At 58.4% G+C, this 57,671-nt stretch carries 50 protein-coding genes (1 of these 50 running past the window's edge); 21 read left to right on the top strand and 29 right to left on the bottom strand.

All coding sequences use genetic code 11. The annotated features are described in order from the left end of the window. From ACUVSA_RS05985 to ACUVSA_RS05970, 4 genes are all read left to right on the top strand, one after another. Positions 1 to 402, top strand: the end of a protein-coding gene (locus tag ACUVSA_RS05985; RefSeq protein ID WP_445894139.1) for a hypothetical protein. It extends 2,358 nt beyond the left edge of the window; 402 of the gene's 2,760 nt are visible here — the last part of the coding sequence; its start codon lies beyond the left edge, outside the window; it ends in the stop codon at positions 400 to 402. 681 nt (positions 403 to 1,083) lie between these two features. Then, a complete protein-coding gene (locus ACUVSA_RS05980; protein ID WP_445894177.1) occupies positions 1,084 to 2,199 on the top strand; it encodes a glutamate synthase in 1,116 nt (371 codons plus the stop codon). Beyond that, positions 2,178 to 3,812, top strand: coding sequence for a glutamate synthase-related protein (locus ACUVSA_RS05975; RefSeq protein ID WP_445894138.1), 1,635 nt, complete (start codon positions 2,178 to 2,180; stop codon positions 3,810 to 3,812). The genes ACUVSA_RS05980 and ACUVSA_RS05975 overlap by 22 nt, the downstream gene beginning before the upstream one ends. A gap of 40 nt (positions 3,813 to 3,852) precedes the next feature. After that, the gene (locus ACUVSA_RS05970; RefSeq protein WP_445894137.1) at positions 3,853 to 6,183 is read left to right on the top strand and encodes an FAD-dependent oxidoreductase; all 2,331 of its coding nucleotides are present in this window, start codon (positions 3,853 to 3,855) and stop codon (positions 6,181 to 6,183) included. On the opposite strand, the gene murI is transcribed toward ACUVSA_RS05970, so the two are convergent. From murI to ACUVSA_RS05935, 7 genes are all read right to left on the bottom strand, one after another. Then, positions 6,173 to 7,066 carry a glutamate racemase gene (murI, locus tag ACUVSA_RS05965; protein WP_445894176.1) on the bottom strand — a complete coding sequence of 298 codons (894 nt, stop codon included), beginning with the start codon at positions 7,064 to 7,066 and terminating at the stop codon, positions 6,173 to 6,175. The two genes, ACUVSA_RS05970 and murI, sit on opposite strands and share 11 nt — an antisense overlap. 154 nt (positions 7,067 to 7,220) lie before the next feature. Continuing rightward, positions 7,221 to 8,426, bottom strand: a complete 1,206-nt coding sequence (locus ACUVSA_RS05960) for an iron-containing alcohol dehydrogenase (protein WP_445894136.1) — start codon at positions 8,424 to 8,426, stop codon at positions 7,221 to 7,223. Between the two features lie 133 nt (positions 8,427 to 8,559). Further along, a complete protein-coding gene (locus tag ACUVSA_RS05955) occupies positions 8,560 to 9,390 on the bottom strand; it encodes a DUF169 domain-containing protein (protein WP_445894135.1) in 831 nt (276 codons plus the stop codon). A gap of 235 nt (positions 9,391 to 9,625) precedes the next feature. Next, positions 9,626 to 10,435 carry a hypothetical protein gene (locus ACUVSA_RS05950; RefSeq protein ID WP_445892549.1) on the bottom strand — a complete coding sequence of 270 codons (810 nt, stop codon included), beginning with the start codon at positions 10,433 to 10,435 and terminating at the stop codon, positions 9,626 to 9,628. Between the two features lie 136 nt (positions 10,436 to 10,571). Further along, on the bottom strand, positions 10,572 to 11,078 hold the full coding sequence (locus ACUVSA_RS05945) for a YbaK/EbsC family protein (RefSeq protein WP_445894134.1): 507 nt from the start codon (positions 11,076 to 11,078) through the stop codon (positions 10,572 to 10,574). Between the two features lie 24 nt (positions 11,079 to 11,102). Further along, positions 11,103 to 11,813, bottom strand: a complete 711-nt coding sequence (pyrF, locus tag ACUVSA_RS05940) for an orotidine-5'-phosphate decarboxylase (RefSeq protein ID WP_445894133.1) — start codon at positions 11,811 to 11,813, stop codon at positions 11,103 to 11,105. Further along, complete coding sequence (locus tag ACUVSA_RS05935) at positions 11,814 to 13,076, bottom strand: glycosyltransferase family 4 protein (RefSeq protein WP_445894132.1); 1,263 nt, start codon at positions 13,074 to 13,076, stop codon at positions 11,814 to 11,816. It lies immediately after the preceding gene. Between the two features lie 79 nt (positions 13,077 to 13,155). Here ACUVSA_RS05935 and ACUVSA_RS05930 point away from each other — a divergent pair, with 79 nt between their 5' ends. The 3 genes from ACUVSA_RS05930 to ACUVSA_RS05920 are packed head-to-tail and all read left to right on the top strand — an operon-like array spanning position 13,156 to position 17,066. Beyond that, positions 13,156 to 14,829 (top strand): hypothetical protein, encoded by a 1,674-nt coding sequence (locus tag ACUVSA_RS05930; RefSeq protein ID WP_445894131.1) that lies wholly within the window; start codon positions 13,156 to 13,158, stop codon positions 14,827 to 14,829. Next, positions 14,829 to 15,677, top strand: coding sequence for an HAD family hydrolase (locus tag ACUVSA_RS05925; protein ID WP_445892554.1), 849 nt, complete (start codon positions 14,829 to 14,831; stop codon positions 15,675 to 15,677). Before ACUVSA_RS05930 ends, ACUVSA_RS05925 begins: the two co-directional genes overlap by 1 nt. Positions 15,678 to 15,698: 21 nt before the next feature. Next, positions 15,699 to 17,066 carry a hypothetical protein gene (locus ACUVSA_RS05920; protein WP_445892555.1) on the top strand — a complete coding sequence of 456 codons (1,368 nt, stop codon included), beginning with the start codon at positions 15,699 to 15,701 and terminating at the stop codon, positions 17,064 to 17,066. On the opposite strand, the gene ACUVSA_RS05915 is transcribed toward ACUVSA_RS05920, so the two are convergent. Both ACUVSA_RS05915 and recD2 read right to left on the bottom strand, forming a co-directional pair. Further along, a complete protein-coding gene (locus tag ACUVSA_RS05915; protein WP_445894130.1) occupies positions 17,026 to 18,534 on the bottom strand; it encodes a hypothetical protein in 1,509 nt (502 codons plus the stop codon). The genes ACUVSA_RS05920 and ACUVSA_RS05915 overlap by 41 nt on opposite strands. 314 nt (positions 18,535 to 18,848) lie before the next feature. Then, on the bottom strand, positions 18,849 to 21,047 hold the full coding sequence (gene recD2 / locus ACUVSA_RS05910) for an SF1B family DNA helicase RecD2 (RefSeq protein ID WP_445892557.1): 2,199 nt from the start codon (positions 21,045 to 21,047) through the stop codon (positions 18,849 to 18,851). Positions 21,048 to 21,140: 93 nt separating this feature from the next. Here recD2 and ACUVSA_RS05905 point away from each other — a divergent pair, with 93 nt between their 5' ends. The 9 genes from ACUVSA_RS05905 (at position 21,141) to trpA (ending at position 30,131) form a co-directional block, all read left to right on the top strand. Beyond that, entirely contained in the window at positions 21,141 to 21,377 is a 237-nt protein-coding gene (locus ACUVSA_RS05905) for a hypothetical protein (RefSeq protein ID WP_445892558.1), read from the top strand. 581 nt (positions 21,378 to 21,958) lie between these two features. Continuing rightward, positions 21,959 to 23,017: a 3-deoxy-7-phosphoheptulonate synthase gene (gene aroF, locus ACUVSA_RS05900; RefSeq protein ID WP_445894175.1), complete on the top strand. Its 1,059-nt coding sequence runs from the start codon at positions 21,959 to 21,961 to the stop codon at positions 23,015 to 23,017. 22 nt (positions 23,018 to 23,039) lie between these two features. Further along, positions 23,040 to 24,599, top strand: coding sequence for an anthranilate synthase component I family protein (locus ACUVSA_RS05895; RefSeq protein WP_445894129.1), 1,560 nt, complete (start codon positions 23,040 to 23,042; stop codon positions 24,597 to 24,599). A gap of 21 nt (positions 24,600 to 24,620) precedes the next feature. Beyond that, positions 24,621 to 25,208 (top strand): anthranilate synthase component II, encoded by a 588-nt coding sequence (locus tag ACUVSA_RS05890; protein WP_445892560.1) that lies wholly within the window; start codon positions 24,621 to 24,623, stop codon positions 25,206 to 25,208. Further along, positions 25,198 to 26,220, top strand: a complete 1,023-nt coding sequence (gene trpD / locus ACUVSA_RS05885; protein ID WP_445892561.1) for an anthranilate phosphoribosyltransferase — start codon at positions 25,198 to 25,200, stop codon at positions 26,218 to 26,220. The genes ACUVSA_RS05890 and trpD overlap by 11 nt, the downstream gene beginning before the upstream one ends. 345 nt (positions 26,221 to 26,565) lie before the next feature. Further along, entirely contained in the window at positions 26,566 to 27,417 is an 852-nt protein-coding gene (trpC, locus tag ACUVSA_RS05880; protein WP_445894128.1) for an indole-3-glycerol phosphate synthase TrpC, read from the top strand. Continuing rightward, a complete protein-coding gene (locus tag ACUVSA_RS05875; protein ID WP_445894127.1) occupies positions 27,395 to 28,090 on the top strand; it encodes a phosphoribosylanthranilate isomerase in 696 nt (231 codons plus the stop codon). The genes trpC and ACUVSA_RS05875 overlap by 23 nt, the downstream gene beginning before the upstream one ends. A gap of 14 nt (positions 28,091 to 28,104) precedes the next feature. Further along, a complete protein-coding gene (gene trpB, locus ACUVSA_RS05870) occupies positions 28,105 to 29,319 on the top strand; it encodes a tryptophan synthase subunit beta (protein ID WP_445892568.1) in 1,215 nt (404 codons plus the stop codon). Positions 29,320 to 29,333: 14 nt separating this feature from the next. After that, on the top strand, positions 29,334 to 30,131 hold the full coding sequence (gene trpA / locus ACUVSA_RS05865) for a tryptophan synthase subunit alpha (RefSeq protein ID WP_445892564.1): 798 nt from the start codon (positions 29,334 to 29,336) through the stop codon (positions 30,129 to 30,131). Positions 30,132 to 30,453: 322 nt separating this feature from the next. On the opposite strand, the gene glnA is transcribed toward trpA, so the two are convergent. The 5 genes from glnA to ACUVSA_RS05840 all read right to left on the bottom strand — a co-directional run bounded on the left by glnA (position 30,454) and on the right by ACUVSA_RS05840 (position 38,767). After that, positions 30,454 to 31,866 carry a type I glutamate--ammonia ligase gene (gene glnA / locus ACUVSA_RS05860; protein WP_445894126.1) on the bottom strand — a complete coding sequence of 471 codons (1,413 nt, stop codon included), beginning with the start codon at positions 31,864 to 31,866 and terminating at the stop codon, positions 30,454 to 30,456. Between the two features lie 309 nt (positions 31,867 to 32,175). After that, complete coding sequence (gene glnD / locus ACUVSA_RS05855) at positions 32,176 to 34,791, bottom strand: [protein-PII] uridylyltransferase (protein WP_445894125.1); 2,616 nt, start codon at positions 34,789 to 34,791, stop codon at positions 32,176 to 32,178. 105 nt (positions 34,792 to 34,896) lie between these two features. Next, positions 34,897 to 35,235 (bottom strand): P-II family nitrogen regulator, encoded by a 339-nt coding sequence (locus ACUVSA_RS05850; RefSeq protein ID WP_445892941.1) that lies wholly within the window; start codon positions 35,233 to 35,235, stop codon positions 34,897 to 34,899. Between the two features lie 352 nt (positions 35,236 to 35,587). Continuing rightward, positions 35,588 to 37,135 (bottom strand): sigma-54 interaction domain-containing protein, encoded by a 1,548-nt coding sequence (locus tag ACUVSA_RS05845; protein ID WP_445894124.1) that lies wholly within the window; start codon positions 37,133 to 37,135, stop codon positions 35,588 to 35,590. Between the two features lie 51 nt (positions 37,136 to 37,186). Then, a complete protein-coding gene (locus ACUVSA_RS05840; protein ID WP_445894123.1) occupies positions 37,187 to 38,767 on the bottom strand; it encodes a DUF4301 family protein in 1,581 nt (526 codons plus the stop codon). A gap of 176 nt (positions 38,768 to 38,943) precedes the next feature. Here ACUVSA_RS05840 and ACUVSA_RS05835 point away from each other — a divergent pair, with 176 nt between their 5' ends. From ACUVSA_RS05835 to ACUVSA_RS05825, 3 genes are all read left to right on the top strand, one after another. Next, the gene (locus tag ACUVSA_RS05835) at positions 38,944 to 39,741 is read left to right on the top strand and encodes an MlaA family lipoprotein (protein WP_445894122.1); all 798 of its coding nucleotides are present in this window, start codon (positions 38,944 to 38,946) and stop codon (positions 39,739 to 39,741) included. 19 nt (positions 39,742 to 39,760) lie between these two features. After that, positions 39,761 to 40,735 (top strand): calcium/sodium antiporter, encoded by a 975-nt coding sequence (locus tag ACUVSA_RS05830; RefSeq protein WP_445894121.1) that lies wholly within the window; start codon positions 39,761 to 39,763, stop codon positions 40,733 to 40,735. A 251-nt stretch (positions 40,736 to 40,986) separates the two neighbouring features. Further along, a complete protein-coding gene (locus ACUVSA_RS05825) occupies positions 40,987 to 41,211 on the top strand; it encodes a hypothetical protein (RefSeq protein WP_445894120.1) in 225 nt (74 codons plus the stop codon). A 295-nt stretch (positions 41,212 to 41,506) separates the two neighbouring features. Here ACUVSA_RS05825 and cobA read toward each other — a convergent pair whose 3' ends face one another. The 7 genes from cobA to ACUVSA_RS05790 form a co-directional block, all read right to left on the bottom strand. Further along, positions 41,507 to 43,030, bottom strand: coding sequence for a uroporphyrinogen-III C-methyltransferase (gene cobA, locus ACUVSA_RS05820; protein ID WP_445894119.1), 1,524 nt, complete (start codon positions 43,028 to 43,030; stop codon positions 41,507 to 41,509). A gap of 30 nt (positions 43,031 to 43,060) precedes the next feature. Further along, positions 43,061 to 44,017: a hydroxymethylbilane synthase gene (gene hemC / locus ACUVSA_RS05815; RefSeq protein WP_445894118.1), complete on the bottom strand. Its 957-nt coding sequence runs from the start codon at positions 44,015 to 44,017 to the stop codon at positions 43,061 to 43,063. Positions 44,018 to 44,274: 257 nt separating this feature from the next. Next, positions 44,275 to 44,508, bottom strand: coding sequence for an FmdB family zinc ribbon protein (locus ACUVSA_RS05810; protein ID WP_445892933.1), 234 nt, complete (start codon positions 44,506 to 44,508; stop codon positions 44,275 to 44,277). A gap of 50 nt (positions 44,509 to 44,558) precedes the next feature. Then, positions 44,559 to 44,936, bottom strand: a complete 378-nt coding sequence (locus tag ACUVSA_RS05805; protein ID WP_445892932.1) for a cyclophilin-like fold protein — start codon at positions 44,934 to 44,936, stop codon at positions 44,559 to 44,561. Beyond that, positions 44,914 to 45,903, bottom strand: a complete 990-nt coding sequence (locus ACUVSA_RS05800; RefSeq protein ID WP_445894117.1) for a hypothetical protein — start codon at positions 45,901 to 45,903, stop codon at positions 44,914 to 44,916. The genes ACUVSA_RS05805 and ACUVSA_RS05800 overlap by 23 nt, the downstream gene beginning before the upstream one ends. Continuing rightward, positions 45,894 to 46,526 carry a D-sedoheptulose-7-phosphate isomerase gene (locus ACUVSA_RS05795; protein ID WP_445894116.1) on the bottom strand — a complete coding sequence of 211 codons (633 nt, stop codon included), beginning with the start codon at positions 46,524 to 46,526 and terminating at the stop codon, positions 45,894 to 45,896. The genes ACUVSA_RS05800 and ACUVSA_RS05795 overlap by 10 nt, the downstream gene beginning before the upstream one ends. A 121-nt stretch (positions 46,527 to 46,647) precedes the next feature. After that, the gene (locus tag ACUVSA_RS05790) at positions 46,648 to 47,667 is read right to left on the bottom strand and encodes an aminotransferase class IV (RefSeq protein WP_445894115.1); all 1,020 of its coding nucleotides are present in this window, start codon (positions 47,665 to 47,667) and stop codon (positions 46,648 to 46,650) included. Between the two features lie 242 nt (positions 47,668 to 47,909). On the opposite strand from ACUVSA_RS05790, the gene ACUVSA_RS05785 reads away from it, so the two are divergent. Both ACUVSA_RS05785 and ACUVSA_RS05780 read left to right on the top strand, forming a co-directional pair. After that, the gene (locus ACUVSA_RS05785; RefSeq protein WP_445894114.1) at positions 47,910 to 48,608 is read left to right on the top strand and encodes an HAD family hydrolase; all 699 of its coding nucleotides are present in this window, start codon (positions 47,910 to 47,912) and stop codon (positions 48,606 to 48,608) included. Continuing rightward, positions 48,589 to 49,512: a PAC2 family protein gene (locus tag ACUVSA_RS05780; RefSeq protein ID WP_445892927.1), complete on the top strand. Its 924-nt coding sequence runs from the start codon at positions 48,589 to 48,591 to the stop codon at positions 49,510 to 49,512. The genes ACUVSA_RS05785 and ACUVSA_RS05780 overlap by 20 nt, the downstream gene beginning before the upstream one ends. Positions 49,513 to 50,026: 514 nt before the next feature. Here the strand turns inward: ACUVSA_RS05780 and thiD are convergent. From thiD to ACUVSA_RS05740, 8 genes are all read right to left on the bottom strand, one after another. Continuing rightward, positions 50,027 to 50,842 (bottom strand): bifunctional hydroxymethylpyrimidine kinase/phosphomethylpyrimidine kinase, encoded by an 816-nt coding sequence (thiD, locus tag ACUVSA_RS05775; protein WP_445892926.1) that lies wholly within the window; start codon positions 50,840 to 50,842, stop codon positions 50,027 to 50,029. Further along, the gene (locus ACUVSA_RS05770; RefSeq protein WP_445894113.1) at positions 50,839 to 51,996 is read right to left on the bottom strand and encodes a thiamine-phosphate kinase; all 1,158 of its coding nucleotides are present in this window, start codon (positions 51,994 to 51,996) and stop codon (positions 50,839 to 50,841) included. Before ACUVSA_RS05770 ends, thiD begins: the two co-directional genes overlap by 4 nt. Continuing rightward, a complete protein-coding gene (gene thiE, locus ACUVSA_RS05765; RefSeq protein ID WP_445892924.1) occupies positions 51,993 to 52,643 on the bottom strand; it encodes a thiamine phosphate synthase in 651 nt (216 codons plus the stop codon). The genes ACUVSA_RS05770 and thiE overlap by 4 nt, the downstream gene beginning before the upstream one ends. Positions 52,644 to 52,919: 276 nt before the next feature. Beyond that, entirely contained in the window at positions 52,920 to 54,089 is a 1,170-nt protein-coding gene (locus ACUVSA_RS05760; protein ID WP_445894112.1) for a type IV pilus twitching motility protein PilT, read from the bottom strand. Between the two features lie 44 nt (positions 54,090 to 54,133). Next, complete coding sequence (locus tag ACUVSA_RS05755; RefSeq protein ID WP_445894111.1) at positions 54,134 to 55,216, bottom strand: type IV pilus twitching motility protein PilT; 1,083 nt, start codon at positions 55,214 to 55,216, stop codon at positions 54,134 to 54,136. A 24-nt stretch (positions 55,217 to 55,240) separates the two neighbouring features. Further along, complete coding sequence (locus tag ACUVSA_RS05750; protein ID WP_445894110.1) at positions 55,241 to 55,885, bottom strand: metallophosphoesterase family protein; 645 nt, start codon at positions 55,883 to 55,885, stop codon at positions 55,241 to 55,243. Between the two features lie 11 nt (positions 55,886 to 55,896). Beyond that, positions 55,897 to 56,823, bottom strand: a complete 927-nt coding sequence (locus ACUVSA_RS05745) for a radical SAM protein (protein WP_445893067.1) — start codon at positions 56,821 to 56,823, stop codon at positions 55,897 to 55,899. Between the two features lie 14 nt (positions 56,824 to 56,837). Next, complete coding sequence (locus ACUVSA_RS05740) at positions 56,838 to 57,467, bottom strand: MBL fold metallo-hydrolase (protein WP_445893066.1); 630 nt, start codon at positions 57,465 to 57,467, stop codon at positions 56,838 to 56,840. Positions 57,468 to 57,671: the final 204 nt, after the last annotated feature.

Raw genomic sequence — 57,671 nt, 5'->3', positions numbered from 1 at the left:
AAGCTGGGGGTCGGGGGCCTTGGGGATCTGGAGTTTCTCATTCAGGGTGTGCAACTGATCCACGGCCATGAAAATTTAGCCTTGCGTCAGGGATCTACGGCGGCCCTTTTGACGGAAGCTCTGGCCCACATTCCGGACGGCCCGCGGGCATCGGTGGAAATGCTTGAGGCTTTTCACGGTCTTCGAGTCCTGGAACGTCGGTGGCACCTCATGACTAATCGGCCTGGATCGCTCGTGACTAAGCAGCATTTCCTGCAGATGACGCGCCTCGGCCTGTGGCCTGCGTCGGCCGAAAGCCGCCGCCTAGAAACATGGGAAGACCTTTTGGCCGTGCGTCGTCGTATCCGCCGTCTTTTTCAGAGTCTTTGCGAGGAAGCCCCGTCAAATGTTCCCAAACCGTGAGATCGTCAAAAAGCCCCTTCGGCTTTCGATACGCTGGAGCTGGGAACAAGCCGGCCTGGTGGACATCTCGGTGTGTAAAAGCCGTTCCAAAGAAATCACTCCATGTCCTTCGGGGACTTCCCCATCCCCCGATGCCCCCTAGAAGCCTGTGCGACAATGCCCATTTTGGCCATTTGTGGCTTCGTAACTATCTGAGATTACTAGACCCGAAATGGACGAAAAGGAGTTCTCGGACACGCTGCTAGTTGGGCATCCATCGTGGCTACCGTTGGAAGACCACGGCATGGCGTGAAGCTTTCTCCTCATGACGGCCTTCAGACTGCCGTAAGCTCGAAAGACCGCATGGAATGGGGCCTCGGTGGATGTATCGGTGTCGGTTGATACAGAAACACACTCAATGGAGACGCACCCTAGCCCGGTGGATCGACCCCCGTGACGATCCATTAAGGGGGTGCACGGTGAGGCACACCATGCCATAGCGCGGCTGTGCATTTTTTGTTTGACATGCGGCCCCCAACCTTGTTAGCTTTAGAGACCCTTCAAACAATGATGTTTGGATTCGTCCGCCGAACACCGCTGTTCGAAAAGGTCCTTCAGCATGTAGAAGGACCTTTATTGCCTTGATTTCCGGACAACGTCGTCCTTGGAATGAAGACAAATCAGGAAGGAAAAGTATCGGCCATGTGTCGGCTGTGCGCCATTACCAGCACGGAACCTCTGTCTCCCATGAAGGCTATTGAAGCCTTGGATGTCATGCGTGAAGGGCATGACGGCTCGGGAGTGGGGCTTTTTTTAAGTGACCTAGGCGGGCCGTGGGAAGAATTTAAGGGCGCCCCTATTCTTTCCGGCATCTTCACCAACGAAGGGCTCAAACGACTGGACCGCTTCATGATGGAAATCGGCTTCATGACCAAATACAAGCTGTCCATCAAGACGCCCAAGACAGCGCCGCCCGGCGTTCCCAAACGTGATGTGTACCTCATTCGAGCCTACGAATTTCCCGAGGAATGGGATCATCTGACAGAACATGACATCCGCCATCGACTCATGGAACTGCGGCTGCAGTTGCGTCGAATGGGGGAAGAAAAGGAGGACATGATCGTCTTCAGTTTCTGGCCCGACTGCATCATGATCAAGGAAATCGGCGATCCCATGACGGTCGCGGAGTATCTGCGGCTGGACCGCGAGGAATTGCATGCGCGCATCATTCTGGCCCAGGGGCGTCAGAACACGAATTACGCTATCAATCTTTACGCCTGCCATCCCTTTTTCATTCAGGGCATCGCCACCATGACCAACGGCGAAAATACGGCTTTCGTGCCTATTCGGGAGTTCCTCTCGTCGCGGAGCTTTCCAGGCTATATGGGTTATCAGTCCGATTCCGAGGTCTTCACCCATATCTTGCACTACATGCACTATTTTTTGGGCCTGGAATTGGAATATTACAAGCACATCATCACGCCGCTTCAAGATACGGCCCTGGAACAACACCCCAACGGCACCTTTCTGAAACACCTCAAGAGGTCTTGTCGGCGCTTGATCATCGATGGGCCCAACTGTGTCATCGGCTGCCTTCCCGACAAGCGGGTCTTTATGGTGCAGGACCGAAAGAAACTGCGCCCCGGTGTGGTGGGCGGCAAGCCCGGTATGTACGCCTTTTCTTCGGAATTGTGCGGCTTGGATGCCATAATTCCTGATCGGGACAAGTCCAAAGACATTCAACCCATGCATTTGGATACGGTGATCGTGGGACCGGATCGCCAGGAGGTTCGGGTATGCTCTCAGATGGCTACATAGACCCCAGTTCCTTGAGTCTTCAGGACTTACCATGGCAGGTGCACTGGAGTCTCGACAAATGTACGCTATGCGGCCGATGCACAACGGTGTGCCCTGTGCACGCCATTGAATTGGGTGTGTTTCGAAAGCGTGTCGTGGAAACAACCCTTGGAATGCCACAGGCGCCGTCCAACGTCACCAAGGTCTTTTTCGGGATTCGTCAAAAGACTGACCCGGCCTATGCGTGTATCGGCTGCGGCATGTGTTCCCTGGTCTGCCCCAACGATGCCATCATGGCGTATCGATCTAAGGAATCGGACAAGTTGCGGTTTCACAGCAACCGAGGCGGTCAGCCCAGACGGCGCGGCGGGCGGCGCAACGTTCCGAAAAGTATTCTGGACCGCATCAAGTTCATTCGCATTTCCATGCTCACAGATCCGGCCCTTGATGCCGGCCGCCACGAATTCGAGCTCCGCACCCTTTTAGGGCGTGTGCTGCCACCCGAGGAAAACCTCAGGCTTCTTAGGGAAAACGGCTGGATTCCCCCCGTTCGCGAAATCTATCCCCTGATCATCGGAGGCATGTCCTTTGGTGCGTTGTCGCCCACCATGTGGGAAGGCTTGATGATGGGGGTGGCCTATTTGAACGAGGAGCTGGGTATGCCTGTGCGCATGTGCACGGGAGAAGGCGGCTGCCCGCCGCGCCTGTTGCGATCCCGCTTCATGAAATATGTCATTTTGCAGATCGCCAGCGGCTACTTCGGCTGGGACGAAATCCTTCACGCCATTCCGGAAATGAAGGAAGACCCTTGTGCCGTGGAAATCAAATACGGCCAAGGGGCCAAGCCCGGGGACGGAGGGCTGCTCATGTGGTCCAAGGTCAACAAACTCATCGCTGCCATCCGGGGGGTACCGCCGGGGGTGAGTCTTCCCAGCCCGCCCACGCATCAAACCATGTATTCCATTGAAGAGGCGGTGGCCAAGATGATCCAGTCCATGTCCATGGCCTGGGGCTTTCGAGTGCCAGTGTATCCAAAAATTTCCGGAACATCCACGGCCCTGGCGGTCCTGAACAACCTCACACGCAACCCGTATGCGGCGGGACTGGCCATCGACGGAGAAGACGGCGGCACGGGCGCCGCCTACAATGTTTCCATGGACCACATGGGACATCCCATCGCGTCAAACATTCGAGACTGTTACCTCACCCTGGTGCGCCTGGGCAAACAAAACGAGTTACCCTTGTTTGCCGGAGGGGGCATCGGCAAGAACGGAAACCTTGCCGCAAACGCGGCGGCTCTCATCATGTTGGGCGCCAGCGGGGTGCAAATCGGAAAATACATTCTGCAGGCCACCGCCGGCTGTTTGGGATCGGAGTCGGATCGGTGCAACGTCTGCAACGTTGGTGTGTGTCCCAAGGGTATCACCTCTCAGGATCCGCGCCTGTACCGGCGCCTGGATCCCGAAAAGGTGGCGGAGCGTCTGGTGGATGTCTTTCTCGCCTTTGACACGGAACTGAAGAAGATCGTCGCGCCCTTAGGCCGATCCACGGCCCTTCCCATCGGCATGTCGGACGCCTTGGGAATCGATGACGCCGCGGCGGCGCAGCGGCTGCACATAGCTTATGTGGTTTAGACGGGACCGACCATGAGGTGAAGGAGCGATGCAACAAAGTATGGTGCAAGACGCCCATTGGATTTCCGGGCGCGAACACGGCCGGCGCCTGGAATCGAGAATCCTGGAAGAACGTTTGCAGCAGGCCGTGGCCCAAGGCCATCGTCGGCTGGAAGTGGAAGCCTTCGGCCAGCACGGCATTGGAGGTCGCCTCTGGCGCTCTGGCGGCGAACCCATTCATGTGATCGTCCACGGCACGTCAGGACAACGTCTGGGTTCCATGGGCTTTTTTAACACCACCGTGGAAGCCCTGGAACCAGCCTCAGATGACGTGGGTTGGTTGAATGCGGGAGCGGAAATCGTCGTGCACGGTCATGCTGGTAACGGAGTGGCCAATGCCATGGCTCAAGGCAAAATCTTCATCGCTGGCAGCATCGGCGCCCGCGGCATGACCATGACCAAGCACAACCCTCGGTTTGCGCCCCCGGAGCTGTGGGTGCTGGGTTCCGTTGGGGACTATTTCGCCGAATTTATGGCCGGAGGCATCGCCGTCATTTGCGGCCACGATCCGGCCAACCCCGGCAATGTGCTGGGATATCGGCCCTGTGTGGGCATGGTGGGCGGCAAGATCTTCTTTCGAGGACCCCACGGGGGCTACAGCCAAACCGACGCCAAGTTGGTGCCCTTAAGTGACGACGATTGGCGATGGCTGGTCAAGAATCTGCAAAGCTTTCTGGAAAGGATCCACAAAACGGAGCTTTTTCCCCTCCTTGCCCAACGCAGCCAGTGGCAGCTTTTGGAAGCACGCAGCCCTCATGAAAAGGCGGCCGTGCCGCGCAAGTCCATGAGCGCTTTTCATCGCGATGTGTGGGAGCGGGAACTGGGTCTTGGAGGGCTCATCGGAGATCTGACGAACCTGGACCGGAGCCCTATTCCAGTCATCGCGACAGGAAATCTGCGCCGCTACGTACCCGTGTGGGAAAACAAGAAATATGCGGCGCCCTGCGAGGCGTCCTGTCCCACGGGCATTCCGGTCCATGAACGCTGGCGGCTCATTCGAGAAGGCCGTGTGGACGAAGCCGTAGACATGGCTCTGGCCTATACGCCGTTTCCGGCCACAGTGTGCGGGTACCTGTGCCCGAACCTGTGCATGCAATCCTGCACTCGACAAGGGCTTCGCATGGCGCCCGTGGATGTGACCCAACTGGGCAAGGCGAGCCTCAAGGCCAAGCTGCCTCCGCTACCCTCGCTCAGCGGCAAAAAAGTGGCCGTTATCGGCGCGGGTCCCGCCGGGCTGTCCGTGGCCTGGCACCTGCGCCGGCTGGGCCATGAACCGGTGGTCTACGACCGCGCCGGCGAACTGGGGGGCAAACTCACAGCGGCCATCCCCACAAGCCGGATTCCCCACGAGGTGGTACATGCCGAATTGGAACGCCTGCGCTCCGTCCTGCCCCACGTGTATCTTCAACAGGAACTGACCCAGGACGATGTGGAACAGCTCAAGGCAGACTACGACATGATCGTTATCGCCGTGGGTGCGCAAAAGCCGCGCCTGCTCCCGGTGCCCGGCAAGGAACGGCTCATTCCCGCCTCGGAATTCTTACGAAAAGCACGCCGTGACGCGGTGCGGGTGGCGCGCCGCGTGGTGATCATCGGGGCTGGCAACGTGGGCTGTGATGCGGCGAGCGAAGCCTATCGGCTCGGTGCCGAAATGGTAACCCTGATCGATATTCAAGAACCCGCCTCCTTTGACAGGGAGCGCCAAGCGGCTCTGGCAGCCGGTGCTGTATTTCGCTGGCCGTGCTTCACCAAAGCCATCACCGATCAAGGCGTGGAATTGACGTCGGGGGAGTTCCTTGAGGCCGACATGGTCATTGTGGCCATCGGCGATCAGCCGGATCTGGCATTTTTGCCGAAAAGCGTCCAGACCGAACGGGGCTTCATCAAGGTGGACGCCTTCTATCAAAGCAGCGATCCCCAAATTTTTGCCATCGGCGATGCCGTCCGTCTGGGCCTTTTGACCGACGCCATCGGTGCCGGAAGAAAAGCGGCCCAGGCCATTGATGACATTTTCCACGGACGCCGGCCGAAGCAACCCCTGCGCCCGATGATTGACCCTCGGCGCGTCAAGTTGGAATACTTCGATCCTAGGCACCTGGCCTTTGACGATGTGACTCAGTGCGCCCTAGAATGCGCTTCATGCGGCTCCTGCAGGGATTGCGGCATTTGCGTGGCCATCTGCCCTCAGGCGGCCATCCACCGTGTGAGCGGCCACAACGGCGACTTTGAAATGGTCGTGAACCCGGAACGGTGCATCGGCTGCGGCTTTTGCGCGGGGGCATGCCCCTGCGGCATCTGGAATCTGGTGGAAAACGACCCGCTCACCATTTGACGACGCGCACGTCGGAGATCGTACGCCCCAGAAAGCGTTCCCCGATGGTCTGAAACCGAAACGGCACATCTGTCACATAAAACACATAGGCTGGCGGCTCGTCCTCAGTTGCCGCCAGTCCCGAGGATTGCAGCACGCGCGCCGTCTCTTCCGCCATGGCCTCGGCCGAATCCACCAGCTGGACGTGAGGGCCGGCCACTTCCTGCAGCAAAGGCTTCAACAGGGGATAATGCGTGCAGCCCAAAACCATGGTGTCAATGGGATGGCACAGAACGGGTTTGAGGTATTCTTGGGCCGTCAGGCGCGTGACCGGATGATCTAACCATCCTTCTTCCACCAGAGGGACAAAGAGCGGGCAGGCCTGGGAAAAAACGCGCACGGACGGGTCCTCACGGTGAATGGACCGGGCATAGGCGTTGCTGTTGATGGTGGCCGGTGTGCCGATGACCGCCACGTAACGAACCCGCGTGATGCTGACGGCACATCGAGCTCCGGCATCAATGACATCCAATACGGGCACATGAGACCTTTTTTCCACCACATGCCGAGCCACGGCCGCCATGGTGTTGCAGGCGATAATGAGCAACTTGACACCTTGGTGCAAAAGAAAGTCGGTAATTTCCTGCGCAAACCCGCAAATGGTTTCCTTCGACTTCACCCCGTAGGGCACTCGCGCCGTATCCCCAAAATAGAGAATACTCTTAAAGGGCAGGCGTTCCATGAGGGCTCGAACCACAGGAAGGCCCCCCACGCCCGAGTCGAAAACGCCGATGGGTAAGTGCCGCACCGGCTTCAAAGTCTCCACCTCGTCTTCCTTTCGCTCACCCAGCTGACGCCGCCCTGAAAGCCTTTTGCGCACACCCTCGGCCTGCGCACATTGCATCACATCACGCCCATCCCCTCACTCTCCATGACGGGCATTCGGCGACACGCCGCGGCGGATTGTGCACGGAACCCCTCGACGGAAAACCCTTTGCGGACGCGCCGCGCGCCGCTTTGCGAGGGCAAGAGACACCCCACCCAGCTTAATGCTCGATCTATAGCGCTGTTTTGAGAATGCCCTGAATGTCCTTCGGCGTCGCTCGACGCGGATTTGTCCACATGGTCGGGTCTTCCAAGGCCTGTCGAGCGATGTCGGCGAGATCGCCTTCCTTCACGCCGATCGTGCCCAGGCGGTTCGGCAAATCGAGATGCCGCATAAAAACCCGAAGCGTCTCCACTGTCTTTTGCGCTCCGTCTTGAGCAGACCGGGCTTTCAATCCCCCTGTCAAAGCGTCCCCGATGCGCAGGAGCCGTTCAGCGCATTCGCCGGCATTATAGGCCAGAACCCATGGCAACAGCACGGCGTTGCAGAGGCCGTGAGGGAGGTTGTAGAAACCGCCGAGCTGATGCGCCACGGTATGCACGGCGCCGGCTCCCGCATTGTTGGTGGCGATACCGGCAAGGTACTGGGCGTAGGCCATGGCCGAACGAGCTTCCATGTCCGTCCCCACAGCGTAGGCTTTAGGAAGATACTTTCCGATAAGTTCGACGGCTTTCATGGCGCAGGTGTCCGTAAGGGGAGTGGCCATGCGGGAAAGATAGGCTTCGATGGCATGGGTCAGCGCGTCCATGCCGGTTTGGGCGGTGAGGGCAGGCGGCAAACTCACCATGAGTTCTGGGTCGTTGACGGCGATGCACGGAATCAGTCGTCGATCCACGATAGTCACCTTGGTTTTCTTGGCCACACGGGTCAGCACGGCAAACCGCGTGACTTCACTGCCCGTTCCTGCGGTGGTGTTGACGGCGGCCACGGGTGGCAGGGGATTTTTCAGCTTGTTGAGGCCCACATAATCCCATAGCGCCCCGTCATGGGATACCATGACGGCAATGGCTTTGGCGGCATCGTGCGCACTGCCGCCGCCAAGGGAAAGGATCATGTCGCACCCGTGCTCTTTGTAGAACGCCACCCCTTTTTGAACACACGCTTCCGTAGGATTGGCCACCACTCCGTCAAAGACCACCACGTCCAAAGCACTGACCTCCCGAAGCAGGTGCAGCATTTCGTCGCCCAGCCCAACCGCCATGAGGCCGGCGTCGGTGCACAACATCACACGTCGAGCCGAAAACCCTCGAAGGTGGTCCATCAGTTTCCGCCGCGCCCCCGCCCCAAAAAGGCTGAGCGGCTGCGCAAAAAATTCGGCATACCGAACCATGTTCACTGTCATCTCATTCCCCAGCCCCATATCACCACGGTCCCCCACGGCTCCTGTGCGCAAATGCCCTTGCAGGAGCGTGTTCGAAAATGGCTTTTGGGGGTCGTTTTCGTTTCATTCCGGAGGACTCACATGGCGCTGTGCGCTGAAACTCCCCGCCTCGACGAGCCCTTGCCGCTGTTCATGAGGCCCACTCATCGTCAAAGAGGCCCAGGCGTGCCGCTGTATCTTTGTACGGAACCGGAAATTCCGGCTCGAAATCCTGGTAGAAGGTCACGGGATATCGAGCGCCAATGGCTTTGCCCGCTTCTTTGAGCCCTTGGGCCACTCGAGGGAGCCATCGGCCCGGAAAGGCCACCACCAGTTCGTCGTCTTGGGTCATGGAAAAGATGCGGTCCCCCATGCCCGGAATGGCCAACCGTGGCGCATCCAAGGCGTAAGGGGCATACAGGGTATGCAGGCATTCCACCTTACCGCCGAAGGATCCGGTCACCGAAGCGCACGGAGCCGCGCCTTCAACGTCGGCGTCACCGCAATAGGTCAGGGCTTGAACCACCCGCATGGCCTGGGCGGGATTGCAATAGATCGCCACTGTGTGGGGCTCATGGAGGGCTTTGGCCAAAGGGGTCAGCAAAATGCCGTGGACGGCCCCTTCGGGCACACAGTGCATCTCTGCCAACTGGGCTTCGGCGACCGTGGGGCAGGAAGCAAAACCCACGGATTGCATAAGCTGCTTCATTTCCTCATCCCGGTTCGCTGCGCCGCTCATGCCCCAACCCAAAAGCGCTGGAACACAAATGATGTCTTCCTTTTTCAGGCCCACACTCCATCCGTAAAGGCGCGCCATCGTGATACCCTGGCAGACGGTGACCCTTTTTTTGAGAAACGCCCGAGGCCGGCGCGTCTTTTCAGGAAAATTCTCACCCTCGCCAAGAAAGCGCACCGCCAAAGGAAGGCTTCTGGGCTTTATGGCCTCCTGAATCATGGACTGCATTGCCGCATAATCCACCATGGTGTGTTCTCCTTCTTTGGTTGGGTTCCAAGAAGCTTGTCCGAGAAGATCTTCAGTAGGAGCGGGGCAAGCCGCGATGCCTTACCGCGCCTTGCGGCGCTCCTACGGAATGCAACGAAAACGGCCCCCAAAAAGCCATACTCAAACAAGCTTCCGCGGTGGACAACTTTCATCAACCCATAAAAACCGGTCAATCTCGGTTGAGAATAGCGCGAGTTTGCGAAGGATACCTGCATCAGTGTGACGCTCGTTTGGTAAAAATGTCCGCCGGGGCCAAGGGATATTTCTGTTTGAGCATCTGATAGTACCTTGTGTCATCGGCACAATCGGGATTGTCGGCACAGTCCCCGCAGCATGGACGAAATTCGCGCACAACCCATTTCCCCTGAACCTTTTCCAACAAAGCATCCACAGGTTCGCTCACGCCCAAGCCGTCGGTGCTTCGGGGTTCGGTCTCGATCCAGGCCCAGTTGTTCCCCGTGCGGAAATAAGTGACCAAGAAAATGAAAGAGAAATCCGGCCCCTTTTGGTTGAAGGCAAAAGCCCTCAGCACGGCGCGGCACTCTGAGTCGTCCTGGGGAAAAATATTGAACGGGGCCTGTGGAAATGTGCGTTGCATCGCCACATGAAGCCAGTGTCGAAGATCAAGGCATAGCTCCGGACCCTCGGCACACACCACGGCATCCGGGCGAACCAGAGCCGCTACCTGCCATGCGCCCTTGTCTTTTTGCAGCAGCCCACAGAGCCGCAGCCTGTAGTTTTCACCGTGGACCTCTACCCACGCCCAGGAACCCTTGATCTTCATCCAGTCCACAAAAAACCGGATGGGCTTGTCACTGAAAACCCGCACATCCTCCCGGAGATATTGAAATCCGGGATTGTGCCGCTGAGGAAACGCTTTGAGGGCTTCTCTGACGGCATCCAGCACAGCTCGCCGCTGGGAAGTCCCCGGAGCCGGAGTGTCGGGTTCCTGCGCGGCACCATGTTTGGAAAAAATTCCTAGCACGGCCCAGAGACAGAGCGCCGGTAAGATGATGCGTTTCATGACCCGCCTGCGCACTCTTTTTTTGGATCGGATTCACTCTTGCCGAAGACTTTTGGTGGCCCAAAGAACGCGTCCAAGAACAGCTGGAGTAGGAGCGGCGCAAGCCGCGACTCCTTTGCCGCGCCTTGCGGTGCTGTTACAGAATGAAAAAAAAAGTCGCCGAAAAGGCATTCTCGGACAGGCTTTCAGAGACGGCGGCTTCCACACCGCCCGTAATGTCCAGCAGCTGATCAACGCTGATGGGCACGGCCGAACGGTCGTTTCCCGCTGCCGCATAAACGCGGGGAAATTGGCGCATACACGTGTCGATGAGGACTTTGACCGATTTGGGCAAGAGAAACGGGCAGACACCGCCTGGTGCATATCCCGTGTAACGCATCACCTCGTCTTCTCCCGGAAGACGCACCTTGCCTTTAAGGCCGGTGGCCTGTTTCAAACGAGAACCCTTGATGCGTCGGTCTCCGCAGGTGACCACCACCACAGGTTGGTCGCCCACCACGAAAAGAATGCTCTTGGCGATTTCCGCCACCTTGCATCCCACGGCTTTGGCCGCCGTTTCCGATGTGGGGGTAAGTTCCTCAAACTCCCACACTTCAATGCCGTACTGCGCCAAGTACGTTTTCACGTCTTGAATGGAGGGCATGAATCGTCATTCCTTTTCGGCGATTCACATGGATAGCCGTTCCTGAAGCCCTTTTTCGATCTGCTCGAAAATCTCTTCCACCAACCGTTCCGGGTTCGCCGCATGCCGAATGGGACGTCCCACCACAATGTGATCCGCACCTGAAGCAAAGGCCTGTCGAGCATCCACGGTTCTTTTCTGATCATCCACGTTAGCCACCGGCCGAATTCCCGGGGCCACCAGCAAAAGGCCGTCCTTCACCTCGCGGCGCACGCGGGGAATTTCCAGCCCCGAACTGACAAGCCCGTCACAGCCCAGAGCCATCGCCCTTCGTGCTCGAGAGAGGACCAGGTCCTCCACATTGCAGGCAAACCCCAGATCGTGAAGATCGCCTTGATCCAGGCTCGTCAGGACCGTGACGGCCAGGATCTTCACGCCGCCTCTTGCTTCTACAGCAGCCTTGAGCATGGCATCGTTGCCGTGCACCGTGGTCATGGCTACCTGCCTTTCCGCAATCTGTGCCGTGGCACGGCGAACGGTTTCCGGCACGTCAAAGAGTTTGAGATCCAAAAAGACCTTGGCACCTCGGTTCTGCAGCCATTCCACCATGGGAAAACCCCCGGCGAGGAACAGTTCAAAACCGACCTTGAAGAAGCTCACCAGGCCGTGGAGTCGTTCCACCCAGGCCTTGGCCTCTTGGGGAGACGGCACATCCAGAGCAAAGATCAATCTTTCTCGCAACGGTTGAGAACCCACTTAAACCTCCATGCCGAAGAAGTTCATAAGCAGAAAATTCAAGCGGCGTCGAAGCACGCTATAGGAAAAATGCCTTTTCGCCAAAAGGTAATTGTGTTCCACCATGGTTTCGCGCCGCTCTGGAGACTCCAAAACTTCGCGGATCTCGGCGATGAGGCGGCGGCTTACGTAACCGTCCATGATCAGAAGATCAAAGCCCAAAGGCTCAATGTCCCGCACGAACGTGGCATAGCGGTTGACCACGAGAGGCTTGCGAAAATAGATGGCTTCTAAAAAAGCGTTGCCAAACCCCTCATAGAGGCTCGGATACGTGATGAGGTGCGCATGGGGATAAATGTCCCATAAGGTGAGCGGTTTCGAAGACGATTCCACTTCCGCCCAGGGATCCGCCACATGCGTGCCCAGGAAATGCAGAGACACTCCGTGCTCTTGAGCCTGCCGGTGCAACCACGCCGCATACTCCGGATCCCCTTCCCCGGCCTGGTGTGTGATAAGCAGTCGGTAGCCCAAGTCCCGGAGAGCTGCAGCGATTTCCACGGCGTATTCAATGCCTTTGCGTCGAATGACGCGAGTGGGCTGCACGATGAGTTTGCCTTCGAAATCGGCCCCAATCTGACGCCGCAGCTCCTGAGCCTTTTCCCAGTCGGGCTGTGGTGGATGATCAAAATCCAGCACATTGGGAATGACAAAGGAGGAAACCCCGCGTCGATGGGCCAGGTCTTCTTGGGCCGCCGAGCTGATGACCACGTGCTGAATGGTGGGTAACACAGGCGGAAAGGCCATGGACAGAAAGTCCTGGACGCAGTTGACCGCGCAGCGGCTTTGTTCCCAGTAAAATTCATGGTGATGGGCTATGGTGGGAATTTTTCTTTCGGCAATGAGCTCAGTCAGGGCCAGGCCCAAAGGAATGTGTTGAGGACTTGCCAAAGCGTTTTCTATGACCAGGAGTTGAATCTCAAAGGTGTGAAGAAAGTCGGCAAGTTTTTGTTTTAGCACGGCTCGAAAGTCGTGAATCCTTTGGGTCAACTCATGGGAACGCATCTCGCGGCCAAAGGCCTCGGCCTGAATCTTCTGGTTTTCTGAATGAAGAAAATGGGCTTCCAACACCACCATGGCACGGGAAGAATCCTTGTGCACTTCGCCGCCCCACCAGAAACATTCGTGGCCGCATTCCTTGAAGATCTCCGCCCACTTGCCCGCTTCCATGGTGACGCCGTCGGCGCCCGTAAATCGAGTGGACACAAAGCCGATATGAAGACCCATGGACAAAACTCCCACCCGCAGGTTGCACTGTGGAGGAAATTGTGCCCATACTTGCAGCAAAAAGCAAGGACGGCTCAAAATGACGGATCCTCAAAATCTTGTGCTCTTTCATTACCATTTGCTTCGGGGCGGCGTGCGCACGGCTTTGCTCCGAAGCCTTCAATGCCTAGCCCAGGAAGGATGGTTCCATGGGCGCAGGCTGGTGCTCGTCGTCGGGCGCCTGGACGGCGCGCGAAGTTTTGCTCGCACCATGAAAACCTTGGTGGCCGATGTGGAAGTCGTCGTGGACGACCGGCTGGATTACCGAGACGCGCGCTGGCCTGACGAAAAATCCTTTCGAAAGGACGTGACGGCTCTACGCGACTCCATGTTGGCGTGGGGCGGTTCGTCGGCCCTTTTTTGGCTGCACAACCCCACATTGGGCAAAAACCCTGCGGTGACCGCTGCATGGAAGGAAGCCGCTGAGAAAGCCTGGTCGGAGGGGCTTCCGCACCGTTTTCTTTATCACCTTCATGATTTTCCCGAATGCGGCCGTGTGGAGAACCTGTTTCGTCTGCACCGCTGTTGGCATAAAGGGGGACTAACGGATTTTTATGCCGACAGTCCCAACACGGCCTACGGGGTGCTCAATGCTACGGACAGGCAACGGCTGCTCGACTGCGGGCTTGCTCCTCAGCGCGTCTTTTGGTTGCCCAATGTGCTGATCCCTTCTGCCCAACCTCAACCTGTCCTGACGCCCGCCCGAAAGCGAGCCGTGGCTTCCGCCTTGAGCCATTACGCTCAAGAACATGGCTATGGCTTTGACCTGGGGCGGCCGCAATGGCTTCTTCCCATTCGCTTGATCCGCCGAAAGAACGTCCTTGAGGCCTTGTTTCTCGCCGCCGGCCACTCTCGAACTCCCCAGGTGCTCATCACTCTGGATGCCACCTCGGCTCAGGAAAAACCGTATGCAGAAGCCGTCAAGCAATGTGTCCGCCGTCACCGACTGCCGTGCGTCATCGGTTTCGGAAACCACCTGGTCGGTTCGGCCTTTTCCTTTGAAGAACTCATGGCGTGGAGCGACGCCGTGGTCACCACATCCTTGTTGGAAGGCTTTGGCTTTGCCTTTCTTGAAGGCCCTCTTTCGGACCGACCTCTGATCGGGCGCGACCTTGCCGACGTGACCGCCGATTTTGCCCAAGCCGGCTATTCAACGGAATCGCTTTACAAGACTCTGCCCGTGCCTCTTGACACGCCGCACCGCTTGCGGCTGAAAACGCGAGGGCGCCTTTTTGCTGAATCCTACCGGCGCGTGGTGCCCACACTATCCGACAAGGATGTGGACCGATTTGTGGAGTGCGTGGAGAGAATGTACAATGAGGAGGCCGTGGACTTCGGTATGTTGGATTTCACGGCGCAGGAAGACCTGCTGAAGATGGTCCTGCAGGGGACTTTTAAGCCGGATCTTGAAAAGATCTTGGTGCCGGTTCGGTTCAGTGAGGCGATGACGGCGTCATTTTTTTCCCGGTTCGGCTCGACAGCCCATGCGCATCGCTTGAAGACGGCCTTTGAGGCGCTCTGGAACCAGCCTTCACCCGATGCGGCACCGCAGCAAGACGGTTTGGATACCGGAACGGAAGAAGATCACAACACATCCATGCAAAAAGGATCGTCGGCCCCGGCGCCGTCGGGCCGTTGCGCCGGGCTGGGACCATGCCTGGCGGCGCTCTTTTTTGATCCCAAATACCAAAGACCTTTGTTTGGAGGCTGGTAATGGAACGATGGCGGGCGTGGCTGCATGCTCACGTGTCTCGAACGCCCAAACCCACACCGGTATTCAGCGCCGTACCGGATGTGGCCCCCAAACCCCGCGTTATCCTCTTCGATGTGTACGGCACCTTGTTGGCCGCGCACCACGGAGACCTGGAACATCAGCTGCGCCATCGCCTGGCTCAGGAAAGCTTTGTCAAGACCGCACGGTTTTTCGGTCTTTCCGAGGATGCGGGGCTCAAGTGGGCGGAAGGGTTTTATCGAGCTGTCGCCGAAGAACACGAGCGGTGCCGCGCTCTGGGCATTTCAAGACCGGAAGTCCTGGTGGAATCCATTTGGAAAGACCTGCTGCGCAGCGTTCCCAATGCGCCAACCCCTTCACCCGATCCCCTGGATGTGGCCATGTACCGCGAATTGGTGGCCAATCCTGTCAGCCCTTTTGAAGGCGTCATCGAAACCCTGGAGGCGCTGCATCGCGAAAACTACTTGTTGGGGTTGGCATCCAACGCTCAATTTTACACGGGACCCATTTTGGAGTATGTTCTGGACGCTCCTTTGAATGCCGTCTTTGATCCGCGGTGGACTTTTTTTTCTTATGAGCTGGGCTTCGCTAAGCCAGACCCTCACTTTTTCCGCCTGGTGGCCACACGGGCTCGACGCAGCGGCCTGAACCCCGAATCCGTCCTGATGGTGGGCAACGACCCGGTCAACGACGTGGAAGCCGCGCACATCCACGGCCTACAGGCGGTCCTCTTCGCGCCCGGCGCTTCGGTTTCCCCGCACGGTGCTCGGCCGTCGAAACCTCAAATCCACCGATTTGACGCCTTGGTGCAGGCTCTCGTGGGCCCCTGAAAATCACCAAAGGAGTCCGTGATGTCCAACTTTGCGCAAAAGCATACGAAAATCGCGACCTTTTACCTGCTCACAGCGGGCAACCCGAAAATGAAGGAGGAACTCATCCATCATTCCCGCTGGAAAAAAACGGTGCTGGTCATCCCCGTACTGGCCAGCGAATTTACGGATTCAGAAAACCGGCCGGTTTTCGAAAACATTTTAAATGAACTGAGCCAAGCGCCTTACATCTCCCGCATTCTTTTCGGGCTCGACGCCGCCACGGAAGAAGAAGCCTGGGAACTGTGGCATATGGTTCGAGAGCTCAAGCTCCAGAACAGTCTGATCGTGCACAACGACGGACCTGGATTTCGAGGCATCTATGAACAGTTGTCCCAGGCCGGATTCGCCTTGGACGTGCGCGGCAAAGGCCGCAACATGTTTCTGTCCTTTGGTATCGCCTTGGCGCTAGGGGCTCAAACCGTAGCCTTACTGGATGCGGACATTCGCACCTTTACCTGCGATCAACTGGATCGGCTTATCTATCCCGTTCAGGTGCTCAATTATCAGTTCTCCAAGGCCTTTTACGCACGGCTGAAAAACGGCGAACTCTACGGCCGCGTAAAACGCCTTCTTCTCGACCCCCTCCTTATCGCCCTCAAACGCAAATTCACCGAAAGCCAGGAAGAAAAGGTCCTTCGCCTGGTGGACTTTCTTCTGACCTTCAACTACCAGCTTTCGGGCGAAGTGGTCTTTGACATGAGTCTTCTCAAACGCATGCATTTTGCCATGAACTGGGGCGTGGAAATCTTTACGCTCATCGAAGTCTATCGCAAGGCCAACAACATCGCGCAGGTAGAAATCTCCCACGAACCCTTTGACCACAAACATCAGCCCGTCTCCGCCGACGACAAGGACCGAGGGCTGCACAAGATGGGCATCGACATTGTCACGACGTTACTCAGCGCCCTGGTGATTGAGGAAGGTTTGGAAATCTCGGACCATTTCATTCGGGATCTCACCCTGACCTACCTCAATGTGGCCGACAACTTGATCAAGATGTATGCGGACAACGCCGCCTTTTGCGGGCTGGACTACGATCCGGATCGGGAAGAAGCCATGGTGCATGGCGTGTTCAAGAACGCCATCCTGTACGCCGGAGACCTCCTCTTGGCACCATATCGACTGGCCGACCGATTCGCTTCTTTCGTCGGCAGTCAGCCCGATTTTCAACCCTACGTAGCCGCCGGACTCATTCAAACCATTCATCAATGCGCCCAGAACGCCCGCACGCAACTGTTTGAAACGCCGCAGACCATGTCCTGGGACCGGGTCCTGCGCAAGGTACCGGGCATCATCTACGACATCATCAACGTGGTCGAGCAGGAAAAGCAGAAGTACGCCGAGTGATCTCGTCCACGATGGCCCGGCGTCCTTCATAAAAAGACAGAGCCATGGCCTCCACGACGGCGTCCACTTCCTCTCGATAAAATTTTTCGGCCTCCTGGGGCGGCACTCCCAACTGCTTTTGCATAGCGCGCACGGCGCCGTAGGTGCGCGCACCGAGGCGCTCAAGTTTCTCCCGGCAAAATTCCAGAAAAGCGGCGGTGTACAGGTAATTGAGGCAGCTCTTGACGACGTCCACCTGACGGGTGGCGAAAAGGTGTCCAAGGCTTTCATAGAGAAGCTGAACCCAGAAGTCCCGCGTCACATTCAAAAAGAGGACCGGATCGGTGTCGTGCGCGGAGGCGCTCCGCAACCTGTGCACTCGCTCTTTCACCCATCGAAAGGTCTCCGTGTTCAGGGTTTCACGCATGGCCTTTTCGTAGCGCTCAAACCCCGCAAGCAGGGCCTCCCGCTTTCGGTCCACATCAAAGACGTCCGTATGCCCAGGATCGATAAAGGCGATACCGGTTTTGTCGGGTCCCCAAGTGATCGGGCGCTGCAAAGGCTCATGGGAAGCCAAAAGGCGGCTCACTCGGCCCTCCCGCTCTTCATAGTACAGGAGCCGGTTCAGGGCGGATCCGATGACTTCCCCGGGCATGACGGACAGCTTGGCTTCATCGGTGATGTCGTGAAGTTTGGCGCCAAGATAGACTTCATAAATGACGGTTTCGGGATCGGCAATGTTATCCAGAGTCGTGGCGATATCCGTGCCGTAGCGGCGCCGTGCCTCGTCCCATACGACGTCCCTTTCGTGCTGCACGGCGCCGGCTGAAAGAACGATGTCTCCGGAAATGCCTCCAGGCACATAACAGCCCATGAGCGTGGTGAGCGGGCCGACGATGAAACGGGTCAAAGAGGCGTCCACAAAATGACGGGCATAGCGGGCCGTCACAAAGTAATGCCGATTCGGCCATCTCAGGCGATGCTGCGCGGCGACGGCGGCAAAAGTTTGAAACCACGGGTGAAAGTCGTTTCGCAAGTCACCGTCCAGAAGGATGAGGTCTTGCATCGTCGAGCAGTACGCCGTCTCGTCAAAAAGCAGCTTCAGCGCGCTGCCTTTGCCCGGTGTGCGATCCCCTTTGTAGCCATCGTACGGCGTGGCGGCCACAAGAAGGCGAGCGCGCACAGACGTATCCAGACCCGCGAGAAATTCGGCCGCGGCCCTCATGGCAGCATCCAACGTGGAATGGTCCGGTTCATCCAGCCTGCATGTACCGTCGGAAACCACAAAGGCCACACGTTCCCCGGGAAAGGCGGTGAGCGCCGCCTCCATGCCGCGACGGAGTTCCGGCCCGATGTTGTCCGCGTTGCGGAATGTGGGATGCCCGACCACATGTGCCGGCTCAAAGTGCGCCAAAAGGGATCCCAACGCACCTTCCCGAGCGGGCAGAGGGCCTCGAAACACGTTCTCGCGAATTTCCACAAACCCCACGGTTCCCCATCCTTTCTTTAGTTTTTTCAGCAATCGCGCACCACTAATAGCTTTTTGCGCCGTTTCCCTTTTATTCTGTAGGAGCGCCGCAAGACGCGATCCGGCGTCGAGGCTTACGCCCCTCCGACAGAAGGTGTTCTCAGAGACGGTTCTAGTCCCCTTGCAGACGATGAACCACGCTCAATAGCGCAGGCGAACCTGCGCATAACGGCGAGCATCTCTAACGAGAATTCCCGGATTTTATACTCGGATCGTGACATCCACCACTGGCGTCCCTGGAGGCGGCGCTCATGCCCCACCGAGTCGTCACACTTTTAAAGGCGACATAGAACGCCGCTCAGGCGTTGGGCCAAGAGCGTGTAGCGCCTTTGAACCCGATTGTTTTTCACCGCCATGGCCAGGGCTTTGCGGGATCCCACCAGGACCACGAGCTTTCGCCCTCGGGTGACGGCTGTGTAGAGCAGGTTGCGCTGCAGCATCACATAATGTTGGGTCACGAGGGGAACCACCACCGCCGGATATTCACTGCCCTGGGACTTGTGCACGCTCACCGCATAAGCATGGGTGATCTCGTCCAATTCGGAAAAGTCGTAGCTCACCAGTCGGCCGTCGATACGCACTCGAATTTCTTGATTTTCTTCATCCACCGCATGAATTCGGCCCAAATCTCCGTTGAAAACTTCCTTGTCGTAGTTGTTGCGCAGCTGCATGACCTTGTCTCCCACGCGGAAGATTCTTCCGGCCCGTTCCACGGCGCGACCCTTGGGGTTTAAGGCCCTTTGCAGCACCTCGTTCAGCCGCTGCGCCCCAGCAACGCCTCGATGCATAGGGCTCAAGACCTGAATATCCTCCACGGCATCCAGCCGAAAACGCTTGGGAATGCGTTGGGAGCAGAGTTCCACCACAAGGCGCAGTACTTCTTCCGGATCGTCTTTTTCAATGAAATAGAAATCCGACAACCTTTCCCCTTGAGTGCGTCCGCTGATGGGAAAGGATCCCTCGAGAATGCGGTGGGCATTGACGACGATGAGGCTGCGCTGCGCCTGCCGAAAGATTTCCGTCAAACGCACCACGGGAAAGGCGCCGGAGCTGATGATGTCCTGCAGAACGTTTCCGGCCCCGACGGGCGGCAGCTGGTCCACGTCACCGACAAAGATCACGGTGGTTTTGGGCGCCACGGCCTTGAGCAGATGATGGGCGAGAAGGGCGTCCAGCATGGAGGCTTCGTCCACAATCAGGCAGTCCGCCGACAGAGGCCTTTGTTCGTTGCGCTGAAAGCCGCCGTTCACCGGGCTGAATTCCAGCACCCGATGAATGGTGGCCGCCTCCTGGCCCGTAGTTTCGCTCAACCGCTTGGCCGCCCGTCCCGTCGGCGCCGCCAAAGCGAGACGCCCCCCAAGGCGCTGATAAGCGGCACAAATGGCCTTCACCAATGTGGTTTTACCCGTACCGGGACCTCCCGTGATCACCAGGACCTTGTCCGTCAACGCTCTGCGAACGGCTTCCATCTGCAGCGGCGCGAGAGGAAAAGGCAACCGAGACGTCACGGCCGAAAGGACTTGATCGATGGCGGCCGAAGAAAAGCGCTTGGGAAAGGAGGCAATAGAGATCAGCCGAGCGGCTGTCTGGATTTCCGCCACATGATAGCCTCGCAAATACACAGCCGCCGTATCCCCTATGCCTTCCGCCGCCGTGTCGGTCAGCGGCTCCACGACGATGCGGCCGTCGGCCGCAAGGGCCTGAAGGGCCTTTTCGAGCACCTGGGGCGACGTTTCCAGCAGGCTTTCCGCGTCGTGCAAGAGGCGGTTTCGAGGCAGGCACACATGGCCCTCATCGGCGGCCTGAAAAAGGGCGTAATGCAATCCGGCTTCGGCGCGCGCCGGCGAATCCTGCGCAAAACCCAGGCTTCGAGCGATTTTGTCCGCCGTTACAAACCCAATGCCGGAAACATCCATGGCGAGCCGATACGGGTTTTCCCGCACCACACTGAGGGATTCTTTGCCGTACTGTTTAAAAATGCGCGTGGCATGGGATGCGCTCACTCCGTGACTCTTGAGAAAGATCATCACCTCGCGTATCTCTTTTTGATTGTCCCACGCCTTGACAATCCCATGCAGGCGTTTGGGGCCGATGCCGTCCACCTCAAGGAGCCGTTCCGGTTGCGTATCGATCACCTCCAGCGTCGCCGCGCCAAAGGCCTTAACGATGCGCTTGGCCATTTCGGGCCCGATGCCCTTGATGAGGCCGGAACCCAGGTATTTTCGAATGCCTTCCACCGTGTCAGGGGTCAGTGTCTCATATTGGTCCACTCGAAACTGTTCGCCGTACTTGGGATGCCGTGTCCAGGAACCACGAAGGCGTAGCATTTCGCCCGGTGTCACGGACACAAACGCGCCAACCACTGTCACCAGCTCCCGGCGCCCGGGCACTTTAAGGCGCAGCACGCTGTAGCCGTCTTCTTCCCCGGCAAAGGTAATGCGTTCCACCTGTCCTTCCAAAGTCTGCCCTGTCATGAGGCTCCTGACGCCAGCGATGGTTTTGACAACCCCAAACCGATCGTTACAATAGCATTGAAAGCCTCATTATACCAGGCAAGGAGGACGACCATGGCTCTCTACATCAAAACGGACGACTATCGAAAGTACGGTATCAGCAAGGATTCCACGCTGGATCAGGTGCGGGCCGTGGTCCAAAAGGAATTGAACATCAATCCCCTTTACGTGCGCTTCGTCAATCGCCACGAGTTCATTCGCGTGGATTTTCTCCAACCCCGGAAGCGCCAAGGGAGACGTCGCTCTCAAGACGCCCCCAACCAGGGGCGTCGGCGGCGCCATCCGCAGTGATGCCTCGCCGCGGACGTTCCGGTCGAGCTTGAAGACCGGCCCAACAAGGATCAAGCACGCCACTCCGTTCTTCGCGGACCGGGTTCTCTGGCTCACAGCGACAAAGGTTGACTCGATGGGACCAAGATGTGTTAAGGACTTCGCGGCCCAATTCCGTATTGCGGGTGGATCGCTTTCGCAAACTTTAGGGTCGAACAAGAAAATATTGTTTCGACAGCGTCAAAGAACGCCTACCATGAGCTTTGAAAAAATTTTCTTGACAAAGCCCGCCCCGGGGCATTAGCTAGAAAGTCTGATAACGAGCGGTAAAGTTAAAGAGGGAAAGGGTTTATTCGTGGGCACATTCCGGACACTGCAGAATGCTGGTTTTTGGTGGTGGTGGTGCGTTGTGCACGGGTGTGCCGACGGAGGTGCGTCGCCTTAGACCACCAGCGGAATCCAAGCCGTTCAGACCGTGGGCCACCCGGCCCACGGTCTTTTTGTTTGTGCGCAGAAGGCCGTGGGATTTGTTCCCCGGCCTTTTTTTGTGGATCGGCCACAGAACCCTAATCATGGCAGCCTTTCAACAAGAGGTGCAGGTCATGCTTGTCGTGATGCACAAAGAAGCCACAGCGGATGACATCGCTCATGTGGTGCGCGTCATCGAAGCTCGAGGCTACAGCGCCCGCCCCATACAGGGCGGTGAACGCATGGCCATCGGCATTTTGCACAATCGAGGCCCGGTGGATCCCAATTGGGTACTGAGTCTGCCGGGCGTCAAAGAAGTCATTCCGGTGACGCGTCCTTACAAGCTAGTCAGTCGCGAATTTCACCCTCAGGACACCGTGATCACCGTCGGCGATGTGCGCATCGGCAACGGCTCTTTGGTGGTCATCGCTGGACCGTGCGCCGTGGAAAGTGAGGAACAAGCGCTGACCATTGCCCGGCATGTGCGGCGTGCCGGAGCGCACTTGTTTCGTGGAGGGGCCTTCAAGCCGCGCACATCCCCTTACGCCTTTCAGGGGCTTGGAGAGAAAGCCCTGAGAATCCTTGCCAAGGTTCGAAAGGAAACGGGGTTGCCTATCGTCACCGAAGCCCTGGACCACACGGTCTACGACCTGGTGGAGGAAGTGGCCGATGTGGTGCAAATCGGTGCCCGAAACATGCAAAACTTCACGCTGCTTCGCCGAGCCAGCCATTCCTCCAAGCCGGTGCTTCTCAAACGCGGCATGTCTGCCACTCTGGAAGAATGGCTCATGGCCGCCGAATACATCCTCGAAGGAGGCAATCCCCATGTGATTCTGTGCGAACGTGGCATTCGCACCTTTACCGACCACAGCCGAAACACCTTGGACCTGTCCGCCGTCCCCGTAGTGCGCAAGGAAAGCCATCTACCCATTCTTGTGGATCCCAGCCATGCATGCGGACGTCGCGACCAGGTGATTCCCTTGAGCCGCGCGGCTGTTGCTGTCGGAGCCGACGGGATCATGGTGGAAGTGCACCATCGGCCGGAAGAGGCTTTGAGTGACGGCGCGCAGTCTCTCTATCCCGATCAATTTCAAAAACTCTGCGAGGAGATCGCGCCTATGGCGGCGCTGTACACACGAGCCTTAAAGCCCGGTATCGCCGTGGGTTCACCAAAAGCCCTCGCATCGACATAACCTTTTACGGAACCGCTGAATCATGAAGCTCAGATTTTACCCGACACCAAACGATTTTGCACACATGCTGACCCAGGGGAACCTGGTTCCTGTGTGCTGTGACGTCTTGGCCGACACGGAAACCCCCGTCTCGGCTCTGGCCAAGATCCGCCGTCCCGGCCGCCCCGTCTTTTTACTGGAAAGCGTCGAGGGCGGGGAGCGGTGGGGTCGTTACAGCTTTCTGGGGGTCTCCGCATCGCGGCACGTACGCCTCTTTCGTGACGGCGTGGAACTGAACGAAAACGGCGTTGCGCAGCGACTGGAGCACGGCGGCAATCCCTTAAACGTTCTGCGACAGCTCATGGCCTCTTACCGGCCTGTTTCCGTTCCTGGACTTCCCCGGTTCTGGGGGGGCCTGGTCGGATGGTTCGCCTATGAAACCGTCTCCTTCTTTGAGAGGATTCCCAACGGCCTTCCCCCTGAAGTACCGCTCGGCCATTTCGTGATGACCGACGAGCTGATCATCTTTGACAATGTCCGGCATACGCTGACCCTGCTGGTTCCCGTTGTCCGAAATCATGCATCGGAAAACCCTCAGAAACTTTATGACGACGCCGTGGCTCGTCTTCAGTCTCTGGCCCGATCCCTTGAAGCGCCGTTGTGCACCGAACCCCTCCCTCTGGCATCGCCCGCCCCGGCCGTCCCTCATGGGCTCGAACCTAAAGGGGAACGGCCAAGGGCGTCTTTTTCCGAAGACGGCGGAACGTTTCGAACCGTAATGAGCCAAGACGATTTTCTGGCGATGGTGCGCAAAGTCAAAGACTACGTTCGTGCCGGGGACGTCATCCAGACGGTCATCTCCCAGCCCTTTGTTCTCCAGCCCGCTCCCGACCCTTGGTTGCTCTATCGCGCGCAGCGCTACATCAACCCCTCTCCCTACATGTTCTTCATGGAACTGGACGACCGCATCCTTGTGGGATCCTCCCCCGAAACCATGGTGCGTCTGGAAAACGGGGTCGCCACCCTTCGCCCCATCGCCGGCACGCGACCTCGAGGCGCGACGGAACAGGAGGATCGCCGCCTTGCGGACGAACTACTCAAGGATCCTAAGGAAAGGGCCGAGCACCTCATGTTAGTGGACTTGGGCCGCAACGACTTGGGCCGAGTGGCGGAAACCGGCACCGTCCAGGTGACCGATCTCATGGTGGTGGAACGCTATTCCCACGTGATGCACCTGGTGTCTAACATCACTTGTGATCTCAGGCGGGACTGCGATGCCTGGGACCTTCTCCGAGCTACCTTCCCGGCAGGCACCCTCACCGGGGCTCCAAAGATTCGGGCCATGGAAATCATCGCCGAGCTGGAACCCACGCCCCGAGGGCCTTACGGTGGCGCGGTCGGGTACATCTCGTACACGGGCAACATGGATCTGGCCATCACCATTCGAACGGCAGTGCTTCACGACCAAACCATGACCGTGCAGACAGGTGCCGGCATTGTGGCCGATTCCATTCCAGAACGGGAATACGACGAAACGGTGAACAAGGCTCAGGCCATGCTCAAGGCCGTGGCCTTGCTTCGAAACACCGGCAATTTTTTGTAGCGACGCAAAGGAGCACAGGCCATGATCGTCGTGATCGACAACTACGATTCCTTTACGTACAACCTGGTTCAATACCTGCTTGTGCTGGGAGCCCAGGTTCGGGTGGTGCGCAATGATGCGGCCACCGTGGACGAGATTCTCTCCTGGAACCCTCAAGGCATCGTCATTTCTCCCGGGCCGGGACGCCCCGAAAATGCGGGGATTTCGGTGCCGCTCATTCGCGCCGCCGCGTCATCCATCCCCATTCTGGGCGTGTGCCTAGGGCATCAGGCTATCGCCGTCGCCTACGGGGGGCGTGTGGGTTCCGCCCGATACCTCATGCACGGCAAGACCTCCATGGTGCGACCGGACGGCCAGGGCATCTACCGAGGCATTGCGGGACCGTTTCAGGCCATGCGCTACCATTCTCTGGCCGTGGATCGTTCGGCGCTGCCCGATTGTCTGACCATCAGCGCGGAAGCTGATGACGGTGAAGTGATGGGCATCCGTCACAAAGCATACCCGTGTGAAGGCATTCAATTTCATCCGGAATCCATCATGACGCCCGTGGGAAAAAGGCTTCTGCGAAACTTTCTCAACGGGCAGGGAGGAACCGGCCATGTTTGCTGACCTGCTTCGACGCATCACGCGACGCATGGACCTGACGGAGGAAGAAATGAGCGCCCTTATGGACCAGCTCATGTCCGGAGCGCTCACCGACGCCCAGATCGGCGCCTTTATGGCGGCTCTGGCCACCAAAGGCGAAACCTTTGCCGAATTGGCGGGCGCCGCTCGAACCATGCGCCGAAAGGCCCATCGGCTTCACGTCAACACTTCCACCGTCGTGGACACGTGCGGGACGGGTGGGGACGGCGCGCAGACCTTTAACATTTCCACTACAGCCGCCTTTGTGGTGGCGGGCTGCGGGGTCACCGTGGCCAAACATGGCAATCGATCGGTGTCCAGCCGATGCGGCAGCGCCGATGTACTGGAAAGTCTTGGGGTGCGCCTGGATGTGCATCCTGAGGTTGTGGAGGAAATCATCGGGGAAATCGGTATCGGTTTTCTTTTTGCGCCGCTCTATCACGGCGCCATGAAGTTCGCGGCCAAGGCGCGCAAGGAAGTGGGTATTCGGTCCATTTTCAACATGCTGGGGCCGCTCACCAACCCGGCCGGAGCCAACTGCCAAGTGCTAGGGGTGTTCGCTCCGGAGCTGACGGAAATGTTTGCCAGGGCATTGCAGCTCTTGGGAACGCGCCGCGCCTTTGTAGTCCATGGCCATGACGGTCTGGACGAAATCAGCGTCTGCGCCCCCACGCGGGTAACGGAACTGCAGGACGGCCTAGTGCGCACCTACGATCTGGACCCTGAGCGACTTCTGGGGCGAAAGGCCGATCCGGAAGCCCTTCGGGGCGGCACGCCCGAGGACAACGCTCGCCTGCTGCGCTCTGTCCTGGAAGGAGCCCCCGGCCCCTGTCGGGACGTGGTGGTGGTGAATGCGGCAGCGGCCCTGGTGGCTGCAGGGGCTGCGGAAGATTTTCGAGACGGGATGCGCCTGGCCGAGCAGAGCCTCGACACCGGCGCAGCCCGGGACAAGTTGGAAACCCTGATCCGTCTCACCCAACAAAGGGCTGCGGGCTAAGGACCTCAGGAGCATGTCGGAAAACACCTTCCGTAGGAGCGGCGCAAGCCGCGACGCCTTATCGTCCCTTGCGGCGCTTCGACACCCTCATGCCGAAAGGACGCGGCTAAGCCATTGTCGAACGAGCTCCTCGAAAGGCTGTTGGGGCATGCTTTTTCATGGGTTTGTCCGGGCCCTCTATGACCCAATGAAAGGACCGCGTCTTCGCGACTCGATCTTTGGCGCAGGGACCAAAGGCCACCTTTGCAAAAGCGCGGACCCACGCACCGTGATGAACGAAAGGGTTGTCCAAAGCCGTGCCCGAAGGCATGAGCCAATGAAAAGCTGCTGACGGAGTCATCAACCATGAGCGATCAACTGGCCAGAATTCTGGATGCCAAGCGGGAAGAGGTGACCGTTCGATCGGCTCGAACGCCCCTTGCCGATCTTCGTCGCCTTGCGGAAGCCATGCCCAAACCGCGCTCGCTGGCCTCGGCCCTGCTTCCCGGTCGAATTTCTCATGCCGAGCCCGCAAGCCCTCCGGTGCGCCTCATCGCCGAAATCAAACGGGCCTCTCCTTCCAAAGGCCCTCTGCGCCCTGACTTAAATCCAGCGGCGTACGCGAAAGCCTATGCCCGCGGTGGCGCCGCCGCCTTGTCGGTTCTCACCGACGGCCCTTTTTTCTGCGGATCCCTGGATGACCTCAAAGCCGCACGGGATGCCGTGACCCTTCCTGTACTTCGCAAGGACTTCACGGTGAGTGAATACCAAATTTATGAGGCTCGAGCCGCCGGGGCGGACGCAATCCTGCTGATCGTTCGAGCCGTCACCGAGGCCTTTCTTCGAGATGCTCTGGCCTTGTGTGAGGCGCTGAGCCTGGATGCCCTGACCGAAGTGCACGATGAACCGGAATTGGAAGCCGCTCTTCGGTGCGGCGCCCGCATCGTGGGTGTGAACAACAGGGACTTGACGACTTTTCAAACCTTCTTGGAGACATCCCTTCGTCTGCGCGCTCACATTCCCGAAGACCGTATCATGGTGGCCGAAAGCGGTATACGCAGCCGCTCCGATATTGAACGGCTCGCGGCGGCAGGGATTTTCAATTTCCTTGTGGGTGAATCTCTTGTGCGGGCATCGAATCCCGAAAACGCCGTGCGGCATCTTATCCAGCCTTTTTCGGGCGAAGCCGTGAAAAATGCCGACAACCAAAGAGCCTGACTCCCTACTGGAGTCTTTTCTCATGGACATCAAGATTTGCGGCATCACCACCATCGATGACGCCCAAGCGGCCTGCTCCTTGGACATCCAGGCCGTGGGACTGGTTTTTTATGCCAAGAGCCCACGTTATGTGGACGAAGCGACGGCTCGAAGCATCGTGCGTGTGCTGCCGTCACACATCGTTGCCGTCGGCGTCTTTGTGGATCGACCTTGGTCGACCGTGTTGGCCACCGCACGATCGGTGGGGCTTCATGCCGTGCAACTGCATGGCAACGAACCCCCCGAAGACGCAGCCCGTCTGGAAGAGGCCGGCCTTCGTGTCATGAAGGCCTTGTTCATCAATCGAGCGCCTTACCTTAAGGACTACATCCATTACGCCCCATCGGCCTTTTTGGTGGAATGCGCCGGGAAACAACGTCCTGGAGGGAACGCTTTGGCGTGGGATTGGGGGCAGGCGAAGGGCGCCGTAGGCGGCACCCCGATGATGCTGGCCGGAGGACTCAACCACGACAACGTCCAGGAAGCCCTTCGGGCTGCGGAACCTTCGGGAGTGGATGTGAGTTCCGGAGTGGAAAGTCGCCCGGGCCGCAAAGACCCGGAAAAAATGGAACGCTTCGTTAACGCTGTGCGCCGCCTGAGGCCGCGCCCCGTGCTAGGAGGCATTTTCTCATGAACCCAACACTAACCATGTCACGTGCCCAGTCCCCTTGGATCTGCCAGCCCCACGAACCCATGCCGGACGCTCGAGGCCATTTCGGGCCTTACGGCGGCCGCTACGTGGCGGAAACCCTCATGCCCGCACTTCTGGAACTGGAAGCCGCCTACGAAGACGCTCGAAAAGATCCCTCTTTTCATGAGGCCTTTGTGCGTCTTCTGCGCCACTATGCCGGCCGCCCCACGCCCTTGTACAAAACGCAACGCCTTTCATCCCATTGCGGCGGGGCGACCATTTATCTCAAGCGGGAGGATCTCGCCCACACGGGAGCCCACAAGATCAATAATACGCTGGGCCAGGTGTTGCTGGCCCAGCGCATGGGAAAGACAAGGATTATTGCCGAAACGGGTGCCGGCCAGCACGGAGTGGCCACGGCCACGGCGGCGGCCCTTTTCGGTATGGAATGCCGAGTCTTCATGGGGACCGAGGACGTGAAACGCCAGGCCCCTAACGTGCGCCGTATGGAGCTTTTAGGCGCTCAGGTCATTCCCGTCGCTTCGGGTACGGGAACCCTTAAAGACGCCATGAACGAGGCCATGCGCTATTGGGTGAGTGCCGTGAGGGACACCTTTTATGTGATCGGGTCGGTGGCCGGGCCGCACCCGTACCCCGTCATGGTTCGGGATTTTCAACGGGTCATCGGCGACGAGGCTCGCCGTCAGATTCTGGAACAGGAAGGGCGCCTGCCCCAAGCCCTCATTGCGTGTGTGGGCGGAGGCAGCAACGCCATGGGGCTTTTTTACCCTTTTCTTGAGGACCCCGTGGCCATGATCGGCGTGGAAGCCGCCGGAAAAGGCATCGAGACGGGAAAACACGCCGCCACCTTGGGCGCCGGATCCATCGGTGTCCTACATGGTTCCAAGTCGTACGTGCTGCAGGATGGTCACGGACAGATTCTTGAAGCCCATTCCATTTCCGCCGGACTGGATTACCCGGGAGTGGGCCCCGAACATGCGTGGCTCAAGGATAATGGCCGAGCCCGTTATGTTGCCGTCACCGATGCGGAAGCCCTTCTCGCCTTTCGCACCCTCGCCACCCTGGAAGGCATCATTCCTGCCCTGGAAAGCGCTCACGCCGTGGCGCACGCCATGGCGGAAGCCGCTCACCGTTCACCCGACGACATTCTCATCGTCAATCTTTCGGGTCGAGGTGACAAGGATTTGGGTATTGTTTTCAAAGACCTTTAGGAAAGGTGCAGAGCATGAGTCGATTGCAACATGTGTTTGAAGCCCTCAAGGACAAAGGCGAAGGGGCTCTGGTGGGTTTCGTCACGGCAGGAGATCCCGATCCAACGACTTCCATCGCCGTGCTTCGAGCCATGATCGATGGGGGTGTGGACATTCTTGAGCTGGGCGTGCCCTTTTCCGATCCCACGGCCGACGGCCCCGTCATTCAGCGCTCATCGGCCCGCGCCCTCGCTCACGGCATGACTCTGGAAAAAACCCTTCAACTGTGCCGGGCTTTGCGTCAGTGGAGCGACATTCCCGTGGTGATCTTCAGTTACTACAATCCGATTTTGGCTATGGGCGGGGCACGATTTTACAAGGAAAGTGTGCGCTGCGGCGTCGACGCCGTTCTTGTGGTGGATCTGCCGCCGGAGGAATCCCGGGAATTTCTGGACCAATGGTCTGGAAATGCGCTGGATTTCATTCGGCTCGTGGCACCCACCACGCCGCCCGAGCGCATGGCGGCCATCGCCGAGGACGCTTCCGGATTCTTGTATCTGGTTTCCATGACAGGCGTCACGGGAAGCGCCGGGTTGAACCTGGATGAGGTCACGGCCACGGCCCAACGCCTCAAACAGGTCACCTCCCTTCCGGTCTGCGTGGGCTTTGGCATTTCTCAACCAGAACACGTGCGCACCGTGTGCCAAACGGCGGATGGCGCCGTGGTGGGCAGCGCCTTTGAACGGCTCATCGAAGAAAACCTGAAGGCGCCGGACCTTGCTGAGCGTCTTCGCCGCTACGCCCGCACACTCAAAGCCGCCACCCGCCGATGAGTTCAAAACCATCGCCCCCACGGTCACTCTTACACAAGCTTTTTGGAGCTCGTCCGTGAATGTGTTGCGGGGAGACGGTGCACAGCCTTTCCGTTTCAACGACACACAAGGCCATATTGGGGCAGCTTCGCCGAGCTTGAACGGCTGCCGGCTGTCCCCTCACATGCCGAAACAGCAGGAGGCGATGCTTTGAAAAAAGATAAAGAACGCGACAGCTTGTCAGAAACAGCGGCTTCGACCGGGCCCATGCGGGCCCCTTCCCCTTGAGTGCAAGGGGAAGGAAAGCGTGAAAGAGTCCCGCCGAAGAATAAGGCAGCCAGGGTTAGATGTCGAAGTAGAGCATGAATTCGTATGGGTGCGGACGCAGCCGCACAGGGTCCACTTCGTTGGCCCGCTTATATTCCAGCCACTTGGCGATCACATCTTCCGTAAATACGTCGCCTTTGAGCAGAAAGTCGTGATCCTTTTCCAGGGCCTTGAGTGCCTCCTCCAGCGATCCCGGTGTGGACGGCACACTGGCCAGTTCTTCGGGGCTCAGAGCATAAATGTCCTTGTCCAAAGGTTCACCGGGATCGATGCGGTTTTCGATGCCGTCCAAGGCGGCCATGAGCAGGGCGCTGAAAGCCAGATAACCGTTGCAGGACGGGTCGGGAAAACGAATCTCGATGCGCTTCGCCTTCGGTGACGGCGAATACATGGGAATACGAATGGAGGCGCTGCGGTTTCGGCTGGAATAGGCCAAGTTCACCGGAGCCTCATAGCCGGGCACCAGCCTCTTGTACGAATTGGTGGTGGGGTTGGTAAAGGCGCACAGAGCCGCCGCATGCCGCAAAACCCCGCCGATGGCGTGCAAAGCCATTTCACTCAAGCCCGCATAGCGGTCTCCGGCAAACAAGGGTTTGCCGTCTTTCCAGAGACTCAAATGCGTGTGCATGCCCGATCCATTGTCGCCGAAAAGGGGTTTGGGCATAAAGGTCACGGTTTTCTTGTGCTTACGGGCCACGTTTTTGATGATGTACTTAAACCACATGAGCTGGTCGCCCATCTTGACCAGGGGCGCAAACCGCATGTCGATTTCCGCTTGCCCGGCCGTGGCCACTTCGTGATGCTGACATTCCACCTGTATCCCCACCTGCTGCATCATGAGCACCATTTCCGTGCGAAGGTCCTGCAACGCATCGGTGGGCGGTACGGGAAAATAGCCTTCCTTGTGGCGCGGCTTGTAGCCTAGGTTGGGGTTTTCTTCTCGACCGCTGTTCCAAATCCCCTCTTCGGAATCGATGAAGTAATAGCCATAGTGCGCCGCGGTGGCATAGCGAATGTCGTCAAAAATGAAAAATTCCGCCTCCGGCCCGAAATAGGCCGTATCCCCAATGCCGGTAAACCGAAGGTACGATTCCGCCTTGTGGGCGATGTAGCGGGGATCCCTCGTGTAGCGTTCTTTGGTTACAGGGTCCACGATGTTGCAGATGAGGGTCAGTGTGGGCACTTGAAAAAAGGGATCCATAACGGCTGTCTCCGGGTCTGGAATCACCAGCATATCGCTGGCGTTGATGGGCTGCCACCCTCGAATGCTGGATGCGTCAAACCCCAAACCGTCTTCAAAGGACGATTCATCGAATTCACTGATGGGCACCGTAAAGTGCTGCCAAATGCCGGGAAAATCCAGGAAGCGAAGATCCACCATTTGAGCGTTGTGTTCCTTGGCAAAAGCCATCACGTCCTGAGGGGTCATGCGTTTTCCTCCGTATGCAAAAAGGGTGAGTGAAGTTGCGCGCTCCGCGCAGAGAGAAGCAATTTTCACGCCAAGTCTTCAAGTCGCCGCTTTTTGCCCAGCCTGCTTCCACGGCTCTGAAAGATGGAACAAAATTGTTTTTTTGTGGCCTCGCCTGCGTGTGCAAAGAACGCTTTTGTCCCCTTCCATTTCACGCCCGCTGTGCACCGCGGCGCCCATCCCATTCGATGACGGACCCTTAGCTGGAAACCCATCCACTTTGGAAGCCTGTGGGTAAACCCTTTCTTGCCGGTTTCGGGTCTAGCCATTTTAAACAGTTAAAAGCTCGCCCCTGGCCTTGGGCAGATTCCACGAGCGCAGGCATTCCAAAAGCCGCTCTTCGATGAGGCCGTGTTTTTCAGGATCCTGTATCTTGGCTCCGTCCAGATCCGTCACATAAAAGACGTCCACCACCTGGGCTCCGGGCGTGGAAATCTTGGCCAGCTGAATCGTCAGGCCCAGTTCGTACAGGGTCTGGGTGACGGCATGCAGCACGCCGGGACGTTCCCATGTGTAGACTTCGATGACTGTGTAGAAATCGGAAGCGCTCTCATCCATGACCACGCGGTCGGGTTTTTTGGAGCCCAGCAAGGATTTCCGCGGCAAGGAAGGCTGGTGCCGCGCCATGAGGGCCGTGAAGGCGGCGGGGTCCTGAACGCAGCGGGTGAGGTCGTTGTGCACGCGTCGCCAGGTTTCTTCCGAGTGCAGAGGATCCGGCACGTCTTCCACGATGAGAATGTCCAGGGCGATGCCTGAAGAGCGTGTGTAGATGTCGGCCGAAAGAATGTTCAAGCCGTGCAACCAGAGCACGCCCGTGATAGTGGCAAACAAGCCGGGCCGATCCCGGCTGGCAATGGTCACCTGCCACAGTTCGCCTTCCAAGGGTTGGGCATCCAAAACGAGCCCCTGATCAAGCACCGCTTTTTCCATACTGTAATGGCGCACCACATCGGCAGGCGTTTGGGACAGAAGATAGCGCAGGGAGAGATTTTCCAGCCATCGCGCCACGGCGGGCCGAAGGCCGGCATCGCACAACGCAAGCACTTCCGCCTGCAAGGCGTCGACCCTTTGGGTGACATCTTCCGGCTGCCATTCCCCGCGCAGCAGGACGCGGTCCACCTTGGCGTAGAGTTCGTCCATCAGGGAGGCGCGCCAGGTGTTCCATGCGCCGGGACCGGTGGCTCGAGAATCCGCCACCGCCAGAAGGTAGAGAAGCCGCAGCTTGATGCGGCTGCCAATCTGCATGGCACAGCGCACAATGGGCTTTTCATCGCTCAGGTCGCGCTTCAAGGCCGTGTCAGGAAGCAGCAGGTGGTGTCGAATGAGGAATTCCAGCAGGCTTTTTTCTTCCTCCTGCAGTCCCAAGCGTTCCCCAATGGCTCGGCTCATCTCGGCACCGCGCACCGAATGGTTCTTGCCCTGCCCTTTGCCCACATCGTGCAGTAAAGCGGCCAGGTACAAGACACGCCGATGGGGAAGATCCTGAAACAGATGTCGGCAATCCACTTGAGGCTCCAGGGACGGAAGGCCTTGTTCCAAGCGGTGCATTTCCCGCACGGTGCGCATGAGGTGTTCGTCCACGGTATAGAGGTGATAGAGGTCGTGCTGCACACGGTACCGCACGGACGCCAGTTCCGGAATAAAGGTTTGGAGAAATCCCGTTTCCATCATGACACGCAGCACCGCAAAGGCTCGGCTGGGATGGAGCAGAATATCGAAGAATTGGGCCACCACGTCCGGCTGGGATCGCACGGCGTCGGTAACGGCCCACAGGTATTCGCGCACAACGCGCCCGGTCTGATGATGGAAATGGGCGCCTCTTTTGGCGGCTTCCCCAAAGAGGGCCATAAGCCAATCCGGCCTTTCTGGAATGCGTTCCGGTTCCATAAAAGACAGGTGGTTGTCTTCCAAAAGAAACGGTCCGGGAAGCACGGTTTTTCGATGGGCGGAAGAACGTCGCGGTGTGCGCGTTTCATGGGTGAGACGATCCAAAACAAAGGCAGTGATGCGCCGAATACGCGCCGTGTGGCGATAGTACAGGTGCATAAAGGCTTCCACGGCACTGCCTTCCGTTCCGTCCAAAAAGCCCAAGCGCTTGGCCAGGGTTTCCTGGTCCGCCATCAGAAGCCGGTCCAGGCGCTTCCCGCTCACGTGGTGCAATTGCAGGCGCACTCGCCACAGAAAGTCTTCCGCCTGTTCCAGCCACAAGGCGTCTTCCGCAGAAAGCCACCCGGCATTCGTGAGGGCGGACACCAAGGGGGTGCCCAAAAAAATCACCCCCACCCAGCGAATGGTGTGCAGATCGCGCAGGCTCCCCACACCTTCCTTGAGGTGCGGTTCCAAAAGGTAACTGCTTTCTCCGTAACGACGGTAGCGGGCCTTTCGATACTGACGAAGGTCTTCCAGAAACCGCGCCCGTTTGGTTCGCGAAAAACCCGAGAGAAATTCTTCGCGCCATCGGCCATAAAAATCCGCATCCCCTCCGGCCAGGGCGGCTTCCATGAACGTGGTCTGAACACTGAAGTCCTGGCGCATCAGGTTTTTCAAATCCTTGGGGGACGTGACCATGTGACCCACTTCAAAACCGGCATCCCAGAGGCTCGGAATGATCTGCCGAATCCAGGCTTCCACCCGCAAGGGCAAGCGGCGTTGGTGCAAAAAGACCAGGTCCAGGTCGGAGGCAAAACTGAGCTGACCTCGGCCGAATCCTCCCACCGCAGCGGCGCACCAGCCGTCAGCGGCGGCCGCGGATGATGCGATGATGAGCCGGCGAAGTTCTTCGAGAAGCTGTGTGGCGTAGGTCCGGGCCGCCATGACTCCCGGCACATCCCGGGCGCATGATTCCTGAAAATCCTTGCGAAGTTGCACCAGATGGTCACAGTCCATGAGGCATCCGTTTCACTGCAGGCTCCACCGCCGCTCCGGCCATAAAAAGGCTTTGCCCCTGGGCGCACCCGTCGGCCCATGCTTAGAAAAAAGCTTCGCTGCGCCTCACACAGCCTGTTCGCCGCGTTCTCCTGTGCGAATGCGCAGGCATTCCTCCACAGGGATGACAAAAATCTTGCCGTCCCCGATTTTTCCCGTGCGGGCCGAGATGCTGATGGCTTCCAGTACCTCGTCCAGCTGGTCGTCGCCCACCACCACTTCGATTTTGAGTTTGGGGATGAAATCCACCACGTATTCGGCACCCCGATAGATTTCCGTGTGGCCCTTCTGACGGCCAAACCCTCGCACTTCCGTCACCGTCATGCCCTTGATGCCCAATTCCGTGAGGCGTTCCTTCACATCGTCCAACTTAAAGGGTTTGATGATCGCTTCCACTTTCTTCATGAGATGTCATCCTCTCCACAACCGGGGGCCATGGACCGGCGCCGCCCGAACCCAAAAGCCTTGCTGACGACGCACAGCACCGGCGGGGCCTGGCGCCTCTTGTCTTCCTTGCCGTTCAAGAGGCGCATAGGTCACAAGGGCCGTATGGGGAAAAACCACCCGGTTCGCCCCTCGAGCGTGCCTTTCACAGGCCAGGGAGCCTGTCTAAGAATGGCTTTTCGGGGCCGTTTTCGTTGCATACTGTAGGAGCGCCGCACGGCGCGATCAGGCGTCGCGGCGTGTGCCGTTCCCACTGAAGGGGTTCTTGAACACGGAGCAAAACCCATACCAACTCCATGCACCCCAGCGCCCATCATTCCTGCGCCTCATCGTGAAAGGCACGGCTTCGATCCACGAAACGGCGGGGGTCAATGCCGTATTTTCGAATCTTGTACTGCACGATTCTCTTTGTTGTTCCCAGAAGCCGGGCCGCATGGGCCTGGTTGCCTCGAGCGTCCTTGAGAGCTTCAATCAGGATGTCCCGTTCAAAGGCGCCCACCAGAGCTTCCAGTTTTCCTCGAGACTGTCTTTGCTGTTCCACGGGTTTCATTTGCAGCGTAGGAGGCAGATGGCGCGCTTCGATGGCATCTTCAGCGGCCAGCACCACGGCGCGTTCCATACAATTTTCCAGCTCCCGCACGTTGCCGGGCCAGTGGTAAGCCATCAGCAGGTCGATGGCCGGCGTTGCAATGCGGTTCACGGCCTTGCCCAAAAGCTGCGCATATTTTTGGACAAAATAGTCGGCCAGCAGCAGAATGTCGGGCCCTCGATCCCGTAGAGGCGGCAGGAAAATAGAAAACACGTTCAGCCGGTAATACAGGTCCGAGCGGAACCGCCCGTGGGCTGTTTCCTTTTCCAGGTCCTTATTGGTGGCGGCCACCACCCGCACATCCACTCTGACCACACGGGACGAACCCAGGGGCTGGAATTCTTTTTCCTGCAGCACGCGCAGCAGCTTGGCTTGCGCTATTGGAGACAACTCCCCGACCTCGTCCAGAAAGATGGTGCCTCCCTGAGCCTCTTCAAACCGGCCCTTGCGCCGAGACACTGCTCCGGTAAAAGCTCCTTTTTCGTGCCCGAACAATTCGCTTTCCAAAAGCGTGTCCGGCATGGCGGCGCAATTGACCCGCACCAAAGGGCCCGAAGCTCGGGAACTGTTGTCGTGAATGGCTTTGGCCACCAGTTCCTTGCCCGTGCCTGTTTCGCCGTGAATGAGCACCGTGGTGTTGGTGTCCGCCACCTGGTCGATGAGCCGCAGCACATCCCGAATTTCCTTGGATCGCCCCAAAATGTGCGTTTTGGGCCGACGCGCTTCGGCTAGCATGCTGCGAAGCCTTCGGTTTTCTTCTTCCACCGCACGAAAATGCACCACCTTGCCCAGCAGTTCCGCCACCGCCTCCAGCAGTTGCACTTCTCGAGTCAGATCTTCCACGTCGCGGCTGAGCTTGTCCACGGAAAGGACACCCACCACGCGCCCTTGATGAAAAATGGGCACGCACAGAAAGGCCAGTTCCTTGCGGTTGAGTTTCTTCCGCGCACCAGTGCGATCCAGAAAATGACCTTCTTCTCCCAGGTCGGCGATGGCCATGGGGCGACCCGTTTGCGCCACCTTGCCCGTAATGCCTTCCCCCGGCCGATAGATGACGCAGCCGGCATGCACATCCACGCCGTGCGCCACGTCCAGCCAGGCTTCGCCGGTCTTGAGATCCAAAATGGAAATCATGCCGCGCTGCATGCCCAACTGTTCGCTCAACACCGCCAACACGCCCTGAAACTGTTCCTTGATGTCGTCGGGGCGGGCCAGCCTGCGGGCCACCTGGTGCAGGGCTTGAAGTTCTTTCAGGCTAAATTGGTCGCTCATCCCCGTGTGCCACGCCCGTTGAAAAGCTTTGAGGACAAAACGGCCGCCGCTTCATTCGCCGGCAGTTCCCTTGGGTTGATGTTCCGGCCGCAACAAATCCAGGACCGTCTTGACGGGATTGAAAGTCTGGGAGGGAACTTCGACAAAGATGGTGTTCCACATGGCCATGGATCCGTTCCATAACCCCGGCAATTCCAAGGCCTTGAGGGGACGGCCGTTGAGGGATTTTCTGGTTATGATCACCGCTTCCGGGTCTCGATAGCGCATGAGATCGAAGGGGTTGCCGTCCGCATCGCGCACGGCGCAGACCAAATCCACGGGGTTGAAATGGGTCGCGCGTTCCCACACAGCCCGTTGCTTCGGATTATTCATGTCCACCTGGGCCTTTTCCACGATCTGGCAGGTCAGGCGCCCTTCACGATCCCAGGCCCAAAAAGGCCCACCACCGGGTTCTTCCACGTTGCGCACCATGCCGCACACGCGAATGGGGCGGTTGAGCACGTGGAGAAGCAGATCTCTTTGGGCCACCAAGCCCCCCCCGATGGCGCAAGCGCCTCCCCAAAAGGTCGCTTGAATAAAGCGGCGTGCCTGTTCCACGGTTTCCGACGATAATTTGTGGCGCAGGGCCTTGATATGGCGATGAATGCCTTCCTGAACGAGAATAAGAAAGCCACCCAGAATTCTTTTCCATCGCACGGTTTCGCCTTTGAGGGCGTCGGGCACCACATTGTCGATGTTCTTGATATAGATCAGGTCGCCTTTTAGTTGGTTCAGGTTGTGGAGCAGGGCGCCGTGACCTGCCGGTCGAAAGACCAGCTGCCCTGCAGCGTTTCGAAACGGTCGATTGTTCTCATCCACGGCGATGGTCTGGGTCGCCGGACTTTGCACAGACAAGGTGATCTGAAAGGAACAATCCCAGAGAGCCTCATGGCGGGGACGGACGGCCGCAATATGTTGAAGAAAGCGCTCCTCATGTTCGGGGCTGACGGTGAAGTGAATGGGGCACAGGCCGTTGGGCATGCGCACGTACCGCGCGGCTTCCGAGAGGTGTTCTTCCAGAGCCGTGCGCAGGCCGTCATCGTAGCGATGGAAGGGAATGAGGGCTTTGGGAAGTCGTCCCAAGTCCAGCCCTTGAGGGGTCAGCAACGCCTGCAGCGCCCTGTCGATTTTTCCCGCCCGAAGCTCGGCGGCAAGATCCGCTCCCCAATGCGCCATGGCCTGCCGCCAGGCTTCGAAAAAGGGAAAACGATGCGCCCGGGTAAAAAAGGTGTGCAGTCGTTGAGCCCGACCATCCCCGGCAGCAGCCTCTTTTTCAATGCTCGCCAGATCGGGGACGGGATTTCGTTCCAGCACCGCGAAAAGATCCTCAAACATGCGTGTGGCGGCTCCGGAAGCCGGAACAAACTTCATGAATCGACCTTTTTTGAGGCCCCTTTTGTAGGCCTTTTCACACACCTGGGCCATGTGCACATCCACCCCGACAATACCGTCCCCGAGGGTGCACGGCCTGTGGAGATCGATGGGGATGTGTCTTTTTTCAAAAAGGTCCAGCTGCCGTTCCACTTCCCATTGGGATATCCCCAGCAGCTGCATCTGCTCTCGATCCGCCTTAGTAAAGATCCTTTCCCGCATTTACCCGTCCTCCGGGAAGTCCATCGTGCGAAGCTCATCTGCCCGCGCCTCTTTTTCTGTCACATAACACAAACCCCACCCGTTTCAAAAGACTCCCTTATTCATTGACAAGGTTGGCCCAAAACCACTTTAATGCCCAGCGACGCAGGACTTCTTCAGAGGCTACGGAGAACGTTATGGAAGGCAGACGGCGACGGGTGCATTTCGGCATTGTTGCGGGATTGGTGGTTCTTTTGATGACAGCCATGGGAAGTGGCATGAGGGGCCTGTGCCCGCGGGCCGCAGCCCCATGGGAAACAATGGAGGTCTGGGCCGCCGTCAAGGCACAGGAGGACGATACTGAGCTGGAGGATCCTTTTGCGGAAAAGCACCTGACCGTGGCGGATCCTTTGCAGCCTCTGAACCGAGCCTTTTTTCATGTCAATGACAAACTGTACTTTTGGGTCCTCAAGCCCCTGGCCACCGTTTACAAAACCCTTGTGCCCACGGGCGTGCGCCTGTGCGTGCGCAATGTCTTTGACAACCTCATGGCCCCCGTGCGCATCGCCAATAATATATTTCAGTTGAAGTTTCAGCGAAGCGGCATCGAGTTGGCTCGATTCGCCGTCAATTCCACCTTGGGAGTCGGAGGCATGTTCGATCCCGCCCAACAAGAATTCGGCCTCAACGCCTACGATGAAGACTTTGGCCAGACCCTCGGTCATTACGGCCTGGGCAACGGCCTTTTTTTGATCTGGCCGGTCCTGGGACCTTCCACATTGAGAGATACTGTTGGAATCGTCGGCGATTATTTCCTGGATCCCATGAACTATTTATCCTGGCAAGGGTACGGGGCGGCCAAAGGCGTTCAACAGGTGAACCGCACGTCGTTGACGTTGGGCAAATACGAAGACTTCAAAGCGTCCGCCATTGACCCCTACGTGTCCATGAGGGACGCCTATATCACTTACCGCCACAATCAGGTGAAGAAATAGGCGTGAAATGGAATCTTCCATGCTGCTCCATGTGACCGCCGTGTTTTCGGGCGTCGCCGCTTTGGTGTGGGGTGCCGACCGCTTTGTGGACGGCGCGGCGGCCCTGGCGCGGCGGCTCGGTATTTCGACGATCATTATCGGCCTCACCGTGGTTTCTTTCGGCACTTCCCTGCCCGAACTGCTCGTGAGCCTCACCGCCACCGTCATGGGGCATCCCGATGTGGCCGTGGGGAATGTGGTGGGAAGCAACATCGCCAATATCGGCCTCATTCTCGGGGTGGCTTCGCTGTTTCGGCCGCTCATGGTCCACGGCTCCGTCGTCCGCCGCGAATATCCCCTTTTGATCGGCGCCTCAGTCATCGCCTGGCTCATGGCCAGAAACGGCACCTTCAGCCGTTTTGAAGGTTTTTTGCTCGCCACAGGCCTGGTGCTTTTCGTGACCAAGATGGTTGTGGAAGCTAAGCAGACGGCCCCCGATGTGCTATTGCAAGAAGCCGCCACAAGCGTCTCCACTCGACAGCAAGTTCCGACCCTGGGAAAGTCGATGTTTTTTCTGGTGTCCGGACTTGTGGCGCTGACGGTGGGCAGCCGGCTCTTGGTGTGGGGTGGCGTGGCTTTGGCCAGAGGGTTTGGTGTGAGCGAGCTGGTCATCGGGCTGACGATGGTGGCTCTCGGCACAAGTCTTCCCGAACTGGCCACGTCGGTTGTCGGCGCCATCAAAAAACAGGATGACATCGCCGTAGGGAACGTGGTGGGGTCCAACCTTTTCAACACTCTGGCCATCCTGGGTATTCCCGCCATGGTGCGGCCTTTGACCGTTTCCACCGAAGCCTATTATCGGGATTTTCCCGTGATGCTTTTGGCCACCTTGGTCCTGTGGCCTGTGTGTCGGTCCTGGAGCGGCCGTCAAGGGCGCGTCAACCGCCTGGAAGGTGGCGCGCTGACCCTGGGGTATTTCGTCTATGTGGGTTTCCTGCTGCGATTCAGGGGATGACGAACCTTTTGAAGGGCGGTGCATGACAAGATGGTCCCTGCGAGCAGTGGTCTAAGTTGTCCAGATTTGTGCGGGTGGTGAGGACTTCACAATCGGCAGAAAAATTTTTTCAAAATCTCCACTCCACCAAAAATTGCGGAAGCGTCCTTTCGAAGCCTGAAGCAGGAGCTTTCCTTACGGCCGGTTGATCATCGCATCTCCGAGCGGATTCAGGGGCATGGTTTGGTGACCGTCCTTGCTGACCATCTCTTGTGCGTTATCCAAAAGGCGCTCCGTCCGCCGGAATCCATCATCACTGGACAACCCTGCGAACGCATCGCAGCGGCCAGGTCCGTGTCACCACCAGCATGATCAACGACAAGGGGCAGGTCATGCATCTTCGGCACACGTCAGAGCCCAAACCGGTTCGTTTGGTAACTTACAATGCTCTCGCCGTCCCGCCTCGGCCCCTCAAAAGGCTGATGACCATTAAGTGAAAAATTTGTAGTGAAGAACTGAAAATGCACTTCCAACGATATTAGCACCTTACGCAAAAAAGTGACAAACTTGGGATAAGGATCTCAGATGGTTAGATGAGCATGATCCAAGAAAACCCCTATTTGAGCCTCCAAGGCTGACCAACTTGGGTTAAAATGGAACCTCTCGCCGGCCATGTCACACTCAAAAAGGGTGAGCGCTCTCGAGTGGCGGAGATGGAGGCAAGGCTGCTTTAATGCCTTTCGGAACATCATCCGCCTTTTACGGTCGAGAAAGGTGCTCGCGGACAACATGCTACACACGAGAAGCCAGGGCGCGCACCAAGCCTGGAATAGTGTATTCTTCGGCCACCACACGGGGTTCAATGCCGAAGGACCGCGCTGTGTCCGCCGTGATGGGCCCGATGCAGGCCACCACCGTCTGCTTGAGAAGCTCCGCCGCACGGTGTTTCCCGATGGCTTGCAGAAAAAAGGTCACCGTGGAGGATGCCGTAAAGGTCACCACGTGAACCTCGCCGCGGGCCAACATGGCCTTCACCTCATCCACCCCCTCAGCCGCTGGAACGGTTTCGTAGGCGGGGACCACATCCACCTCAGCGCCCCATCGGCGCAAGGTCTGGGGAAGAACATCCCGCGCCTGGGCCGCTCGAGGAAGCAAAAAACGCCTGCCGCGCACGGTCGTCTCCCCCAATGCTTTCAACAGCGATTCCGCCCGGTACTCTTCGGGAACCACATCCAAGCGCAGCCCCCGCTGTTCCAGGGCTTCCGCCGTCTTGGGCCCGATGGCCGCAAGGCGCGTTCCGGCCAAAGCGCGCACGTCCCGGCCTGCCGCCCAAAGTCTTTCCATGAAAAACTTCACGCCGTTGACACTGGTAAAGACCACCCAGTCGTATTCATGGAGGACAGCGAGAGCCCTATCCAGAGGGTCCCAAGAGGCGGGCGGCACAATGGCAATGGAGGGAAACTCCACACATCGAGCCCCCAGATCTTCCAGCGCCCTTCGAAATTCGCTGGCCTGTTCTCGAGCCCGTGTCACCAGGACCGTTTTGCCGAAAAGGGGTTTGGTTTCAAACCAGTTGAGCTCCGTTCGCAGGCGCACCACTTCACCCACCACAATGATCGCCGGAGGTTTTAGGCCTGTGGCCTGCACCTTTTCAACGATATCGGCCAAAGTGCCCACCACGGTCTGCTGCTGCGGCGTGGTGCCCCATCGAATAACCGCCGCAGGGGTCCGGGGGGAACGCCCGTGGGCCATCAAGCGCTGCGCGATGTCGGGAAGATTCTTGACGCCCATGAAAAAGACCAGCGTGCCCACGCCGGAAGCCAGCTTTTCCCAGTCAAGACTTTCCTTGGTTTCCGGCATTGCGCCATCGGCCCTTTCATGGCCCGTAATGAAAGCCATGCTGGATGCATAGTCCCGATGAGACAAGGGAATGCCCGCGTAGGCGGGAACAGCCACGGCCGCGGTGACGCCGGGAACGATCTCAAAGTCGATGCCGGCCGCGGCCAGTTCCTGGGCTTCTTCGCCGCCTCGCCCGAAAACGAAAGGATCGCCCCCCTTCAGGCGCACCACCACACCTTCCCGAGCCTTTTCCACCAGGAGCCGGTTGATGGCTTCCTGACTCATTGTATGGTCGCCGCCCTTTTTGCCCACATAGATGCGTCTCGCGTGGGCCGGCGCGTATCGCAGAAATTCTTCGCTGGCCAGGTAGTCGTAGATGACTACGTCGGCCTGGGCCAACACGTCCCGACCTTTGAGGGTGAGCAGACCCGGATCTCCGGGACCCGCCCCGACAAGATACACTTTACCTTTCTTCACAGGACCCTCACTCCAGAGTTCAGCGTGATGTTAAGGACCAGGTGTTGTGGCGTGGAGGGACTCCTGACCCAGCAAGGATTCCAGAATGTGCCGTGCGCCTTGTTGCAGAAGCCGCCGAGCCACATCGCGACCCAAAGGCTCTTCTTGGCCGATTGGGGCGCTCTGTGTGAGCCGATACACGGTGGCTCCGTCCAGGGAGGCCACCAGGCCCGTGAGTGTTACGGTGCCGCCGTTAACCGCCGCATGCCCGGCAATGGGCACCTGGCATCCACCCTGCAACTCATCCAAAAAGGCGCGTTCCGCCGTCACGGCACGCCATGAGGGTTCATGATGCAAGGGGGTCACAAGTTCTTGAACCGCCGGGTCGTTCTTTCGAATTTCAATCCCCAAAGCCCCTTGACCGATGGCGGGAACAAAGGCTTGAGGATCCATCACGGCGGTCACCGCGTCCTGCCAGCCCATGCGCCGAAGCCCGGCCGCCGCCAGAATGACCGCATCAAAGAGGCCTTCCCGCACCTTGCGAAGCCGCGTATCCAAGTTCCCTCGGAGATTCTCCACACGAAGATCGGGTCGAAGATGCCGTATTTGCGCCGCCCGGCGCAGGCTGCTGGTGCCGATGAGGGCGCCCGGGGGCAAATCTTCCAGGCCGGAGGCTCGATGCGCGATGAGGACGTCGCGAGGGTCTTCTCGGGGCGGCACCACAGCCAATGTCAAAGGATCCGGCAGTGCTGCAGGCACATCCTTCATGCTGTGCACGGCCAGGTCCACACGACCGTCCATGAGCGCCTCTTCGATTTCCTTGACGAAAAGTCCCTTGCCACCCACCTTGGCCAAGGGCACGTCCAGAATTTTGTCCCCCGTGGTCTTGATGATTTCCAGCGTGACACGCAACCCAGGCCATTGCTTTTCCAGCGCCTGCTGGATCATCTCCGCCTGGCGCAGGGCAAGACGGCTGCCGCGCGTCCCGATGACCACGTGCGGTTTCAAGAGTCCCTCCTTAAGTGTTCGGTCAAAAAAACCAAGGGCTTTGTCTTCGGCGACTCGGGCTGATCCCCGCGCTCTCTGAAGGAGCCACGGTGATGCACCGCTCACGCCGTTCCATGACCCCGCCGTCGGACCCAAGGCATCGCGCCTGCACCGCTCCTTCAGAGGAACCCGCCTCAAGGGTGATTCTTTCACCCATGCGGAACGATACACAACCGACCCTGGTCACCGATCCGGTTTCGGCCTTTCGAGTTTTCCGGTCAATGGCACGTGGCGCAACTGCCCCCTGAACATCCCGAACAGGAAGACGCGCCGGAACCCATGCGACTGCTGGCCGCACCTTTCTCCCCGCCGCTCTTAAACCCAAAGACACTCATTTCCCGATGCGCTTCGGAAGATCCGCATTTGGGGCAACAGACCTCCTCATCGCTTCGAAACACCAAACATTCGTACCGTTCTCCGCAACTTCCGCATTGATACTCATAGATCGGCATAATGGTCACCTCGCTTCTGGCATTCCACGCACCACCGGTGCGATACCATCTTAGGTCGCCCTCACCAGGCGAACAAGATCCCCGTCCTTCACGGCTTTGAAATGCGTGGGATCGCCACACACCTTGCCCACGATGTTGACGGCACTGGCAGGGCGGATTTCCCCCGGAGCGCGGATGGGGGTCGGACCAAAAAAGATGCAAAAGGCTTTACCCTTGGGCCAATAGCCCAAATCGCCCGCTTGGACCAGTTCCTTGGCCCGCTCGTCCAAGGGCATGGTGACGGGAATGGCAAAATAGATTTCATCCCCCCACAGTTTGGCTTCCGCTTCCAGAGGCAACGCCCGGGCGATGGCTTGCGCCGTGGGGCTGTCGTTCAAAGCCGCATCCATAACTAGCGTCGGCGTTTCAATGCGAATGCGTGTCGGCATGGGGTCCCCCTTCATGCATTCTTTCTTTGACCGCGGCATAAAACAAAGGAAACAGGATTTCATGGTGTCCCACAAAAGAAAACCCGCGGCCGATGCCCGCCGTGGGGCGTTCCACCACGTTCACCTGAGGCCGATACGGCCGAAGAAAATCCATGGCAATGGTGGTGAGGTCGCGGAGGTCGTACCCCAGGTTGAAAGCCACCGCAACGGCTTTGAGGAACACTTCGGGCAGGATCACTGCCGATCCCAGGTTGATGTACACACCGCCGGCCAAGCGCGAAACCAAGGCACAAAAAATGCGAAAATCCGTGTGGCTCAGTGCCCCCGTGGCCGCCCCGTCCATGGAGGGATGCATGTGAATGATGTCGGTGCCGATGGCCACATGGACCGTGACGGGAATCTGCAGTTCGGCCGCTGTCGCCAAAATGCTGTGCTCCACGTGCGGGACGTGAGCCTTCCTCAGGGCTTCCCCCACAGCACGCCCGAACCCCACGTTTTCTTGAGCCGCTCCGCGTCGCACCGCCTCATGAATGAATTCCGCCGTTTCCCTGGCCATGCCGAAACAACCGGCATGCAATGACGCGGCTACATCTTCCGACGTTCTTCCCACCAGGGCCATTTCCACATCATGGATGACGCCCGCCCCGTTCATCGCCACGCCTTTAAGGATCCCGGCGCGAAGCCAGTCGATCACCAACGGACTCAATCCCACCTTGATGGGATGGGCGCCCATGCCCAATAGCACCGTGCGGCCCGCCGTGGCGGCTCGAGCTGTCCTTTCCACGGCGTCCCGAAATGCGGATCCCGCAAGCTGGTCGGGAAGCGACTGAAGAAACCGGGCAAAGGTTCCTCCGGCTTGCCAGGGACGGCCCATGTCCTGCAGGCTCACTTTGCCCGGCCGATCCTCAAGGCTCACAGGTCGCACATTTTTCAAACACAGGGGTTCCATGACCCCTCTCAGCAGCATTGCGCGGCACGCACCACGTTCGACGGCGGCTCGACCCCGAAAAGCATCTCTTCCACCACATCACAAAGGGCATGGCCGACCGTGATGTGCACTTCCTGCACGCGGGCGGTGACGTCATCGGGCACATGTAGGATGAGATCGCAATAGACATCCATGTCCGTTTTCTCCATGCCCGCAAGACCCAGCGTATGCACACCGTGCTGCCGGGCCCATCGCAAAGCACGCAGGACGTTTTCCGACCTTCCACTGGTGCTCAACCCCATGGCCACGTCCCCCGCTTCTGCCAAACCCCGCAACTGACGCAGAAACACATCCCGAAAATCATAGTCATTGGCAATGCTGGTGAGCACAGACGTGTCGGTGGTGAGTGCTATCGCCGGCAAAGGGTCCCTTTCTTTTTGAAACCGGTTGATGAATTCCGCCGCCAGATGCTGGCAGTCGGCGGCGCTGCCTCCGTTGCCGAAAAGGTACAGGCGTCTCTTGGCTCGAAAGGCCTGGGCCACCACCTGCGCCATGCGCACCACGGTTTCCGCGTCGTGGTCCCTTACGGCCGCCAAAGCCCGCAACGTGGCGTCAAAGACGGCCCGCACTCTGAGAACCCCTTGTCCCAGCTCATCCTTCATAATGGCGACTCCTTGGTACCTTTTCTCACATGCCGATTTCCAGCCGGTCTTGACGTGATCGCCGCCTGCATTGGCTCAACTCGAAACCTGCAATGACGCATTCTTGGACGGCTTCCCTGCCTCAAGGTTCACCGGCCGTGGAAACCGATTCATGGGCATTCGACCACACGGGGGTTCGAACGCCTTCGCCCGATTCGGCATCCTGCAACAGCATGGCCCGAAACCGACGAAACCACGGTCCCGGCACGCCGTCCCCGATGACGTGCCGATCGTAGATCACCACCGAAAGCACGGGATAGGTGGTGCCAAAGATCAGCATTTCAGCCGCTTCGTAGGCATCTTTGGGCCGAAGGTCCGCCTCCGCCACTTCCGCAAGCTCACCGGCAGTCACCAGGTCCCGAGCCAGTTCCATCATGCGGGTGATTGTCGTTCCCTGAAGAATGCGCTCAAAGCGCGGCACCAGAAACCGTCGATCCTTCGTGACGATGCCCACGTTTTCCGTGGCCCCTTCCCCCAAAAAGCCGTTTTCATCGATGGATACGGTGAAGTCAACGCCGGCATCCCGCGCTTCCTTGGTCATGAGCACGTTGGGCAAATAATTGCAGCTCTTGACGTTGGCAAAGTAGGATTTCTTGATGGGAATATGGCTGCTCTTGAGCGTGACGCCTCGAGTACGCTTTTCTTCCGGCACGTCGCTCACACGCGTGACCACGATGTAGAGCTGGCTTGCCGGGCATTCGTAAGGATCCGGACTGAAGCCGCCAGGACCTCGAGAAATATAGAGCCGGACAAGACAGTTCGGACTCTGAGCGGCACGCACGGTTTCTTTGATCAACGACACCAGTTCGGCGCGGCTGACAGGCCACCGGAGCTGAGCTATTTCCGAAGACCGCGCCAGCCGCTCCACATGTTGGTCCAGAAGGTACAAATACCCCTTGACGCACTTGAAGGCTTCAAAGACACCGTCTCCACGGTGCACCAGATGGTCGTCCAAAGGAATGAGCATGATGCGCGGATCGGTGCAAATCCCTCCGTACCAGGACGAATACATGGCCAGATAATTGGCGTGATAGGCTTCGTTTTTTTGCAGAAGTCGATCCACTACCGCATCAAAGCTCAGCTTTGCCACAGGGGAACCCATGTCATCTCCTCCTCAACTGCCTTGCAGAATATGGGCGCCTCCTTTTTTCCCGTGCTTACCGCTTCGAGTCGTCCAACCGACAGAAAAGCTCTGTGAGCCGAGCTCTATCGTGAATACGCTTCACCATAGTCGAGGCACCGAGGATGTGCAAGGCCTGTTGCGATTTCCAAAGGGAGTGATATAGTTTCCTGGCACTCGGCAAGATCCCCCGTTTAAGAGCACCCCCTTCAACCGAGGCTTTCATGATCATTGAAACCATCCTTTTTGACTTCGACGGCACCCTGGCGGAACTGCACATCGATTTTGACGAGATGAAACAGCGGATCGCGCAGATCGCCGCGCCCTATCTCGGCCACCATCCTGAACCTTCAGCCATACCGGCTCTGGAATGGATCGACTGGATCGCCCAGCAGTTTCAGCATGGCAAGAGCGCTTTAGCGCCCGCCTTTCGATCCCAAGCGCTGGCGTCCATCGAAGCCATGGAAATGGAAGACGCCCTTCGAGGAAAGCTTTTTTCCTTCACTCGCCCGATGTTACAAAATCTTCACCGACGTGGGGTTCAAATCGCCGTGGTAACTCGAAACTGTGCCAGGGCCGTCCGCACCGTCTTTCCCGACGGTGAGCGGTTGGGCATTCATCTTTTTGCGCGGGACCACGTCCCACAGGTCAAACCCAACCCGCACCACCTGCACACGGCTCTGAAGGCTCTCGACGCTTCGCCTTTTCATACCTTGATGGTGGGAGATCATCCTCTGGACATTGAAACGGGAAAACGCGTCGGTGTGCGCACGGCCGGCGTGGCCAGCGGCCGTGTTTCCTTAATGGACCTGCATGCGTGCCATCCCGACTGGGTGGCTCAGGACTGTGCGGCATTGGTGAGAATCCTCGATGCCGGGCAATTCCTGCCAAAGGAATCCATCTATGGCACTCACTTTGCCTGAAGATCGGCTGTGTGTTTCCAAGATGGTGCTGTTCCTGAGAGGGTGGTCGGATGCCGCAAGCATGGCGGAAACGGTCTTTTCGACCATCCGCCGAAAGCTTCCCTGCCGACGGGTCGGCCTCATGGAAATGGATGCCTATGTGCTCACTTCGGAACAACGCCCGAAAGTGCGCATTCACCACGGGGTGCTCAAAGACTTTCAATGGCCCACGCTGGAATTCTATCGCCCTGAAGCTGAGGCCCATCAGCATGTGCTGTTTGCCATAGGACCTGAGCCTTCGGTGCAATGGCGGGGTTTCGTCTCCGAGTTTCTTGGAGCCGTTACGGCGTGGCAATCTGAAGAACTGCTTCTAGTGGGAAGTTTCTATGACCAGATTTTTTACGACGAAATCCGCATCTCGGGAGTGGCCGTCAACGCGGCGGGCTACAACCTGCTGCGGCACTGGCAGTGTCAGCCTGCATCCTATGAAGGACCGGCTTCCGTGTATTCGGCCATCCTTCACGAACTGCGCCACAGCACCATGACCGTGGTCAACCTTTGGGCCCACATGCCTTTTTACCTCAAAGGTCCCCATGAACTTCTGGTCCATCGAATGATGGAAATCATCGGGCAATTTGCCCACATTGCTTGGGATCTCGAAGACATTTTGGCGGAATGGAAGAACCGGGAAATGGAAATCGAAAAGATCCTTGACCAGGATCCGTCCCTTGGGGAACAAATCCTCGCTCTGAAAAAGCAGGAACAGACCCCTTTGGGGGCAACGCACCATGGAAACCGCAGAGGCACGGAGAACGCAGAGGAAGGAAAGGACGACGCAACGCCATCCATGCCAAAGCCTCACGTCCGAGGTGCGGACGTCATCGATTTTCAAAAATTCCACAAAAAAGGCAAAACCGACGACTAGAAGCCTCTTCGAGAAAGCCCCCCATTGGCGTTCCTCCGGGTCCGCAAGCCCCAACGTAGAAACCGCCTTCTCGTGGTCCACGTCAGTCGGAGGACCCTCATCCTCGCAATCCACGTCGTTCGGAGGGACCGCGTCCCGGCGGTCCACGTCGTTCCGAGGGGCCGGCTTTCGCCGGTCCGAAAATTCCCCCATGCGCGCGGAGGCTTCTCGGCTGGGCTTCACAAAGCGGACGCGCCGAAGCACGTCCCTCCGACAAGCACGACTCGCTCCGATGCCGGGAACTCGTTCACCTCACTCGGCTTGAAGAGATGGCTCTCCGCACTCCGAAAAGTTTTTCGAAGGGACCGGCTCCTGCCGGTCCGCTCATTTTCGGCCGCCTCCTTTTCCGCCCCTCGTTGGATCGCAGCCCTCCTCAGCCTTCTTCCGAGAACCGCGGCTCTGCGGCTCGCAGCGCCAAAGTCCTGAAACCCGCGCTTCCGAAAACAGGGCGTCTTTGAACATCGTGGCGCGCTGGTTACGGCTCGAAGCGCCAGCCGGCCAGCCGGTACAACGCATGGAAATGATGCACCGGCCCATGGCCGTGCCCCAAAGGCAAGGCTTCTCGTATGGCCTCGGTGATATACGCCTTAGCCTGGGCCACAGCGCTGGGCACATCCAAGCCCTTGGCCAATCCGGCGGCGATGGCCGAAGCAAAAGTGCACCCGGTGCCATGGGTGTGCGGCGTGTCATAGCGCGTTGAGCGAAATCGGCGCACGATTTCCCCATCATCCATGATGTCCATGGAATCCCCCGGCAGATGGCCGCCCTTGAGCACCACATAGCGAGGTCCAAAGGCCTTGATCTTTCGCGCCGCCTTTTCCATGTCCGCCACGTTCCTCACGGGAAAACCCACCAGCGCCTCCGCTTCGTGCAGATTGGGCGTCACCACCAGAGCCAACGGCAAGAGCTCTTCCACCAAAGCGGAAACGGCGTCCGAATGCAGCAAGGCATCGCCGCTCTTGGCCACCATGACAGGATCCACCACCAGACGGGTGAGGCCAAGGTCCCGCACATCCCGAGCCACCTGCTCAATGATGGCCGATGTGGCCAGCATGCCCGTCTTCACCGCATCCACACCGATGTCTTCCACCACTGCGCGGACTTGAGCGGACACAAAGGCGGGATCCACTTCCCAAACCGCCCGCACGCCCACCGTATTTTGGGCGGTCAGAGCCGTCACGGCACTCATGCCGAAAACGCCCAGAGCGGCAAAGGTTTTGAGATCCGCCTGAATGCCGGCCCCACCTCCGGAATCGGACCCTGCGATGGTCAGCGCGCGAGGAATTTTCATGAGGGCACCTCCTGACGAAAATGGTCCCACGCCAGACCCAAGTTCGTGTCCAGCAAAGAACCGTCGTGGCGCACGCACCGAATCCCCTGTTCTCGGGATACAATCCGCCCCACTACACGGCACGGCACGGCGCTCTGCTGAGCCAGCTCGCCAAGAACCTGTTCCAGTCCATCGGGATGCACCGCTGCCAAGAGTTCGTAGTCTTCTCCACCGTTCAAGGCCCACAGCAAAGCATCCTGCCCTAGGGCCTGCGCCACCGCCTGACAGGCTGCATCCACCGGCACGGCGTCCACATCGATCACCGCTCCCACACCACTTGCGGCACACAGGTGCGCAAGGTCCCCCAAAAACCCGTCGCTCACATCGATCATGGCATGGACCCAGCCCGATGCGGCCAACACCTGCCCTTCGCGCACTCGAGGTTCCGGCACCCAGTGTCTGAGTACCGCGCCCATCCGTATTTCCCGATGCACTGCCGCCATCAGGTTGTGCGCCGTTTTTGTTTGTGAGGCAGGCTCGATGGACCCACCGCCGAGTGTTTCAGGCCAGGCGGCATGGAGACCGAAGCTTTCGGCCGTTTCTTGAGCCATGCAAGGCGCAACGCGCAAACATTCCAAGCCGGCTTTGGAGGCGCCGAGGGAACCCGTAACCACAAGGAAATCCCCCATCTGAGCTCCTCGGCGAAGAATCACTTTGTCTTCATCCGCTTCACCCAGCAGCGTCACATCCACCACGACACTGTCGGGATGCCTCGCCGTGTTGCCTCCCACCAGAGCGGCTCCATATCGCCCCAGGCCTTCCACCAAACCTCGATACAGGTCTTCCACCCATGCCACAGGGGTCTTGGCTGGAAGCATCAAAGAAACCAAAGCCCACAGGGGTGATCCCCCCATGGCGGCCATGTCGCTGAGATTCACTGCGGCGGCGCGTCGCCCCAAAAGCCGTGGGGGCATGGTGGCGTTCAGAAAATGAATCCCTTCAATTTGAGTATCGCAGGTGGCCAAAAGGAGCCGGCCCGATGTAGATCGAAGAACGGCCACATCGTCTCCGATCCCTACATGAATCGAGGAAAGCGGCGACGGCACGAGCTGTCGAAGCCGCTCGATGAGTCCAAATTCGCCGAAGTCTCTCACGGTAGGCGGACAAGCGCTCATGATGCGGACTTTGGGGGCATAAGCGTCCGCAGAGTGCGAGCCGCCTGTTCGGGATCGTTCTGGCCGAGCACGGCCGAAACGACACAGACACCGTTCACCCCGGCCTGCATGACCTGGCCAATGTTTTCCGCGTTGATGCCTCCGATGGCCACGGCCGGGCATCGAACGCAGGCCATAAGCCTTTTCAGGCCGTCCAGACCCATGGGTGTCTGGTGATCCGGTTTGGTGGGCGTGGCAAACACTGGGGCCAAGGAAATGTAGTCCGCTTCGTCCTGCTGCGCTTTGTAAATCTCTTGGGGATTGTGAACCGTCACACCAATGAGGCGACGAGGGCCGAGAAGCCTTCGAGCCACCGGCACCGGCATATCGTCCTGGCCGAGATGCACGCCGTCGGCGTCGACGGCCAGGGCCACATCGATTCGGTCATTGATAAAGAACGGTACACGGTAGCGCCGACACAGGGCCGCTAAGGCCGCGGCTTCTTCCACCATGATGCGCGTGGACTTTTTCTTTTCACGGTACTGCAGGACCGTGGCGCCGCCTCGAAGCGCAGATTCCACCACATCCACCAAGGAACGGGCACCAATGACCTGTGCATCGGTGATGACGTAGAGGGACCAGTCCACGGCTTTTTCGCTTCTGACCACGGGTGCGGCTCCCTTGTGCACCGCACGATAATCGCGGCGCCACAGCCTGGAAAATGAACGTAGTGCATCCTCACTCGTCTATCACATTGGACGGGCGCTGTCCACCCAAAGGGTCGAAAGGAGGCGTTTTGCGAAGATCCCCTTGGACGGCACGCCCCTCTTCAGTAGGAGCGCCACGAGGCGCGTTCTCTCATGTGAGTTGTAGCAGCGCCGCAGGGCGCGATCAGGCGTCGCGGCTCGCGCCGCTCTTACCAAAAGGTGGTTTTGGGGAGGTTGCTAGGCAAACTTTCGGGAATAGTCTTGGTCGATGCCGAGCCCTTCGATGTCCGTGGTCTTTTCGCCTCGAGCCGCCTTGATGCGGTCCACGCCACGTTTGACTTCCGCTCGATTGGAAGCATACCCCAGGGCCGTCTCTTCGGTAATCAGACCCCTCTCATACAATGAGACGATGGAATCGTCGAATGTGGTCCAGCCAAAGGGGCGCGACTGCTGCATCATTTCATAAAAGGTCTTGCCTTCTCTTTCCCCGTGAATGATGGACTCGCGCACTCGAAGATTGTTCCCCATAATTTCAAAGGCTGCCACGCGCCCGCCCCCCACCTTGGGCAGCAGCCGCTGGCTCACGGTCCACCGCATGGCGTCGGCTAGGCGAATGCGAATGAGGCGCTCCTCTTCCAGTTCAAACATACCCACGATACGGTTCACTGTATGGGACGCATCGATGGTGTGCAGCGTGGTCAGAACCAGATGGCCCGTTTCGGCCGCGCTCAACCCGATTTCCACCGTTTCTCGATCCCGCATTTCCCCCACCAGAATCACCTTGGGAGCCTGGCGCAAGGCAGCGCGCAAACCGTTGGCAAAGGTATCGAAGTCCTGCCCCAATTCCCTTTGGTTGAAAGTCGCCTTGAGCTGAGGATGAACGAATTCCACGGGATCTTCCAAGGTCACCACATGGACCGACTTGGAACGGTTGATTTCGTTGAGGATGGCCGCAAGGCTTGTGGTCTTGCCGCTTCCCGTCGCGCCCGTGACAAAGACGATACCGTTTCGCTCCTCGGCGATGCGCTTGAAAACGGCGGGCAGTTCCAGCTCGTCGATGCTCATGACGCGGGAAGGCAGCACGCGCATGACCACCGAATAGTAGCCCCGCTGCGAAAAAACGTTCCCGCGGAATCGAGCTCGAGCTTCCAAAGCGTAGGAGAAGTCGCAGGATCCTGAATCCAGAAGATTTCTGATGAGACGCCTGTCCGGACCGATCAGGGCCAAGGCGATATGTTCTGTGTGATAGGGGGTGAGCACGCCCAGGCGCAGATCGGCGCACGCAGGCCGCAGCACCCCGTCCACCTCGGCCTGAATGGGCTTTCCCACGGTAAAATTGATGTCCGACAGCGTGGGATGTTCGTCCAGAAGCATGTGCAGAATACGGTTCACGTCTTGGCGTTTCATGGAAGGACCGCTCCCTTATGGCTCGCGTCGCCGCGGCGAACCCGTCAAACCTCGGTGAAATCCGTGGGCGGCTCGGTGAGGTACTGTTTAAATTTCTCTTTTTCCACGCACTTCATGTAGGCTTCATTCGGACTGATGCGGCCGGCGCGCAGGTGTTCCATGATGCCGTCATCCAGGGTCTGCATGCCGTATTTTTTTCCCGTTTGAATGGCCGAAGGAATCTGATGGGTTTTGCCTTCGCGAATAAGGGCGCGCACGGCATGGGTGGCGATCAGAATTTCCAGCACGGCGATACGCCCCTTAACGTCGATGCGCTTGAAAAGAGCTTGGGACACTACGGCGCGCAATCCATCGGCCAGGGTGGATCGAATCTGGGCCTGTTCGCCGGTGGGAAAGACTTCGATGATGCGGTCCACGGTCTTGGCGGCGCTGGTGGTGTGCAAGGTGGAAAACACAAGGTGCCCCGTCGCCGCGGCTTCAATGGCCAGGCGCATGGTTTCCAAATCGCGCATTTCGCCCACCAGAATGATGTCCGGGTCCTCGCGCAGGGCCGCTCGCAAAGCGCTGGAAAAGCTTCGCGTATGGGTTCCCACTTCCCGATGATTGATGACACAGTTTTTGCTCTTGTGCACAAATTCAATGGGATCTTCAATGGTGATGATATGATCCTTGCGCTTACGGTTCGCTTCGTCAATGATCGCCGCCAGGGTCGTGGATTTGCCGCTGCCGGTGGGGCCCGTCACCAGCACCAAACCTCGAGGCAACAGGGCCAGCCGAGAAATGACCGGAGGCAAGCCCAGTTGTTGGACGGTGAGTATTTCCTCCGGAATTTCGCGAAACACAGCCCCAATGCCGTTCTTTTGCATGAAGTAGTTGGCGCGGTATCGGCCGAGTCCTGGAATTTCATAGGAAAAGTCCAGATCTCCCGTTTCTTCAAAGGTCTTGATTTTGTCTTCGGGCGTGATTTCGTAGAGCATGGATCGCAGTTCATCATCGTCCAGGACCTTGTACTTGACCCGTTCCAGTTCGCCGCGAATGCGCAGCACGGGTTGTTGACCCGAGACAAGATGCAGGTCCGATGCTCTCTGGTCGTGCATGAGCTTGAAAAAGGCATCGATTCTGGCCATTGGAAACCCCCTTCGTGGAACATCTCAGACGCTGTAGAACACCTCGTCGGGCAGACTCACGCACGTCAGCTTGTTGCCGTAGACGGCGCCCGTATCGATCCCGATCTTTCTTCTGTCCACGAAGGGTTTCATAAAGGGCGTGTGACCAAAGATGACTTTCTTGCCGAAGTCATAGTCGGAGCCAATGAATTCACTGCGAATCCAATACACGTCATCGTCCGATTGGTCGAAAACGGCGATACCGGGACGAAACCCTGCATGGACAAACAGGTAATCGTCCGTTTCGTAGAACTTCTTGAGCCCATGCAGGAAATTTTTGTGCGCCTCGGGGATCATGCAGCGCCCACCTTCATTGCCCACCGAATAGCTATGCAGGGTGGCGGCACCGCCATTGACGAGAAAGAACTCCACATCCTGGTCTTGCAAGTAGTTTTCCATCATGAGTTCATGGTTGCCGCGCAGGCACACCACTCGAACGCCGTCGGCCATGAGCTGCAACACGCGATCGATGACGCCTCGAGAATCCGGCCCGCGGTCCACGTAGTCCCCCAGAAACACCAGGCGGTCCCGATCCCGGCGAAAGGGAATGCGGTCCAGAAGCCTTTCCAGCTTGAAAAGCATGCCGTGCACATCACCGATGGCGTAGATCTTTCCAGCTTCTTCATGCATGAGCGCGTCCGTCACCAGACAATGAAACGGCGGGTTCGGCGATCCAGGCGGGTCAGGCCGGCGTTTCGAGCGGCCTGAAGGGCGTTTTCGTGTTCTTCAGCAGTGATGCGTCGCCGCAGCGACGGCACTTCCATGGCACGTCCGCAGGGGCGGTACTGGTTCATGATGTTAAGGTACGTGTTGGAGGACACCTCCCGTGCAATAAACCGGCAGACCTCTTCCGTGCCGGCCAGGCCGTCGGGCATGACCAAATGGCGCACCAGAAGGCCCCGCACGGCCAGCCCTGAAGCATCCAGGGCCAGATCCCCCACCTGCCGGTGCATTTCCCGAAGCGCCTCTCGAGCCCGCTGCGGGTAATCTTCCGCCTGACACAAGTCCGTGGCCGCCTGAGGGTCCCAAAACTTGAAGTCGGGCATGTAAATATCCACGATGCCTTCCAAAAGCCGCAGGGTCGGCACCCGTTCATAGCCCCCGCAGTTGTAGACCAAGGGCACGCGAAGGCCGTGTTCCACGGCCAGGGGCAGGGCTTCCAGAATCTGAGGCACCACGTGGGTCGGCGTGACCAGATTGATGTTGTGACAGCCTCGTTGCTGCAATTCCACCATGACGCCCGCCAACTGCTCCGGCGATACCGAAACGCCCTGGCCTTCGTGACTGATATCGTAATTTTGGCAAAACAAGCACAGCAGGTTGCAGTGCGTGAAAAAAATGGTTCCAGAACCGTTCCGCCCCACCAGGGGATCTTCTTCCCCGAAGTGCGGGCCGTAGCTGGACACCAGGGCGTAACGGCCCGTGCGGCACACGCCCTTTTCGTCCGCCAAGCGATTCACGCGGCACAGGCGCGGACACAAAGAACACTTTCTGAGCCAGCGCAGGGCCTTGTCGATTCTGTGCTGCAGGACCTTGCTGCGATACGCCTGAACGTAGGACGCCTCCATGGGCCCCTCCAGGGTTATTCCTTCTTCAAGACCACCACGCGCACAAGGCCTTCGAGAGCCTGCTGGAAGCGTCGAGCATCCTGTTCCGATCCCACAATGGCACCATAGTGCATGGGAATGGCGATCTTCGGCGAAATGGTTTTGGCTGCCTCTACGGCTTCTTGGGCATTCATCACGTACGTACCGGAAACGGGCAGGAACGCAATGTCCACGCTGAGCCCCGCCATTTCGGGTATGAGGTCGGTGTCCCCGGCATGGTAATAGGACACACCGTCCAAGGTGACCACAAAGGCCAGCATGCCCGCCGTTTTGGGATGAAACTTCTTGTTCACATTATAGGCGGGGAGGACCTCGATCAGGACGCCGTCCAGGTCCAGACGGTCCCCAGGTCGGACGACGCGCACATTGCCGGAAAGTTTTTTGGCCGATGAGCCGTCGGTGACGATCACGGTCTCCGGTTTCTGAATCTTGGCCACATCCGGCGGTGAACAATGGTCGAAATGTTCATGGCTGATCAGGATCACGTCCGCCAAAGGGCCGCCTTTGATTTCGTAAGGGTCAAAATAAAGGGTTTTTGAGCCCTCCACGCGAAATCCGTCATGGCCCAACCAGTGAATCTTCTTCAAAGCTTCATCGACGTGCATGGCACCCTCCTGAGCTCCTGTGGGTTTGCCCATGGAGTTTCCCTTGACCGAACCGCTTCTGATGGTGGTCTCGTAACCGGGTCGCGGCGACCCTGTCAATGCCCATCATCCAAGGAAACCAACGCGGCGAAACAAGCCGGCCCATCGAAAGAGGCCGGCCTTTATGGCGGCAGGACGCCGAAACTTGCCTGAAGCACACCTTTG

The sequence above is a fragment of the Desulfosoma sp. genome (assembly GCF_052743555.1).
The sequence above is the reverse complement of the archived record's forward strand: the minus strand, read 5'-3'. Positions and strand labels throughout refer to the sequence as shown.

Bases quoted from the DNA above. Each gene is read 5' to 3' on its own strand.
- ACUVSA_RS05980 (WP_445894177.1), top strand. From the start codon at position 1,084: ATGTGTCGGCTGTGCGCCATTACCAGCACGGAACCTCTGTCTCCCATG.
- ACUVSA_RS05975 (WP_445894138.1), top strand. From the start codon at position 2,178: ATGCTCTCAGATGGCTACATAGACCCCAGTTCCTTGAGTCTTCAGGAC.
- ACUVSA_RS05970 (WP_445894137.1), top strand. From the start codon at position 3,853: ATGGTGCAAGACGCCCATTGGATTTCCGGGCGCGAACACGGCCGGCGC.
- murI (WP_445894176.1), bottom strand. From the start codon at position 7,066: ATGCAATGTGCGCAGGCCGAGGGTGTGCGCAAAAGGCTTTCAGGGCGG.
- ACUVSA_RS05955 (WP_445894135.1), bottom strand. From the start codon at position 9,390: ATGGTGGATTATGCGGCAATGCAGTCCATGATTCAGGAGGCCATAAAG.
- ACUVSA_RS05950 (WP_445892549.1), bottom strand. From the start codon at position 10,435: ATGAAACGCATCATCTTACCGGCGCTCTGTCTCTGGGCCGTGCTAGGA.
- ACUVSA_RS05945 (WP_445894134.1), bottom strand. From the start codon at position 11,078: ATGCCCTCCATTCAAGACGTGAAAACGTACTTGGCGCAGTACGGCATT.
- ACUVSA_RS05935 (WP_445894132.1), bottom strand. From the start codon at position 13,076: ATGGGTCTTCATATCGGCTTTGTGTCCACTCGATTTACGGGCGCCGAC.
- ACUVSA_RS05930 (WP_445894131.1), top strand. From the start codon at position 13,156: ATGACGGATCCTCAAAATCTTGTGCTCTTTCATTACCATTTGCTTCGG.
- ACUVSA_RS05925 (WP_445892554.1), top strand. From the start codon at position 14,829: ATGGAACGATGGCGGGCGTGGCTGCATGCTCACGTGTCTCGAACGCCC.
- ACUVSA_RS05920 (WP_445892555.1), top strand. From the start codon at position 15,699: ATGTCCAACTTTGCGCAAAAGCATACGAAAATCGCGACCTTTTACCTG.
- recD2 (WP_445892557.1), bottom strand. From the start codon at position 21,047: ATGACAGGGCAGACTTTGGAAGGACAGGTGGAACGCATTACCTTTGCC.
- ACUVSA_RS05905 (WP_445892558.1), top strand. From the start codon at position 21,141: ATGGCTCTCTACATCAAAACGGACGACTATCGAAAGTACGGTATCAGC.
- aroF (WP_445894175.1), top strand. From the start codon at position 21,959: ATGCTTGTCGTGATGCACAAAGAAGCCACAGCGGATGACATCGCTCAT.
- ACUVSA_RS05895 (WP_445894129.1), top strand. From the start codon at position 23,040: ATGAAGCTCAGATTTTACCCGACACCAAACGATTTTGCACACATGCTG.
- ACUVSA_RS05890 (WP_445892560.1), top strand. From the start codon at position 24,621: ATGATCGTCGTGATCGACAACTACGATTCCTTTACGTACAACCTGGTT.
- trpD (WP_445892561.1), top strand. From the start codon at position 25,198: ATGTTTGCTGACCTGCTTCGACGCATCACGCGACGCATGGACCTGACG.
- trpC (WP_445894128.1), top strand. From the start codon at position 26,566: ATGAGCGATCAACTGGCCAGAATTCTGGATGCCAAGCGGGAAGAGGTG.
- ACUVSA_RS05875 (WP_445894127.1), top strand. From the start codon at position 27,395: ATGCCGACAACCAAAGAGCCTGACTCCCTACTGGAGTCTTTTCTCATG.
- trpB (WP_445892568.1), top strand. From the start codon at position 28,105: ATGTCACGTGCCCAGTCCCCTTGGATCTGCCAGCCCCACGAACCCATG.
- trpA (WP_445892564.1), top strand. From the start codon at position 29,334: ATGAGTCGATTGCAACATGTGTTTGAAGCCCTCAAGGACAAAGGCGAA.
- glnA (WP_445894126.1), bottom strand. From the start codon at position 31,866: ATGACCCCTCAGGACGTGATGGCTTTTGCCAAGGAACACAACGCTCAA.
- glnD (WP_445894125.1), bottom strand. From the start codon at position 34,791: ATGGACTGTGACCATCTGGTGCAACTTCGCAAGGATTTTCAGGAATCA.
- ACUVSA_RS05850 (WP_445892941.1), bottom strand. From the start codon at position 35,235: ATGAAGAAAGTGGAAGCGATCATCAAACCCTTTAAGTTGGACGATGTG.
- ACUVSA_RS05845 (WP_445894124.1), bottom strand. From the start codon at position 37,135: ATGAGCGACCAATTTAGCCTGAAAGAACTTCAAGCCCTGCACCAGGTG.
- ACUVSA_RS05840 (WP_445894123.1), bottom strand. From the start codon at position 38,767: ATGCGGGAAAGGATCTTTACTAAGGCGGATCGAGAGCAGATGCAGCTG.
- ACUVSA_RS05835 (WP_445894122.1), top strand. From the start codon at position 38,944: ATGGAAGGCAGACGGCGACGGGTGCATTTCGGCATTGTTGCGGGATTG.
- ACUVSA_RS05830 (WP_445894121.1), top strand. From the start codon at position 39,761: ATGCTGCTCCATGTGACCGCCGTGTTTTCGGGCGTCGCCGCTTTGGTG.
- ACUVSA_RS05810 (WP_445892933.1), bottom strand. From the start codon at position 44,508: ATGCCGATCTATGAGTATCAATGCGGAAGTTGCGGAGAACGGTACGAA.
- ACUVSA_RS05805 (WP_445892932.1), bottom strand. From the start codon at position 44,936: ATGCCGACACGCATTCGCATTGAAACGCCGACGCTAGTTATGGATGCG.
- ACUVSA_RS05800 (WP_445894117.1), bottom strand. From the start codon at position 45,903: ATGCTGCTGAGAGGGGTCATGGAACCCCTGTGTTTGAAAAATGTGCGA.
- ACUVSA_RS05795 (WP_445894116.1), bottom strand. From the start codon at position 46,526: ATGAAGGATGAGCTGGGACAAGGGGTTCTCAGAGTGCGGGCCGTCTTT.
- ACUVSA_RS05790 (WP_445894115.1), bottom strand. From the start codon at position 47,667: ATGGGTTCCCCTGTGGCAAAGCTGAGCTTTGATGCGGTAGTGGATCGA.
- ACUVSA_RS05785 (WP_445894114.1), top strand. From the start codon at position 47,910: ATGATCATTGAAACCATCCTTTTTGACTTCGACGGCACCCTGGCGGAA.
- ACUVSA_RS05780 (WP_445892927.1), top strand. From the start codon at position 48,589: ATGGCACTCACTTTGCCTGAAGATCGGCTGTGTGTTTCCAAGATGGTG.
- thiD (WP_445892926.1), bottom strand. From the start codon at position 50,842: ATGAAAATTCCTCGCGCGCTGACCATCGCAGGGTCCGATTCCGGAGGT.
- ACUVSA_RS05770 (WP_445894113.1), bottom strand. From the start codon at position 51,996: ATGAGCGCTTGTCCGCCTACCGTGAGAGACTTCGGCGAATTTGGACTC.
- ACUVSA_RS05760 (WP_445894112.1), bottom strand. From the start codon at position 54,089: ATGAAACGCCAAGACGTGAACCGTATTCTGCACATGCTTCTGGACGAA.
- ACUVSA_RS05755 (WP_445894111.1), bottom strand. From the start codon at position 55,216: ATGGCCAGAATCGATGCCTTTTTCAAGCTCATGCACGACCAGAGAGCA.
- ACUVSA_RS05750 (WP_445894110.1), bottom strand. From the start codon at position 55,885: ATGCATGAAGAAGCTGGAAAGATCTACGCCATCGGTGATGTGCACGGC.
- ACUVSA_RS05745 (WP_445893067.1), bottom strand. From the start codon at position 56,823: ATGGAGGCGTCCTACGTTCAGGCGTATCGCAGCAAGGTCCTGCAGCAC.
- ACUVSA_RS05740 (WP_445893066.1), bottom strand. From the start codon at position 57,467: ATGCACGTCGATGAAGCTTTGAAGAAGATTCACTGGTTGGGCCATGAC.